This is a genomic window from Litoreibacter sp. (assembly GCF_058136045.1).
Map to the genome: position 1 here is coordinate 109,504 of NZ_JBYVDD010000004.1, position 57,250 is coordinate 166,753.

Below are 57,250 nucleotides of genomic sequence, written 5' to 3' on the forward strand. Positions count from 1 at the left end.
CAAAGGCAGGGCCAACTGCGAAAACAGCGGCAAATATGAAAGCGTGACAGCGCATGGCGACAAGGCAAAGCAGAGAAACCCTGCCCTGACAACAATTTATTTAAAAATGGCGCGGCATCGTTTCCAATTGAGCAACAAACTGACCGCACGCACCCCATTCCCACCTAAAACTAAATGAATTCGCCCAAATAACACCGTCAAAGCAGCGGGTGCGGTCGCATCTATTTTGCTTTCAAATCAGGGGTATGAGCCGCCCCCCAGTCATACAACGCATCCATCACCGGGGCCAGAGCCTGCCCTTTCGGGGTCAGCTTGTACTGCGCCCGCGGCGGGTGCTGGGTATAGATATGGCGATCAATGACGCCCGCCTGCTCCAGCCGTTTGAGCCTGTCGGACAGGGTGTTGGGCGACAATTTCAACTGCCCTTGCAAGTCCGAGAACCGGCGCGTTCCTTCCAAAAAGAACTCACGGATCAGTAACACGGACCACTGGTCCTTCAGCACATTTGTTGCCCGTTGGATCGGGCAATTATCACGGTCAATTTTCTTCATAGGCATCAGCGTACAGATTGGCGTTGCTTTTGTGAAGTAACTACTCTTTATATAGTGACTATGTAATTTGAATTAGGATTCTCCCCATGTCTGTGTTTGACCTCTTCCTCGAAGCTTACGTGCGCTTCTTCACCTCGTTCCTGCCTGCCATCGCCTTGGGCGCGGTCGGCTTTGCTGCCGCCACCGCGCGCCTGCCACTCCCCCAAACGATCAAAGCCGTTGGCGTCACCGCGGTGTTTATCGGGCTTTGGCAAACCCTTGCCACTTGGGCCACCATCGAGGGCTATGTCATGCCTCCGCCCACCATAGCCGAGCCGCCTTACGTGTTAGTCTTGATGCTTGGCGGCGCGCTTGGCCTATGGGCGTTGGCCCGCTTTACCAAAACCGGTCGCCAGCTCACCGACGACCTTGATCAACGCCTGCTGATGGCCTACCAAATCCCGCGCATCATGGGCGGGGTGTTTCTGGTCGGCTGGATCGCAGGCGCGATACCTTGGGAGTTCGCCCTGCCCGCGGGCCTGGGCGACATCTGGGCGGGCATCGCGGGTTGGCAAGCCTTGCGTGCGTTAGAGCGTGGCAGCCCCGACGCGCGGCGCTTGGTCATGCGCGCCAATGTGATCGGGCTTGTTGACTTCATTATCGCCGTGCTCACAGGCGTGATCACCTCTGCCGGGTTCATCCACATCTTGTCACTGGACGCGCCAAACATCATTAACGCTTGGCCCCTGGGTCTGTTCCCCAGCTTCTTTGTCGGCACCTTTATCACCGTACATCTGTTGTCACTGGGTGCATTGCGCCGCTCGGACCCCGCCACCGCGCGCCTCGCGTAAACAAAGCGGGCGGGCATCGGTTTTGCGACCTTGCCCGCCCGTCTAAATTTCACTAGAACGCGGACGACATATCTGGAGTTCTGCGCATGCTTGATTTGACCTACGAGACCCCGAAACCCAAAGTGATCGCCGGTGCCAAGCAAGATTGGGAACTGGTTATTGGCCTTGAGGTCCACGCGCAGGTCGCGACAAAGTCCAAGCTGTTTTCCGGGGCCTCGACCAAATTCGGCGCCGAGCCAAATTCCAACGTGGCCTTTGTGGACGCGGGCATGCCCGGCATGTTGCCCGTGATCAACGAGGCCTGCATCGCACAGGCCGTGCGCACGGGGCTGGGCTTGAAGGCCGAGATTAACTTGTATTCGGCCTTTGATCGCAAGAACTACTTCTACCCTGATTTGCCGCAGGGTTATCAAATTTCGCAGCTCTACCACCCGATTGTTGGGATCGGAGAAGTGCTGGTCGAGATGGGCAATGGCATCGCGCGCAATGTGCGTATCGAGCGCATTCACCTCGAGCAAGACGCAGGTAAATCCATCCACGATATGGACCCAACAATGTCATTTGTGGACCTGAACCGCACGGGTGTCGCCTTGATGGAGATCGTCTCCATGCCCGATATTCGTGGCCCCGAGGAGGCAGCCGCCTTTGTGTCCAAGCTGCGCCAAATCATGCGCTATTTGGGGACCTGCGATGGCAATATGCAAAACGGCAATATGCGTGCCGATGTGAATGTGTCGATTTGCACGCCGGGCCAATATGAGAAGTACCGCGAAAGTGGCGATTTCTCGCATTTGGGAACCCGTTGCGAGATCAAGAACATGAACTCGTTGCGCTTCATCCAGCAAGCCATTGAGGTCGAAGCGCGTCGCCAAATCGTAATTGTTGAAGGTGGTGGCAAGGTCGCCCAAGAGACCCGTCTATATGACCCTGACAAGGGCGAAACACGCTCCATGCGCTCCAAAGAAGAGGCGCATGACTACCGCTATTTCCCCGATCCTGACCTGTTGCCATTAGAGATTGAGCAGTCATGGGTCGATGATATCGCCGCCTCCCTGCCCGAGCTGCCCGACGCCAAACGCGCGCGGTTTATGGAAGAATTCAAGCTGTCGGAATATGATGCCTCGGTGCTGACTGCTGATACGGCGGATGCTGCCTATTTCGAGGAGGTCGCCAATGGGCGCGACGGCAAAATCGCCGCGAACTGGGTGATCAACGAGCTGTTTGGTCGTCTTAAGAAAGACGACGACAAAGCCATCGCGGACAGCCCCGTCTCGCCCGCGCAATTGGGTGGGATTATCGATTTGATCGCATCCGACGCCATCTCGGGAAAAATCGCCAAAGACCTGTTCGAGATCGTCTATAGCGAGGGCGGCGACCCCGCCAAGATCGTTGACGCACGCGGCATGAAGCAGGTCACAGACCTAGGCCCGATCGAGGCCGCACTGGACGAGATCATCGCCGCCAACCCCGCGCAGGTGGAGAAAGCCAAACAGAACCCCAAACTGGCAGGCTGGTTTGTGGGCCAAGTGATGAAGGCCACGGGCGGCAAGGCCAACCCCAAGGCGGTGAACCAATTGGTGGCGAAAAAACTGGCGGGCTAGTGGCTTTAGGGGGCTAAATTCACTGCTACCATTTCCTTTGCTTTGCCTGAAGCTGTCCTCAGCAGTAGGGGCTTCGCGCTCATCAAGCGGCGACATTTCCTGCTGGTGCTCGGGGTTCTGGAATTTCCGAAACCTAGTGACTTGAAGGCGGGGAAAAAGGGTAAGCCTGACTTTTTGTAGGCCCAATGCGCGCGCGATCTGAATGCAGAACACCAGGTTTGCAAGCCTCATCAGGCTCCATCCAATACTGCAACCCTCCGGCAAAACCGGGAGAGGTGAAGAATGTCACATTTCGGACTTTTCCCAAGCGGTCATAAAATACGAGCAGACGGTCGATGTCGAATTCATTTTGCGAAACAGACCAATACCCATTCGGCTGGCCAGTGTGTTTCCAGCCCAGCATCAAAAGCCCCTCACGCTGGACAATGGGCCGCAGTGACCCGCCATTTGCCAATATTTCCCGACACAGGCTGGTTGCTTTTGACAGCGTGATAGAAGAGGCCCCTTTGGTTCGGGAACGGCTGTTTTTTATAGAAATATAGCTTTCCCACGCAATCCCGTTTGATGATGCCCCAGACACCGAAGCCGGCTGTTTTTGATCAAGTGTTGGAGGGCCGGATGATGGCGCTTTACATGCTGAAATAGCAGTTACTACGACCAACATTAGCAATGGTGTACGAGGTCCCATAATACGGATTTCCCTAAGCGAGTTTCTAAAAGCTAAACCCAAAATGATGCGGTTGTTAATCGCATTAGTAGCGCAGCAAGAAGCCCTCTAACAAGGGGTTTGCCTATGTAGAGGGTCTTGAACACACCTGCGCCCGCCAGCGGCTTGGGGGCCGTGTCGGGGGAAGGTGTCTCGTTTCTAGGGATAGGGATGGTGGCGCCACCAAGGGTAGACGGCACGGGCTATGCGGATCCCCCAGCGGTTTTAACGCCAGCGGCTTGAGTTTCGCGAAACCGCAAGCAACCCTGCACGAGCTGCCGCATGTTCCATGTGTCTTGATCGTTGGTACCGGGGTCAGGGTTTAGCGGCGATGTATGAGCAAATGGCAAAGCCTGCGTACGCTACGTCTGGACAGCGGGACCATGGGCGCGGTAAACGGGGGCCTCGGGTGACAGGGGATGATTGCCATGACGACATTTGAATACAAAGTGGTGGCTTCGCCACGCAAGTCCAAGGCACCGCGCAAAGTCAAAGGGCCTGAGGCCAAGTTTGCCGCAACACTGGGCGATGTGATAAACGAGATGGCGGCGGAAGGCTGGGAATACCAGCGCGCCGAGACCCTGCCCAGCGACGAGCGCCAAGGGCTAACAGGCAAGACCGTGAAATACCATTCTGTATTGGTGTTTCGCCGCGCTGTTGAAGCTGCGGTTGAGGATCAGCCGGTGGCAGATATTGAACAGACCCCTGCCCCAGCCTACAGCGAGCCGCAGCGCGACGAGCCGGTTTTGACGCGCCCCGAGGTTGAGGCAGAGGCTGAAGGCCCCGCCTCCGAGGGGTTCATGGACGACAGTCCTATGGCGTCCTCTTCGCGTGAGACGACTGAGTAGATTTACGCGGAAATATCCAGAGCCAATGCATGGATTCGGCCAATCAGGTCGGGCCCGATTGCTGCATGGACCGCGCGGTGGCGTTGCAGACGCGACATATCGGCGAAAACTTGCGCACGGATCTCGACGTTGAAATGGCTCTCGCCACCCTCCTGAAAACCAGCGTGGCCTCGGTGGCTCTCGCTATCATCGACCACTTCCAGATGGCTTGGCGTAAAAGCTGCGCTCAAGTTTTCAACAATCTGCTGTTTTATACTCATATTTGTTCCTGACCCCCTTCACCTTACTGGCCAAAACTCTAAACTGACTATTCCGAGTCGAAAAGGTGTAGTTATGGCCCGTCCCCCGTTTGATCCATTTGAATTCAACATGTCAGCAAAGACCGACAAAGCACGCCGCGCCAAAGGGCGCCGTGGCATGTCGGGCGCAGTGGAGACATCGCAGCGCACCTGTGAGGCCCCAGAATGCCAAGAGCCGGGTCAGTACCGCGCGCCCAAATCACCCGATGTGCTGGATGATTTCTACTGGTTTTGCAAAGATCACGCGCGTGAGTACAACTTGAAGTGGAACTTCTTCGAGACCCACACGCAAGAGGAAATGGAGCGCCAACTGTCCGCGGACAAGGTTTGGGAACGCCCAACAAAGCCCCTGAAGAAGGGTGTGGAGCAAAAGGCGTGGTCCCGTTTGGGCGTGGATGACCCAATGGCTGTGCTGGGTGAAAACGCCACTCGCAACCCCGGACGCAACCCCAATGGCGCGGGGCGCAAGCTGCCTGCCTCCGAGCGCAAAGCTTTGGAAATTCTGGAAGGCACCGTGAACTTGAGCAAGAAAGACCTGCGCAAGAAATACAAAGGTCTAATCAAGGATTTGCACCCTGACATGAACGGAGGCAACCGCGCCGACGAGGACCAGTTGCAGCAGGTTGTTTGGGCTTGGGATCAAATCAAGGACAGTCGCAACTTCTCGGACTGACCTTGGCCAAGGAATGTGAGTGTGGGGCGGCCGCTTAGGGGGCTGCCCTACGCAAAACCGGTATCTCGAACTCAAAAACACATCCGTTTTCATCTGCGGTGTACTGGTGCAAGCGCCCTCCGAGCTTTTCCAAACAGATATCCAGAATAAAATCCGGTGTACGCGGTTTTGCCGAGCCTTCGGTGGTCCCCGCCCCATCACACCATTTCACAACGGCCCACCCATCGCGCAGCCCCTTCGCGGTAAGGTGAATTTTACCAGTAAGCCCTTCATTGGGAAGCCGCGTTGCCATTTGATGGGCAATCATCGACAGGGCCGCCGCATCACGACAATGGATCGCCATCACGTCGGGCACCTGCATCATCAGGTTTTCTTTCGGAACCTGTCGAAGGGCCCGCGCAAAGACCTGCTTCACCCCTAGAACCTGCATGTTCGTGGATTGGTGAAGCATATGGTCACTGGCCAGAATATGGGCGTCGGACAGAGCATGAATTTGGTTGCTCAGCGCCTGTGAAAAAGCATCACGCGTCTCGAACGCGTCCTGACCGAAGGCAATCAAAGCCTCCATCAAGGCAAAGCTGTTGTTTATCCGGTGGTTCATTTCCAACACCAAATTGCGCTGGTGTGTTTCGTTTTGCTTTACCTCAGACATATCCCAGTTAACGCCGAGCATCCGCAACGGCGCCCCCGTCGCGTCACGCTCTACAACCCGCCCGCGTCCGCCAACCCAAACCACCTGCCCCTCGCGCAGAATCCGGAAGGCTGTGTCGTAGGCTTTATCATAAATGGAGCTTCGCTCAATCGCCGCGCGCAGATCCCGCAGGTCGTTGGGGTGGACGGATTTAAGAATATCTTTTTCACATATTGGCCCCAAAGGCAGCCCGAAAAGGTGACTTAGGGTTGCATCTGGCATAACCATTCTAGCGACCACATCCCATTCGAATGTGCCCATTTTTCCCGCATCCAGCGCCAGCGCCGCGCGGTGAGAGAGGTCTTCCATTTGGCGCCGGCTTTGGCAATTGAGTGTTTCATTCATAAATGTTCACCCCTCCCTCGTCCGCACTTCAAGAGCCGTGCCTGAGCTTGCTGTGGCCTTCGATATCTGGGCCAAATCGGCGATTTGCTCTTGGATCGTTTGTACTATTTCTTGGGGACGCGCGGGTTTATCCAGCAATCGGGCGCGCAGGCCTTGCCGCATCCGTAGCGTGGGCTGGTCATGGCCTGAGTGAAAGACAATCGGCACGATATTTTTGGCCAAAACTTCGGCCCCCGGGAAGACATCCCCATCCTCCAAAGAAACATCCAGCAAGGCACAATCATAGCCAAGCCCGGCATGATCCAATACCTGCGAAACCCGCCGAACGACTGTGACCGTCGCCCCCGCTTGCTCTAAAATCCTTTGCAGGTAGCGCGCGATCAAGGTTTCATCTTCCGCCAAGAGAATCCTGCGGCCTGAAAGTATAGGTAGTTCACTCATTACAAAGTACGATGTTTTCCATTCAGAATTTAGGGTGACGTTCAGGTAAAGAATGTCGCCACTTAAGGTTAACAAAATCTTAACGCTCTGAAGCCCCCTCTCTCGGAGCCTCCTCAATTCACCGTATTTTTGCCGCCCATCAAGCCTTCCCCTTGCCCTTGCTTGAGAATTGAGGCATCCCGTTTAGGACACTCTGAGGGACTTGAGAAAATGGCTGACGGCACTATTGATTTGAACGCAAAACCCACTGAGGACATCTCGGTTCGGGAGGTTTTTGGTATCGACAGCGATATGAAGGTCAAGGGCTTTGCTGATCGCAGCGACCGCGTGCCCGATATCGACAGCACCTACAAGTTTGACCACGACACCACGTTGGCGATCCTTGCGGGCTTTACCCACAACCGTCGCGTGATGATCCAAGGCTATCACGGCACGGGTAAATCCACCCATATCGAGCAGGTCGCCGCCCGCCTGAACTGGCCCTGTGTGCGCGTTAACCTCGACAGCCATATTTCACGCATCGACCTGATCGGCAAAGATGCCATCAAGCTGAAAGACGGCGTGCAAGTTACTGAATTCCAAGAAGGTATCTTGCCTTGGGCGCTGCGCAATCCAACTGCGATTGTGTTTGACGAATATGATGCGGGCCGCGCCGATGTGATGTTTGTGATCCAGCGCGTGCTGGAAGTGGACGGCAAGTTGACGCTGCTGGACCAAAACAAAGTCATCAGCCCACACCCGTTTTTCCGCATTTTCGCCACCGCCAACACGGTGGGTCTTGGCGATACCACGGGCCTGTACCACGGCACGCAGCAGATCAACCAAGGCCAGATGGACCGCTGGTCGCTGGTCGCGACGCTGAACTACCTGTCCCACGATGCAGAGGCCGCCATCGTGCTGGCCAAAAACCCGTTCTACAACACAGAAGAACGCCGCAAGACCGTGGCGCAGATGGTCACCGTCGCAGACCTGACGCGGACCGCCTTCATGAACGGCGATTTATCCACGCTAATGTCACCAAGAACCGTCATCACTTGGGCGCAAAACGCGTTGATCTTCAACGATGTAGGCTATGCCTTCCGCCTGAGCTTCTTGAACAAATGCGACGAGCTGGAGCGCGAAATCGTAGCCGAGTTCTATCAGCGTTGCTTTGACGAGGAACTGCCTGAGAGCGCTGCGAGCGTGAGCTTGGGGTGATGCCTCGGGAGGGCTGCACATGCATATCGGATTGATCGGCGGGATCGGGCCAGCGGCGACTGTTGTGTATTACCAACGCCTGACGGACCTAGCCCGTAAAGCTGGTGTCCACATCGACATCACGATCACCCATGCCAATGTGCAAGACTTGATTGCAAACAACCTCACTGATGCGCGCGACGCCCAAGCGGCAATTTATGCGCGCCATATTGACCAGCTAAAAGCCGCTGGTGCCGACTGCGTGGCGATCACCTCTTTAGGCGGGCATTTTTGCTTTGACGAGACGGTGCCTTTGTCCTCGTTGCCACTGGTGAGCGCCATTACCCCATTGGATGCTTACTTCGCCGAACAGGGCCTGAAACGGGTCGGCTTACTGGGCACCGAAGTCGTCATGCGCACCAAATTATACGGCCAGTTAACCCAGACAGAAGCCGTCGCCCCCCGTGAGGATCTTGTCGACTTAGGGGCCAGCTACCGCGACGTCGCAGTGAGTGGTATTTGCTCTGACGCACAACGCCAACGGTTCTTTACTGCCGGGCGCAAAATGATTGAAAACCAAGGGGCCGATGCGGTTGTTTTGGCGGGGACAGATTTGAACCTTGCCTTTAACGACCAAGACCCCGGATACCGCGTGCTTGACGCATTGGATGTCCATGTCGACGTCCTTTTTGACATCGCAACGGGGCGCAGTAATTTGGGTGCACACGAACAGGGGACCGCCGCATGAGCAAGCCAAACGACAACCCCGCCGACCCGTTCAAAAAGGCCCTTGTAGAGGCCACGAAAACGCTGGCCAATGACCCGGAGCTGGGCGTCGCCTTTTCGGTTGACCCTCCGGGAATGACCGATGATCAAATGCGTCTGCCGCAGGTCACGCGCCGGATGACCCGCGCCGAGGTATTGCTGGCACGCGGCACGGCGGATGCCTTTGCCATGCGCCGACGCTTTCATAATGACACCACTGCCAACCGCTACCTGCCGCAGGGCAACATGGCGCGTGATCTGTATGACGCAATGGAAACCGCGCGCTGCGAGGCCATGGGCGCACGCGCCATGCCCGGCACTGCAAGCAATATCGACGCCAAAATTGGCGAAGAGGCCAGCCGCAAGGGCTATGGTCAGGTTACCGAGGCCGGTCAGGTGCCGCTCGCGGTCGCTGCGGGCTATTTGATTCGCCATTTGGCCACGGGCCGCGACCTGCCGCCAGAAGCCTCCAATGTGATGAACCTGTGGAAGGATTTCATCCAAGGGGCCGCAGGTGGCACGCTGGAAAACCTGCAAGAGGTGCTGGCCGATCAGACCAGTTTTGCCAAATTTGCACGCCAGATTATTGACGATTTGGGCTATGGTGATCAGTTGGGCGAAGACCCCGACGACATCAATGAAGACCAAGAGGACGAGGCGTCGCAAGACGACCAAGACACCGATCAAGACGACGACGCCAGCCCCGACAAAGAGGACAACGGCGAGGATGAAGACGCCTCTGCCGAGCAGTCGCAAGAGCAACAAGACGACGCCTCCTCTGCCACCGTGCAACTGGACGATATGGCCGACGCCGAGATGGGCGAAGAGGCCGAGATGCCCGAGGGCGAGGCCCCGATGGACCCGCCGCCCCCCGCGCCCCACTCCGATGCAGACCCGACATATCAGGTGTATTCAACTGAATATGACGAAGAAATTCGCGCCGAAGATTTGGCCGACCCGCAAGAGCTGGAACGCCTGCGCGCCTATCTAGATCAGCAGCTTGACCCGTTGAAAGGCGCCGTTTCGCGACTGGCCAACAAGCTGCAACGCCGCCTGCAAGCGCAACAAAACCGCTCGTGGGAATTTGATCTCGAAGAGGGGATTTTGGATGCTGGCCGCCTTGCGCGTGTGGTAGTCAGCCCGACGACGCCACTATCGTTCAAGATCGAAAAAGACACCGAATTTCGCGACACCTGCGTGACGTTGTTGATTGATAACTCCGGCTCAATGCGCGGTCGCCCGATTTCCATCGCCGCAATTTGTGCCGATGTTTTGGCGCGCACGCTGGAGCGCTGCCAAGTGAAAACCGAAATTCTCGGCTTCACCACCCGCGCATGGAAAGGTGGCATCAGCCGCGAAAACTGGCTGGCCGAGGGCCGCGCGCAGCAACCCGGCCGCCTCAATGATTTACGCCACATCATCTACAAATCCGCCGACGCCCCATGGCGCCGATCCCGCGACAACCTTGGCTTGATGATGAAAGAGGGCTTGTTAAAAGAGAACATCGACGGCGAAGCACTTGAATGGGCACACCGTCGCATGGCGGGCCGCCCGGAGGCCCGAAAAATCCTCATGGTGATCTCTGATGGTGCCCCGGTAGACGATTCAACTTTGTCCGTTAACCCCGCGAATTACCTAGAAAAACACCTAAGAAATGTGATCGCCATGGTGGAGAAACGCAAAATTGTGGAACTGATCGCAGTTGGCATCGGCCACGACGTAACGCGCTACTACGACCGCGCGGTTACAATTACAGATGTCGAACAATTGGCTGGCGCAATGACCGAACAACTCGCAGCCTTATTTGACAGCGACCCGCGTGCCCGTGCCCGCGTCATGGGGATGAAGCGCGCCAGCTAAATCAGCGCCTTTCCCTATCATTGTTCTATAAATATCCCGGGGTCTGGGGCAGCGCCCCAGCTGGTCGCAGTGCCGAAGGCGCTGCGAAACCACTCCTTTCCACTTGCAGCCACACTCAAATCCTCCCACCGTGACACCGACACCTCCGTGCAAGGCAAACCCATGTTCCAAACTTTCCAAGACGCCACCTCGCCTGACCAAGGGCCACCGCGCCTCACGGCCCTCCGAAAAGAATTAGAACGGCACGGATTTGACGGCTTCCTGATCCCCCGCGCCGACGCCCACCAAGGCGAATATGTGGCCCCCGCTGACGACCGTTTGGCATGGCTCACGGGCTTCACGGGCTCTGCCGGGTTTTGCGCAGCCCTCACCAATATCGCAGGGGTATTCATCGACGGGCGCTACCGGGTTCAGGTCAAAACCCAAATCGACACGGCCCATTTCACCCCCGTCGCATGGCCTGAAACCAAACCCGGACCTTGGTTAAAGGAGCATCTGCCAACCTCGCATAAAATGGCCTATGATCCGTGGCTGCACACCACCTCAGAGGTCGAGGCGATCCGTGATGCAGGCGTCACTTTGGTCGAGACCGATAACTTGGTGGACCGGATTTGGCCAGACCGCCCTGCCCCGCCAATGGGCACAATTATGGTGCACCCGCTTGAGTTGTCTGGCGAGGCACATGGCGACAAGCGCGCGCGGCTAGCGGCAACTCTAAGAGAGAGCAATCAGACCTCCGCCATCCTGACCCTGCCCGACAGCATTGCGTGGCTGCTCAACATTCGTGGCACAGATATTCAACGCAACCCTGTCCCACATTGCTTTGCCATCCTGCACGATGACGCCAGTGTCGATCTGTTTGTATCTGCGGAGAAACTCTCGGAAATCGGTGAGCATCTGGGACCCGATATTCGCATCCACCCCTCCACGCCCTTGCTGCAAAAAATTGCGGCACTAACCGGCTTGGTACGGGTCGATAAATCTTCAGCCCCGGCGATCATTGCCCAATCCCTCACCACCGATGTGGCCTTTGAAGATGACCCCTGCATCCTGCCCAAAGCCTGCAAGAACCCCACCGAAATTGAAGGCACCCGCACCGCTCATATCCGCGACGCTCACGCGATGGTCCACTTCCTTGCCTGGCTCGACGCACAAAACCCCGGCCTGACCGAGATCGAGGTTGTGACCAAACTGGAAGGGCTGCGCGCACAAACCAACGCCCTGCGAGACATCAGTTTTGACACCATTGCGGGCGCGGGTCCCAATGGCGCGATTGTGCATTATCGCTGCACCGAAACCACCAATCGCGCAGTCAAAGACGGGGAATTGTTACTGGTCGACAGCGGTGGGCAATATGTGGACGGCACCACTGACATCACCCGCACCATGGTCATGGGCACGCCCAGCCGCGAGCAACAGGAATGCTATACGCTGGTGTTGCAGGGGATGATTGCCATCTCATTGGCCCGCTTCCCGCGCGGTGCGGCGGGGCGTGATCTGGATGCGCTGGCGCGCGCACCATTGTGGCGCCATGGCTTGGATTATGACCACGGCACCGGCCACGGGGTTGGCGCCTATCTTTGCGTGCATGAAGGCCCGCAGCGCATCAGCCGCACCGCCGAAGTGCCCTTAAAACCCGGCATGATCTTGTCCAACGAGCCGGGCTATTACCGCGAAGGCGCATTCGGGATCCGCATTGAAAACCTGATTGTTGTGCAAAATGCCCCCCCGATGGGCGACAACCGCGACCAGCTCTCCTTTGAGACATTAACCTGGGTGCCATTTGAGCGCCGCCTGATTGCCGCGGATATGCTTGCCCCGTTTGAGCGGGATTGGATCAACGACTACCACGCTAAAATCTTTCAAATGATTGATGTGCAAGGGAAATCTAGGGAGTGGTTAACCCGCGCAACTCAAGCTTTGTGAGACAAGACTTTCCAAACTGTCACGAAGCTGTCATGTTGCGCGCTCAGCATACACCAACATCCGACATAGGGGCGCTATACCATGGCCAATCACATCGAACTGCGCGCAGCGCCCGGCAAATACTCGATCCGCGCGGCGGGTGCCGTCTTAGGCGAGAGCAGCAATGTGATCGAGCTGATTGAAGGCGACTACGCCCCCGTGATCTACATTCCACGCGCCGATCTGGCGATGGCATTTTTCGACAAATCCGAGAACAGCACGCATTGCCCCCATAAGGGCGACGCCAGCTACTATACATTGCAAGCCAAAAGCGGCCCGATCGTGGATGCGGCGTGGTCTTACGAGACCCCGATTGCAGGCATGGAGGCTATTGCAGGCCATTTGGCATTCTACGCTGATAAGGTCACCGTAGAGGCGGTTTAAACCGCAGTTTTCTCTAGCGTGTCGTCGCCATAAAGACGCTGCCGCCAATCAGAAAACTACCGCCCGCCACCCCCAAGCGCCGCCTCATTACGGGGCTTTGCAGCGATCTTCGCGCTTGCACTGCGAGCAAAGCATAGGCCCCCAGAACACCGCCAACTATGATGGTGGAGGTCGTTACGACAATGGCGAATTGCACCCCCAAGTGGCCCTCGGGGTCAAGAAACTGCGCCAGAAACGCCACGTAGAAAATGATTGCCTTGGGGTTCAAAATTGCCGTGAGGAACCCTGCTTTCGCGCTTGATAGCCCTACAGGTTTCGCCAGCTTTGCCTGAGCGGTTGGCCCCTCTCGGCGTGCCTCGATGATCTGGCAATAACCCAGATATGCCATGTAGAAAACACCGGCCCATTTGACCATTTGGAACAGTTGAGCCGACGCAGCCAAGATCGCCCCCACTCCGAATAAAGACATAGCAACCAGCACCACGCCGCCGGTTAACTCCCCTAGGATGCACAAGAAAGCGGCCCTGCCACCATGCGCCAAAGCCTGCCCTGTAACCATCAGCACACTGGGGCCGGGGATGATCGAGATCACCGTGTAAGTCGCCACGAATGCCAGCCAAAGTTCAAACTTCAAAACGCACACCTCATGAATGTTCTTCCGCCGCCGTCGCGGCCAAAGCGCGGTTATATTGCTTCAGCGCATCCACTTGGAACAACGCGCCCAGCAAGGTTGGCGGCGCGCCTTCCTCGCCCAGCGTGACCACGGGAATGAAGGGGCAATTGATGCGCTCGAATATCGGCATGGCATCCTCTAGCGTGGCGTTGGGGTCGATGAAAACCCCCGCCTCGATGGCGGCCCAGATGGCGTCATCCTCAGCCCCGTCGGGATGATCCCCGCCGCGCATCACATTGGCCACGCGAAACATCGACAAAAGATAGGCCTGCGGCCCTGCGGCCAGATGCACCCCTGCCCGCTCGATCAAGGTGAGGAAGAATGAGCGATCCACGAGGCTGCCCGCCAGTGCCGTGGACATCGACACCGCCACCATCACCACAATGCCAGTTTGCCAATCTCCCGTCAGCTCAAACACAATCAACGTGGTCGAGATTGGCGCGCCCAACACGGCAGCGGCGACAGCGCCCATGCCCGCCAGCGCATAAAGTGTCTCGGAACCGGAGACATTGGGGAAAATTCCAGTCGCGATGCCACCAAACGCCAGGCCGGTTAACGCGCCGAGCATCAAGGACGGCGAAAACACCCCACCACCCATGCGCCCCGCCATAGTGATGGCGACGGCAATCACCTTAAGGATCGCAAAAATCACCGCCTCATGCAGCACCAATTCACCGGTAAGCGCGGCCGAGGTCGTGCCGTAGCCGACCCCGATAATATGGGGAAACCAGATCGCCATGCCACCCAGCAACGCGCCTGCACAAGCCGGGCGCAGCCAGCGGGGCATTCCGGTGCGGTCTTGGATATAGGTGCCGATGTCATCCGCCCAAAATACCGCGCGCATAAAGGCCACAGCAATCAGGCCACACACAAGGCCCAGCAACAAGAAAGCAGGAAGTTCTACATAGAAATCAAGGCTGTTGGACATGGGCAGCACAAACTCGGTGACGTCGCCAAACGCCAGCCGATTGATCACCGTCCCTGCGACGCTGGCAATCACGATGGGCGCAAAAGCGTGCACTGCAAAGTGGCGCAGCACCACTTCTAGCGCGAATAATGCCCCGGCAATCGGCGCGTTAAACGAGGCGGAAACAGCCGCAGCCACGGCGCAGCCCAACAAGTCGCGCCCGGTGATGCCATCGGCTTTGATCACCCCGCAAACCCAACTGGAAATCACTGCCGCAAGGTGGACAACTGGCCCCTCGCGACCGGATGATCCGCCAGTGCCAAGCGTGATCATCGAGGCCACAGCGGAGGCCAGACCAGCGCGTTTTTCGACCCGCCCATCATTGAGAGCCGCGCCCTCAATCACATCCGCGACCGAGCGGACGCGCCCGTCATCGGTAAACAGGTGCAATATCCAGCCCGTCAAAAGCCCGCCGATAATGGGGATCAGGACGATCCAATACCACTCCAGATCGGTGACGAACTCTTGCAGGCCACGCACGTCCTTGGCGTCATAAACGATGCCTTGAATGACGCCGATGCCCTTACGAAACAACAGCGCGGCCAGACCTGCGGCGATGCCAATCAAAAGTGCGATAAACCAGAACTGAAGCTGCGAAGGGCCTTTGCGGCGCAGAATTTTCCAGCCATCACGACAAGCGCAAAGAGCATCATCCAATTGCTGGCGGGCAAAGCCGCGCGCGCTGTCTTGATGTGGTGGTTCTTCGGCCATCGTTGCGCGAACCTTCCCAGTGCTCAGCGTTTCTTCATCTTGTCTTAGGACAAAGGGCGCATAGGGTCTAGGAGCTAGAGTTTTAACAACGCGCGCGCGGCGTCTTTTGCGGCGTCAGTAATCTTATCGCCAGCCACCATGCGGGCGATTTCCTGAATGCGCGCTTCCGGACTTAGCGAGATCACGGTCGAGAATGTTTGCTCGTCGCGCACCTGTTTTTCAACACGCCAATGATGTCCACCAAGGGCTGCCACCTGCGGGGAATGGGTGACAACCAACACTTGCCCGCCGTCTGCCAACGCCTTGAGCCTGCGGCCAACCGCATCCGCGGTCGCCCCGCCGACCCCACGGTCAATTTCGTCAAAAATCATCGTCACGCCGTCAATTGATCCGGTCAGGCACACTTTCAAGGCCAGCAAAAACCGCGACAACTCGCCGCCGGACGCAATTTTATTGAGCGGGCCAGAGGGCGCGCCGGGGTTGGTGGCGACGGTGAAGGACACGTCATCCTGCCCCTCGGGGCCAGCGGACTCGGGCGTGACATCAGTGGTGAACACCGCGCGTTCCATCTTCAAAGGCGCGAGTTCCACGCCCATGGCTTTGTCGAGTTTTGTCGCCGCCGCACGGCGCACGTCGCTCACCCGGTCGGCCTCGATTTGGTAGGCTTTGGTGGCCATATCCAAACTCGCGCGCAGGTCTGCCAACTCGACCTCGCCGCCATCCAAGGCTGCAAGGCGAATACGTAGCCCATCGGCGAAACTGGCCAGATCATCGGCCTGAACATCATGCTTCCGGGCCAATCCACGCAGCGCAAACAACTGCTCCTCGACCTGCTCCAACTCTAGAGGGTCAAACTGCAACTGCTCGAAACAGGTTTCAACACCTTGATAAGCCTCACCTAATTCGACTACCGCGCGCTCTATTGCTGCGAGTGGCGCGTCAAGTTGGCCCTCGGCCTCTTCGCCAACCCCATCAAGCCAGCGGGTCGCATCATTGATCATCCCTTCGGCCCCGTTGAGGCCCAGAGATTGCAACGCTTTGGAGATATCATCACGGATGCGCTCGCCGGCTTGCATCCGGCGGCGTGTCACATCTAGCTCCGCCTCTTGGCCGGGTTGGGGGTCCAACGCGTCCAGTTCCGCGACCGCATGGCGCAGGAACTCTTCCTCGGCACGGATCGCATCCAGCGCCTTTTGGGCACGTTTCAACTCGCGCGTGGCCGCCGTCATAGCCTTCCAACGCACCCCAAGCTTGTCCAAGTCCAACCCGGCAAAACTGTCGAGCATTTCGCGGTGTGCTTTGGGGTTTAGAATGCCCCGATCATCATGTTGGCCATGCAGCTCTATCAGGGTCGCAGACAACAGGCGCAGCAACTCGCCCGAGGCGCGCCGATCGTTGATATAGGCCTGCTTGCGCCCGTCAGGATAGTTAACGCGGCGTAGAATCAACTCGCCGTCAGTCTCGAAGCCCGCCTCTTGCAGCACCGCCCAAGCGGCGTGATCGGCGGGCAAATCAAATTGCGCGCAAACCTCGCCCTTTTCAGCCCCTGCGCGCACCAGTTCTGCGCGGCCACGCCAGCCCAACACAAAACCAAGGCTATCGAGCAAGATCGACTTACCCGCACCGGTTTCACCGGTCAGGACATTAAGCCCCGGCTGGAATTCCAGTGCCAGCCGGTCAATGATGAGCATGTCGGAAATATCTAGCGCGCGCAGCATGTTAACAGCCCACGCTTACAGCCACCGGCCTCGAACCACTTGACGGTAGATGTCTTGCAGCCAGCCTTTGCCCGCGGCCTCAGGCTCCAGCCCGCGACCTTTCAGCAAGTTATAGCTGTCTTGATAAAACCCGGTCGACTGGTAATTGTGACCCAAAATCGCAGCCGCAGTTTGCGCCTCGTCGGTCAGGCCCAACGACAGATAGGATTCAACCAAACGGTGCAGCGCCTCAGCGGTGTGGGACGTGGTTTGGAACTCCTCGACCACAACACGGAACCGGTTAATGGCGGCGGAAAAGTTCTCGCGCTTGAGGTAGTAGCGGCCGATTTCCATTTCTTTGCCCGCCAGATGGTCAAAGGCGAGGTCAAATTTCAGGATCGAGGATTTAGCGTATTCGCTGTTTGGATAGCGTTCAATCACCGTGCGCAGAGCTTGCAACGCTTGGAATGTCAGGCCTTGGTCACGGCCAACCTGATCAATTTGATCATAATAGCTGATTGCCAGCAGGTATTGCGCGTAAGGTGCGTCCTCATCTGCCGGGTAGAAGTCGATAAAGCGTTGCGCGGTAGCGCGAGAGTTTTCGTAGTCGTGGTCAGCGTGATAGGAAAACGCCTGCATAATCAGCGCGCGTTTGGCCCATTCCGAATAGGGGTACAGGCGCTCAACCTCGCCAAACAGGCGAACGGCCTCGTCGATATTTTGGCTTTCCAGCTCAAATTCAGCGCGTTTGTAGATGACTTCCGGGCTGAATGATTCCAGCGGGGCTTCCTCTTTGGAACCCCAGAAGTTCGCAAGGAACCCGTCGCGTTTACCGCCACCACAGGCGGACAGTCCAACGACCAGCGCTAGCGCTGTAATTACTTTTAGAAGTGACCTGCTGCGCCCTGTCATTGTGACCGCGAACCTCATGTTTTGGCCGCCCCGGTATCCGGTTCACAGCCCCTTTTGTGTGGTCTAGCACATCTCTTTGCAGGGCAAAATGCCTTTATGTGGATTAGGCGACCAAAGCGAGGTCTGCTTTGCGTACGCCGACGCCTGGAAGGCGGGCCGCTTGCTCGGCGGAGCACGGGACAAACCGGAAAGACGACGGGTTAGCAAATAGTTTGCGAAGCAGCTTGTTGGTCATGGCATGTCCCGCTTTTACACCGGTATAGCGCCCCAAGATAGGTGCGCCTGCCAAGGCCAAATCGCCCAACGCGTCCAGCATTTTATGGCGAACGGCCTCATCCGCATGGCGCAAACCACCCGGGCTAAGGACATCATCGCCATCAACGACAACTGCGTTTTCATAGGTGCCGCCGAGGGCAAGGCCCTTGTCGTGCATCATGTCGATATCGGCCTTGCGGCAGAATGTCCGGCTGTCGGACAGCTCACGCACAAAAGTGCCGTTCCGCATATCAAGCGCCATGTGTTGGCGGCCAATTGCGGCATCGGGAAATTCAATATGGAAGTCGATCTCAAGGCCATCCGCAGGGGTCAGCATTGCCATGGCCCCGTTTTCCTCGACCATAATGGGAGAAAGAACCTCGATCGCATACAGGCGTGCAGCTTGTTTACGTGCACCCACTTTGACGATGGCCCGCACGAAATCGGCAGAGCAGCCGTCCATAATCGGAACTTCAGGACCGTCCAACTCAACCAGCGCATTATGAATGCCGCAACCCGCCAGAGCCGCCATGATATGTTCCACAGTGGAAACGCCCACGCCCGCGTCATTGGTCAACTCGCTGCACAGTGGTTTGGCCCCAACGGCGGAATAGATTGCGCGGATCAAGTTATCTACGCCCGTGACATCGGTCCGCTTGAACCAGATACCAAAACCAGCCGCTGCCGGATGCACATCCATACGGACCGGCTTGCCGGAGTGAAGGCCCACGCCCTCAAAGCTGATCGTCTGTGTCAAAGTGGCTTGCACGCAAGACCCCCATATCAAACCGAGCATTGGTTTGGTTGTTACTGTCTACCCCAGTGAGCCCCCTCAGGCCCTTGGTTTGGAACTAAAATATGCGGTGGAGGCCCATGTCACAACTCACTCTTTATGACCGTTTGCAACATTACTGTCACATTCCGTCAGCTTATCGGTAATACACTGAAAATTAGCACTAAAAATAGCAAAGGCCGGGACAAGCCCGGCCTTGCGACGTTGCGTTATAACGTGTTTCTAGTTTGCTTGTCGGCGCAAGAAAGCAGGGATTTCGATTTTATCCTGCTCAGAGTTGGCCTCTGGCTGAGGCGCCGGTGCAGTGACCTGTGGCTGATGCTGAGGTTGCGCATGGCCTTCTGTTGCCCCTGTCATACGCCCGATCAGGGAGTTGATGCCAAACCGAGGTTTTTCTGCAGGATGCGTTTCGACCACTTCTGGTTGATGCTGCAAAGGCTCTTGCGGCGCTGAACGACCGACCGCGGCGCGCAAACGCTGCATGGCTTCCGGTGTTGGAGTGCCTGCCGCGGCTTGTTGGCGTGATTGGAACATTGGCTGCGCTGGCTCTGCGGCGGCAACCGGCTGGAAGGCTGGCTGAGGTGCCGGGGAATAAACCGGAGCAGGCAGACCGTCCTCGGTGACAGCTTCAGAGTGATGCGTCTCGATGCCCTCAAAAAGCGATGGCTCAGGCGCGGCCGCAACGGGCTGCTCGAAAGTTGCCGTCGGTGCTTGCGCAACGGCAGGTTCAGGCACAGGCATCGGAGCCGGCTCGTTACGCTCTGGCGTTAATGGAGCGGCCAGCGAGCGACGCGCGACCGGATGCGCCAGAAGTTCTTCTGTTGCTTCGATCCCGGTTGCCACAACGGAGACGCGCATTTTGCCCTCCATGGAGGTGTCTAGCGTGGAACCAACGATGATGTTCGCCTCTGGATCCACTTCCTCGCGGATGCGGTTGGCGGCTTCGTCCAACTCGAACAAAGTCAGGTCGTGAGCGCCGGTGATGTTGATCAGAACGCCCTTGGCCCCGCGCAAGGAAATCTCGTCGAGAAGCGGGTTGGCGATGGCTTTTTCGGCGGCTTGAATGGCGCGATCTTCGCCCTCTGCCTCGCCTGTGCCCATCATGGCTTTGCCCATCTCGTCCATCACGGCGCGCACATCGGCGAAGTCGAGGTTGATCAGGCCGGGGCGCACCATCAGATCGGTGACGCCTTTAACACCTTGATACAACACGTCATCGGCCATGGAGAAGGCCTCGGTGAAGGTGGTTTTCTCGTTGGCCAGACGGAACAGGTTTTGGTTTGGAATGATGATCAGCGTATCGACGACCTTTTGCAGGGCTTCGACACCCTCCTCGGCCTGACGCATGCGCTTGCCGCCCTCAAACTGGAAGGGCTTGGTCACAACACCGACAGTCAGCACGCCCAATTCGCGTGCGGCCTGCGCGATAATTGGCGCGGCGCCGGTTCCTGTACCACCGCCCATACCGGCAGTGATGAAGCACATGTGAGCGCCCGCAAGTTGGTCCACGATCTCTTCGATCGTCTCCTCAGCGGCAGCGGCCCCAACGGATGGGCGCGCACCGGCACCCAGACCTTCGGTAACTTTGACACCCATTTGGATTTTAGCGGGGGCTTTGCCCTGCTGAAGCGCCTGCGCGTCAGTATTGGCAACCACAAAATCAACGCCATCGAGTTCTTTCTCGATCATGTTGTTCACGGCATTGCCACCTGCCCCGCCGACACCGAAAACAGTGATGCGTGGTTTGAGATCTGCCTGGTCTGGCATCCGAAGATTAAGTGTCATTTGCTGGTCCGCCCGCTTAGAAATAAGTGTCTAACATTTAACGATACAGGCCTTTGCGGCCCTTATGTTTTTGCCTCGTTTGACAAAATTCTATCTGGTGTCGAGGCTAAGGTCACGCAAAAAAGGTATTTTTGCCACAAAATATGGAATAATTTGGTCAATTTCAGGCAACATTTCGCCTAGCACCCGACATATCGTGGAAATGTTAGGAATGGACACAAGACAAAAGGAGAACGTCTGAAAGCGACGTTTCAAACGGAATCATTTCGACATTTACTGTGGGCCACTGCTCGGCCTGATTTGCCTCTTACGGGCACTATCTGCAATCTAGCGTATATTACGGCAAATGTCACGCATAGATGCACCTTAGCGCTTTTGCGCAATTAACCCTCAGGTCGGCATGGTGGACAGAATGGGCATGTGGTTTTTTTGATGTCGCCGAAGCAACTCCTTCACTTGCCGACCACTGTCAGGAACGAGGCGAACAAGGGACGGCTTGAAGTCCGAGTTTACAATCTCGGGAAACAACATCTCGATTTCTTCACGCGCGCCCTGTGGCAAACCACTTAACGCCTGCACGCCCACAAACAGGCTTTCCGTCGGAGCACCCTCGGCAAAAATAATCTGGTGTTGGTCGAACAGGACATGCCAGTAGATTACGCCTTGTTCGCCTTGGGTTTGCTCGACCCCCTGAACCCCTGTCAGTTTAATCGCCGGAACAAGAACTTCTGCCGTACCAAACAGTCTTTGTGCAATTTTGGAGCGAACCATGATGCGGTGCTGCGGGCTGACCAACAAATCCCGCTCTGGCAGGCCTTCCCCCAAAACCCCTGCCGAGATTTTAATCGGCCTGTACTTTGGCCTGATGCGAAGCTCACGAGCCTCTAAACTATGAGAGGCCAGCCACCTGACCTTTTGTGGCCCATGGTCCTGCGTCAGAACTAAATCGCCGACGCGCAGCTCCTCAACCCGGCGTTGCCCATCAGGCGTCGCCACCAATGTTCCACCCGCCAAGCAAAGTGGGGCGAGCGCCGACCATGGAACCCCCGCATTCTCGTCTATACCAACAACCCAATAGGTTACCCCATCCAAGAACGGTTCCGTTGCAAAGACGTAGGTCGTGGAGCCACCGCTCACATAGTCGGTATCACTCGTGTCGTCCCACAGTAAGAATGCGTCCAGTGTCTCGGTCAAACCGGTAGTCGGGTCCGTATACTGCAACTCGAACCACCGCCCTGACGTCACCATCTCGCCGGGGTTAAAGCCGGGAATGTCAGACGACACGACGACAGAGGTCGTGTCGCCGTCATATGCTGCGGCAGTGGCGGTCCCATTATACGAGCCTGACGTCCAATCATTAAGGATAGCATCATCATCACTGGCCACTACTGTGTGCGCGCTATTGGTTAACTGGCTGAAGGTAAAGCCGTCACCAATAAAAGTCCCATAGTCCAAGCCAGTATTGGCCCAAAGGCCCAATGTATAATTCGCCATTACAGCTTCACTCGTTCGCAGTTTGCACGGCGCTACTGCCGCCAACTACCCGAGAGATTTAAGACGTAAACGTGAATTTTAGATTATCGCCGCAAAATGTAGCAATAGCGAAGTAAAAACAGTTACTTAATGGCTTGAACGCTGGGTGCCCCTCACCAATTGTCTTTGAACCACTTTACGGCACGCTTCAAAGATCGTGCGGGGTAGCCCTCGACGGGAATGTCAAAGTCCCACCATTCGTCTTGCGGGTGTGCGGCAAACAGGCATGTGCCAACCGCCGCCGAGAAGCTTGGTCCGGTGACGGATTGCGGCAATCCTTGCACCCGAAGCGGGCGGCCAAGGCGGACTTGTTGTCCCAAGATACGTGTGGCCAGCCCGTCGAGGCCCGGCAATTGCGAGCCACCACCTGTCAGCACAATACGCTGGCTGGGCAAGTGTTCAAACCCGGCGGCATCAAGGCGGACACGGACCTCTTCGAGGATTTCCTCCATGCGCGGACGCATAACCCCGATGACCTCGGCACGCGAGACCGAACGGCGGTCATGTTCCCAGTCACCAGTGTCAGAGCTGAGGTCGATCATGTCGCGGTCGTCCATACCCGTGGCTTGCACCCCGCCATAGAAGGTTTTGATGCGCTCTGCCGTGGCCATGGGAACTTGCAAACCCTGAGAGATGTCAGAGGTCACATGATCCCCGCCCATCCGCACGGTGTCGGCATAGATCATGTGCTTTTTGATAAAGATAGAGATGCCGGTAGAACCGCCACCCAAATCAATACAGGCCGCGCCCAATTCCTGCTCGTCCTCAACCAGTGAGGATATGCCGGAGGCGTAGCTGGAAGAGGCGATCCCCGCCAGTTCCAGATCACAGCGCTTGATACAGTAAAGCAGGTTTTCGATCGGCGTACGGTCCACCGAAAGCATATGCATATCAACCGAGAGCGCGTTGCCCGCCTGCCCGCGCGGATCGCCAAGGCCAGAGCGGTGGTCCACGGCAAAGTTCACCGGCTGCGCATGCAGGATTTCGCGGTTCTCGCCATAGTCCGGCACGTCGCACGAGGACAAAACGCGGGCAATGCAATTATCAGTAACGGCGCCGTCATGCAGCTCGACACTTCCGGCAAGCCCGTAGGAGCGCGGACTTGCACCCGCGAAGCAAGCAATCACGTGGTCGACCCGAACGCCCGCCATTTTCTGCGCGGCTTGCACTGCGGTGCGGATGGCGCGCTCGGTCTCGTGCATGGCGTCGATTTCGCCAAAACGCACCCCGCGCGAGCGTGTGGTTGCCGCGCCGATGATCCGAAAGGAGGATTGCCCGGCCATAGAGCCAACCCCGTCGCTATCGCGAAAGCTGTCTGGCCCGTCAAAGCGCAAAACCAGACAGGCAATCTTGGAAGACCCCACATCCAGCACGGCGATGACGCCCCGCTGCATGGCTGTTTCGCGTTTGTTTCTCATGGCTCGTTGAGATTGATACAGATCGGTCATGGCGTTCGCGTCTTTCGTTTCTTAATTGTTTTTCACTTTGATGCCCTGCATTTCACGCATGGAGGCTAGCGCGTCAGAGGACATCCGCAGTGTCGGACGGTCGGGGTTACGAATATCAATATGGGTCACATCGCGGCTCAGCAGGTCTTGCGCCTCGTTCAAAGCCAGCACACGGTCCAGCGCTAGGTCGGGTTGCTGGGCAGGCAACATGATGCGTTGTTTGCGGGTTAGGATCAGGTCCCAGCGGCGCTCGGAAACGCGCACGATACCAATCACCCGGTCACGGATTGGCGCGGCGCGCTTCAACAGGGCCAATGCTTCACCGACGGTGGTGTCTGCCCCCTCGCCCGCAATCAACGGCAGATCAGGGCGCGCGGCGCGGCGCTCCAACGCCGACACGCGGTGCCCGCCATTGTCCAGCAATTCCAGCCCATCCGGCCCGCGCCAAATCACCGAAGGCACACGCTCGACCACGTTAATTTGCAACAACCCGCCAGAGCGCACACGCACATTGACGCGCTTGACCGCATCAAGGCTTTCAACTTGTTTGCGCATCGCCTCAAGATCCAGATCAAAGCTGGACAGCGGCAGATCGACAGGCATCACCTCGCGGATTGCGCTGTTCAGGCCGGGCGAGGCCCCGTCGATGGCCATCAGTTTGACCATGAATTCCGGGCGCTCTTCAATCGAGCGGCGAATTTCGGCAACCTTCTCGGAGATGGCAGTCTGGCGCTGCGCATCAGAGAAATACAGCCCTAGCAACGCGACCACCAAAGTACATGGCATACCCACGCGCACCAGCTTGCGGAAGACAGGCGTTAGCCACAGGCGCTCCATCCGGTAGGCCCAGCGGCTTGGAGATGGGTCATAATCAGGGTTGGATTTGGCGCGTAACTTTATCGGTCGCATGTCGCGTCCTCCACCATCCATTGGCACAGCTGCGCCATGCTCATGCCGGTCTTTTGGGCCTGTTCAGGCGTGAGCGAGGTGGGCGTCATACCGGGTTGGGTATTGGTCTCCAGCAAGATCAAACCGTCCGCGCCGCGCGCCTCGTCCCAGCGAAAATCAGTGCGCGTCACGCCGCGACACCCAAGCGCATCATGAGCACGCAATGCATAGTCAAGGCACAGCGCTTCTATCTCTTGGGGGATATCCGCGGGCACCACATGGCGCGAGCCGCCCTCTACATATTTGGCGTCATAATCATACCAGCCATCCGTTAGAATATCGGTCACCACCAAGGCGCGGTCGCCGATCACAGACGTAGTTAATTCACGGCCCGGCGCGAAGGCTTCGACCATCACGATATCAGGCATGTTATCGTCCAGTTTGGGCGGGCCATTGGCGGCCTCATCAACCAGATAGACGCCAACGGACGAGCCTTCATTGTTAGGTTTCACGACATAGGGCGTGGGCATCACATGACCTGCGATGACATCGGCCTTGGGGGCCAGAATGCTATCCACCACCGGCAATCCGGCCTCGCGGTAAATTTGCTTGGAGCGTTCTTTATCCATCGCCATAGCCGAGGCCAGCACGCCGGAATGTGTGTAGGGAATGCGCAGCCATTCAAGCAGGCCTTGCACGCAGCCGTCCTCGCCCCAGCGGCCATGCAGCGCGTTGAACACCACATCGGGCTTGGCCTCGCCAAGGCGCGCGGCAAGGTCTGGACCTGCGTCCAATTCCACAACTTCATAGCCCGTTTCACGCAATGCAGCGGCGCAATCACGCCCAGAGGACAGCGAAACATCCCTCTCTGCCGAGGGGCCGCCCATCAAAACCACCACTTTGCGAATTGTCCTGCTCGACATATCCGCCTCAAATGCCCCTTCTTGGGACTTGTTATTGTATGTGAGACTCTAACGACCCCTACATATAGTTATTTACGCCTCTGGTAGGTGTTTTCCCACCCGAAGCACTTCCCATTGTAACTCTATTCCACTGTGTTTGAGAACCTTTTTCCGTACCAAGTCGCCCAAATCTTCCAACTCGGCGGCTGTGGCGCCTCCGGTGTTGATTAGGAAATTGGGGTGTTTCTCGCTCATTTGGGCTGCGCCGTGTTGAAATCCGCGCAAACCTGCGTCTTCGATAACCTTCCATGCCTTGAGGTCATGCACGTCATCGGCGCGCCCGGTGGAGGAGTATCCGGCGGGGTTTCTAAACGTACTTCCGGCGGTGCGGTCTTTGGTGGGTTGGGTCGCGTCGCGCTTGGCGAGCTGGTCGGCCATGCGCTGGTGTAACGTGGCAGGATCGCCGGAGGGCGCTTGCAGCACCGCCTGCACGATCACCAAACCCTCGGGGAGCTGCGAGGAGCGGTAGGCAAATTGCAACTCATCCGCGCCTAATGTCACCACTTCACCGCTGCGCGTAATCGCGGTCAGTTCCACAAAAACATCGGCCATATAGCTGCCATAGCAGCCCGCATTCATACATATAGCGCCACCAATGGCACCGGGGATGGTGCGCAGGAAGGTCAGATCAAGACCTTGATCGGCGGCTTTGCGCGCCACATGGGCGTCCAACATGGCGGGGCCAACAGTGATGCGGTTGCCGTCAAATTCAATGCCATTAAAGCCACGCCCAAGGCGGATCACGACGGCATCAAGGCCGCCATCACGCACGATCAGGTTGGAGCCGACGCCGATGGGAAAGATGGCCACAGATGGGTCAAGATCGCGCAAAAACACGGCCAGATCATCGCGGTCAGCGGGCTGGAACAACGCCGTGGCAGGCCCGCCAACACGCAACCAAGTGAGGTCCGCAAGAGGGCGATCAAGGGTCAGGGTGCCACGGGGGGTCGGTAAATTGGTCATGCGAAGACTGCTAAATATGTGAGCGGAATTGGGCAAGGGGGAAAGTGGGCGTTTGCAGCGCGGTGGGGTGAACCCCACCCTACCGTTATGAAAAAAGCGCAACCGCAATTTTATAAGCGACAGCGACATAGGCAGAGTTTTTCACGATGGTTCCAACATTTTTGGATAGGCTCGCGACTTCAGATAGCGTTGTGTTTCCTGTTTTGTAACTTAGCCCGACAACACGAATGATGCGGCTGGAAATGCGGTAGATCGCCTGTCTGGTTTCTTGCGGGGTAGCCATAGGGTCGCGCAAAACATATGCATCTTCGCGCCATCCCTGCGCAAGCGCCCCCTCTGACACCGGGGAAAGCTCTTTGGCGGCCTCGGCCAATGCCTCTTTATCCTCGGGTTGCGCCTTGTCTGCCTTGTCGAGTTGTCGGATTTCTACAACATTGCGGACCTCTGGATCAAAGATGCGCAAGTCATCTGTGACGGACAGTAACTCGCTGCGCAACGCACCAATAAGGACGTCTTGTTCCGGCGTCGGGCAATCGCCAACCTGTATTCGGTGCTCAAGGCGTGCAGTCACGGCCATGACCACATCATAAAGACGTGCAGGCCTCCCGTGATATTTCTCGACCCCAGATTTCAGATATTCAATGTCCGGCCCTAAAGACGCGTATTGCGCGTTCGCGCTAGGGTCGTTGACGGGGATGATTTCAGCCGCATCGCGCAACCGATCCGCAATGTCGTGACCACGGTCGGCTGGCAACTGAGACAGCGGGACCGAGCGCAACTTATGTGTATCGGGGTTTTCCTCGATCCGTTCTGCATATGGGGTCGCGGCGGTGGCGTGCTTGCGCTCTATCGCGTGGATTTCGTCCATCAGGGCGTTGGCGTTGCCCTGCCAAATCTTATCGTCCAGCAGTGCCACCTCGGTGAGCATGTCCCAGCGGGTTTCGGTGCCAGCTAAGGCATGATCATACCAATTGATCCAGAAGGTGTAATCAAGCGCAGGCGCGCCGCGCGCTGTGGCCTTGGATCCGGTGGAGCGCGCTTGCAGGGTGGATTTTAGGTCCTGCCACATCTGATCAGCCTGCGGGTTTGATGTGGGCCAGAGGGATTGAGTGGTAAGGTCGACGCCTGCGATCAGGTTGGCGCAATCTGCGCGGATTGAGGGCCATATGTCGGCGGCGGAAAAGGCGGCAGACTGGGCGGAAGCGGCGGCGGAATCGGCGGCGGAAGCGGCGGCGGAATCGGCGGAAAAGACGGCGGAAAGGACGGCGGAACCGACGGCGGAATCGGAGGAAAGGACGGCGGAACGGGCGGCTGAATAGGCGGCGGCTCTGACCTCTGGGGTGCCTGCGGAGCAAACCACCCCAGAGGTCAAGGATACCCTTAAAACTGACAAGGGTGCCACATCAGCTTTGCGTGCGGGGCTGGCGAACCAGTTCCATGCAAGGGGCAGAACCCGCATAGCGGTGCGGTGCGCGATGATGTTCGATGCCGCGCGGATATCAGGTTGATCGTTCAGCCAAGCCTCTAGGCTGCCGCGGTCAATTATGTCAGCAATCTCCACCATGGGGCGAAGTATGGATGCAGGCGCGTGAGGGTACAAGGGAGGCGAGCTATTCGGCAGGCTCGCCCACGGCTTTGCGCTTCATCCAGCGGGCCAAATAACGCAGGGGCCAGCGCAGCATTGAGGCGCCTGCGGCCATGCATGCGAGGCCGATCCACGGGCCGTTCTCGTAGGTGACCCAGCCCAGCAGCGGCACGCCGATTGCGATGAGGATATAGGCGCGACGCCACAGGTTATCGCTGGAGGGCAGCATGGCCGCGAGGTTGGCTGCGATCAGCCAAATGAAGACTGCTATCAGTGAAATACTCATGCTAAATGTGCCAAATTCAATGTAAAATAGGTCTGCTTGAGGGGGAGCGTGACGTTAAGGAAGGAAGAATGAAAGTCAGTCATTTCTCACCTTTTGCGGCTAATTTAGTAGATTTTGAGGTTCCTGCTTTGGTTTTGGCCTCTATTCTAGCAGGCAACGCGTTTGCCCAAGCGCTGATGGAGCCTGCGCCAAGGCACACGACCATATCACCGGGTTTGGCTTGTTCGCGCACGAGGCGCACGAGGTCATCCTCGTCATGGACTGCGCGCGCGTGGCGGTGGCCGTGGCGCAGTAAGCCTGCGACCAGATCGTCACGGCCTGCGCCCTCGATTGGGTCCTCGCCTGCGGAAAAGATATCGGTGATGCCAACGACATCGGCGTCATTGAAGCACGAACAGAAGTCGTCGAAAAGCGAGTGTAGGCGCGAGAAGCGGTGCGGCTGGTGGATGGCGATGACGCGGCCCTCGGTGGCTTGGCGTGCGGCTTTGAGGACGGCGGCGATCTCGACCGGGTGGTGGCCGTAATCGTCGATGAAGATCACGCCATCGACTTCGCCCACTTTGGTAAAGCGACGGTTGACGCCGCCGAAGCTGGCGAGGGCTTGCTTGATTTGCTCGGCCTTCATGCCGAGGTGGCGCGCGACTGCGACGGCGGATAATGCGTTGGAGACGTTGTGATCGCCGGGCATGGGGAGCGAGCAGCCTTCGATGGTGATGTCGTCGTTTTGCAGCTCGATATCGAAATGCGCCACGCCTGCTTTGTAGGTTAGGTTAACGGCGCGCACATCGGCTTGGGCGTTAAAGCCGAAAGTGACGACGCGGCGATCGGTGATTTTGCCGACAAGTGCTTGGACTTCGGGGTGGTCGGTACAGCACACGGCGAGGCCGTAGAAAGGAATGTTGGAGACGAAATCAAGGAAGCCTTGGCGCAGGTTATCGAAGGTGCCCCAGTGCTCCATATGCTCGGGGTCGATATTGGTGACGATGCCGATGGTGGCGGGAAGACGATTGAAAGTCCCGTCGCTCTCGTCGGCCTCGACGACCATCCATTCGCCTTGGCCCACGCGCGCGTTCGAGCCATAGGCGTGGATGATGCCGCCATTGATCACGGTCGGGTCAATGCCGCCTGCATCGAGCAGGGCCGCAACCATCGTGGTGGTGGTGGTTTTACCATGGGTGCCTGCAACGGCGATGTTGGATTTGAGGCGCATCAGCTCGGCCAGCATTTCGGCGCGGCGCACAACGGGCAGACCTTTAAGGCGCGCTGCGTCCAGCTCGGCATTGCCGGGTTTGATGGCGGAGGAAATCACGACGACGTCGGCATTGTCGAGGTTATCAGCGTGCTGGCCTTCAAAGATCGTAGCGCCCAGACGTTCCAACCTATCGGTGATCTTGGAGGTTTTCATATCAGAGCCTTGGACTGTGTAGCCAAGGTTCAACAGGACTTCGGCGATGCCAGACATGCCAATGCCGCCAATGCCCACAAAGTGGATGGCGCCAAGTTCTAGCGGGAGTTTTGTGGCTGATGCGTTCATGGGTTCTTACTTGCGAGAGTTTCTACTATTTCGACAAGCCCTTGCGTGGCGTCAGGGCGTGACACGGACAGGGCGGCTTGGGTCATTTTCAAGGCGGCGCCGGGATCATTCAGCACCATTTCAATGCTGGCGGTTAGGGTCTGGGGGGTGAGCTGATCCTCGGGGATCATGATCGCAGCGCCTGCATCAACCAAGCCGCGCGCATTGGCGGTTTGGTGATCGCCAGTGGCGGCCGCAAACGGGATCAAAATTGACGGGCGACCAATGACGGAAATATCCGCCACTGACGATGCGCCAGAGCGCGAGATGACCAATTGCGCCTCGGCAAAGCGCGCGGGCACATCTTGGAAAAAGGGCGCGACCTCGGCGTTGAGACCTGCCTTGACGTAAGTGGCCGTGGCCATTTCCGCATCCTCGTCGCGGGCTTGGTGGGCAATACGTAGGTTGGATTTCAGGGCATCGGGCAGGGCTGCGATGGCGTCTGGTACAGTTTGCGACAAGATGCGCGCACCTTGGCTGCCACCAATAACAACGATGCTCATCGGGTAATCACCGGGGGAAATATAGCCGGCACCTGCGCGCTCTAGCACAGCGGAGCGCACGGGGTTTCCGGTGAATATGCCCTCGATATTTTCGGGCAAATCGGTGGGCCATGTGCCGCAAGCCACGCTATCAACACGGCTACAAAAGAGTTTATTCACGCGACCAAGCACGCCGTTTTGCTCGTGGATGGCACGGGGCAGTTTCATCAGATAGGCAGCGGAGATTGCGGGGAAACTTGGGTAGCCGCCAAAGCCAACGACCACAGCCGGGCGGTCACGGCGAAAGCCCAGCATGGCAGATGCAACGCCCGCAGCCAGCTTGAACGGCGCGCTGAGTTTGCCCGCGATGCCGCCCCGCGCGAAGGTGGCGGATTTGACTTGCTCAATTTGAACTGAATGGGGGAAGCCGCCGGTATAGCGCGCGCCGCGTGCGTCGGTGGACAGTTTCACACGCCAGCCCTTGGCCAGCATCGCCTCGGCCAGTGCTTGTGCGGGGAACATATGCCCGCCGGTGCCGCCTGCCGCGATAACCAATAGGGGTGCCTCTGACATGGGTTAGCGTCTCCGGCTGAGAAGGATATCGCGCATCTCGTCTTGTGGGCGCTCTCGGGTGAAGGCCAGCAGCATACCGAGCGCAATGCCGCCCGCGATGAGCGAGGAACCACCGTTGGAGACGAAGGGAAGCGTCATGCCTTTGGCGGGTAAAAGCCGCACGGCGACGCCCATATTAATGGTCGCCTGCATAGCGAACATGGCAACCAGCCCGGTGCCTGCAAGGCGGGTGAACGGGTCGCGTTCTTTCATCAAACGATACAGGCAGCGCAGGGTGAAGGTCGCGTAAAGCGCGATGATACAGAGCACCATAACCAGCCCGTATTCCTCGGCGGCGACGGCGATAATGAAGTCGGTATGCGCATCTGGCAGGGACCATTTGACCGAGCCTTCGCCGACGCCCACGCCGAAGTATCCACCCTCGCGGATGGCATTCGTGGCGTAGCCAAGTTGGGTGGTCGGGTCGACTTCGGTGCTGAGGAAGCCGTCGATGCGGCGGGCAAAATGCTCGGATAGCGAATAGGCGGTGACGCCCGCGAAGACCACGGCCCCGGCCATGCCCAGCAGCAAAATCATCGGTGCGCCAGCAACGAAATAAACCACGCCCCAGCCAAATAGAACCAAGCAGGCTTGGCCAAAATCAGGCTGCATCGCGAGAAATCCCACGACAACAAGGGTCAGGATCATGGAATAGGTTTTACCGGGCGGGCCGTTGATTTCCTGACTGGCTGCAATCAGCCATGCCGAGGTAACGATGAACACCGGTTTGAGAAACTCAGACGGTTGCAGCGAGGCAAACCCGAAGGAGTACCAGCGCGTGGCACCTTTGCCGAAGTCGGTGCCGAAGACGGGCAGCAGGGCCAGTGCGATCAGGGTGACGATGAAGAACATAATCGCGAGGCGGCGCACCAGCACGGTCGACATCATCGACACGATGAGCATGGTGCACAGGGCCACGCAGCCAAAGAACGCCTGCCGCGAGACATAGTGGAACGGGTCGAGGCCGTTTTTCTCGGCCAAGGGCGGCGACGCGGCCAAGCCCAGCAATAATCCAATGCCAAACAGCGCAAAGACGCAGATCATCGACCAACGATCCAACGTACGCCACCATTTGGGTAAAATAGGCTCGCCTGGGTGTACCAGAGCGGTGCCATACACCATCTCAGTCATGAGAAATACCGCCTTAACTGCCTCAACCGCCCGATTTTTCGGGTCTATGGGCGGCATCATAACGGTAAAAGCCTTTGCAATCCAGTCTCTAGTTTTGCAATTGCGCTGAGGAGGTTGGGCCGCGATGATAGAGTGAGCCGTTAGGAGCGACCAATGACCAACGATGTGACCCTTGCGTGCCAATGCGGCGCGTTCCATGCTGTTATTCACGATGCATCCCCGGCGACTGGGAACCACGCATTTTGCTACTGCACTGATTGCCAAGCCGCCGCCCGCCATTTGAATCCTGCGCGCTCAATCATGGATAATGCAGGCGGAACCGAGGTGTATCAGACCCAACCCTATCAGGTAGAAATCACCTCTGGCCTCGATAAATTGGCAGTGCTGCAACTGGCCAAGAAGGGCCTGTATCGGTGGCATACCACTTGTTGCAACACGCCGATCTGCAACACCATGGGCACGCCTAAGGTTTCATTCATGGGGTTCATGGTGGAAAATATGACCGCCGGGCAGGACGCACTCGGCCCGATTTTACTGAAATATAAAACCGAGCAAGCCACCGCCAGCGTGCCACTGCCACATGGCAGCGTCGCCAAGCTTGTCCTGCGCTCGGTCCGCAATATCTTGAGGTCACGGTTAAACGGGAGATGGAAACAAAACCCGCTGTTTGGCGAGGACGGGCGTCCGTTGGTGAAGCCCTACGTTTTGAGCGAGGCGGAGCGGGTCGCGGCTTACGGGCATTGAATTATTTTGAGTGAATGCAATGTGAGGCGCATCAGATGGAAAAGGATTTTCAATTTGGCCAATCAACCTGACATTTCCACCTTAGCAACGGAGCTAGGTGGACTTGAACCTGGACATCTTCCAAAAGTTCTATTTGAAGCTGTGGCTCGCCTTGTTGTCACACCAACCTTTGTCGTTATCCCATTATTCAGGCGCGACAACAGCACACGTGTACTTCTGACAAGACGTGACGACGACGACACTCATTATGCAGGTTTGCTGCACCCGCCCGGTAAGATCATGTTGGCTTCTGATAAAAGTTTGGAGGAGGTCTTCAAGAGGTTAGTTGCGTCGGAGCTAAGCAACCTTAAAGCGGTGTCATCGCCAACGCTCGTAGCCCCGTTTTTTGATCAAATCATGCGCGGCCGAGAACTTACTTTGGTGTATTATTCAACGATTGCAGACCCCGGCAACAGCGTAGCCACCTATGACTGCTCCGCCTTGCCTACCGATGTAATATCAACGGACGTGCCACGCATTATGCGCGCGGCTGAAGTTTTTGAAAGGTTCAGTGGGTTTTAAACAAACGGCCACTTCTAATCTTGGCTTTAACTCTCCACCGTCACTCAAACCTTCGCCACAGCCTGCACCTGCGCGATAAAATCCTCGCCGCGTTTCTCGAAGTTGTCGTATTGGTCGAAACTTGCGGCGGCGGGGGCCAGCAGGACTGTATCGCCGTCTTGCGCGTCAGAGGCGGCGCGCGCGACGGCGGTGGCCATGTCGGTGCAGACCTCGTGGGACAAGTCGCCGAGTTGCATGGCGAAACGCGCGGCTTCGCGCCCGATGACGTAGGCTTTGGTGACGGCTCCCAGATGCGGGAGCAAGCCGTCCAAGCCGCCTTCTTTCTCCAGCCCGCCGCAGATCCAGCGGATATTTTTGAACGCTTGCAGGGCCTTGGCGGCGCTGTCTACATTGGTGGCTTTGCTATCATTGACGAATTTCACACCACCCACTTCGCCGACCATTTGCGAGCGGTGCGGCAGGCCTGCAAAGCTATGGAACGCCGCCTCGATCACCCGCGGGGCAAGGCCCACAGAGCGACATGCGGCATAGGCGGCGCAGGCGTTTTGGTGGTTATGCGCGCCGGGCAGCCCGTCGATTTTGCGCAGGTCGATGGAGGCCATTTGTTTGCCCTTGCGCCACTCAGACAGGAAGCCCTTCTTGGCGTAGATGTTCCAACCCGGGCCGGTGAGTTTACGCGATGCGGAGACCTGAATAACCCGGTCATCGGCCGCATTTCCCGCCAGTTGATTGGCCAGATATTGCCCCTCGTCCTCATCCACACCGATGATGCAGCGATCCGGCCCGCCCTCGGCAAACAGACGCCGCTTGGCAGCGAAATACCCGCCCTGCCCGTGGTGGCGGCCAAGGTGGTCGGGGCTGAGGTTGGTAAAGACGGCCACGTCAGGCGTCAGCGCGCGTGCGAGGTCGGTTTGATAGCTCGACAGCTCCAGCACCACGACTTCACCGTCAATGGCGGGGTCAATATCAAGCACCCCGCGCCCGATGTTTCCCGCAAGTTGGGTCGGGCGTTTGGCGTGCTCTAGGATGTGGTGGATCAGGGCCGAAGTGGTGGATTTACCGTTCGATCCAGTCACGGCGATGATTTTCGGGATGCGCTCGAAATTGTCCCATTCGCCCGTGGCGAAAGACCTAAAGAACAGCGAGATATCATTGTCCACCGGCACGCCAGCGTCCCATGCGGCGCGGATGACTTTGTTGGGTGTGGGGTAGAGATGCGGGATACCGGGCGAGACGATCAAGGTTTCCACACCGTCGAATGCGCCTTGTTTAGAGAGGTCGCGCAGGGTGAAGCCCTCGGCTTTTGCCACATCGCGGGCCTTCTCGTTGTCGTCCCAAACGATCACCTGTGCGCCGCCCTCATGTAGCGCGCGCGCCGCAGAAAGACCGGAGCGACCAAGGCCGAGAACGGCAACAACCGTGCCAGAAAATCCTTGAACCGGGATCATGGCACTGCGCCTTGCAGGGTATCGGTCACGTAGTACGGCCCGTTAAAGCCAATCTCGAGCGAGAAGGCACAGGGTTGGTCCACGATTGCACGCAGCCCTGCGGACATATCGGCCAAGAGAGTATTCATGAATTCTGCGTCGCGGTGCGCCTTGGGCAGCATGGTGACGTTGATGATGACATGGGTATGTTTGTAGTCTTCGATGCGGCTTGCGCGGCCTTTGCAAATCCCTGCCCCGGCATCGTGATTGGCGATTGTGGTTTGGATCAGCTCCAGCATGGCGCTGGTATCTAGGGTCATGTCGGCGGTGTATTTGATCTGTGCGTGGGGCATATGGCTTACCGGATTTTCAGGGTTGCGAGGCCGATCATGGCGAGAATTAGCGAGATGATCCAGAAGCGGATCACGATTTGCGGCTCGGCCCAGCCCTTCTTCTCGAAGTGGTGGTGGATCGGGGCCATGAGGAAGACGCGTTTACCGGTTTTCTTGAAGTACAGAACTTGGATAATCACCGACAGGGTTTCGACCACAAACAGGCCCCCGATGATGCCCATAACCAGCTCGTGCTTGGTCAGCACCGCGATGGTGCCCAATGCGCCGCCCAAAGCCAGCGACCCCGTATCGCCCATAAACACCGCAGCGGGGGGCGCGTTATACCAAAGAAAACCAAGCCCGCCGCCGATCATGCCCGCCACAAAGATCAACAATTCACCTGTGCCGGGGACGTAGTGCAGACCCAAGTATTCGGTGAAATCGACCCGGCCCACGGCGTAGGCAATGACGCCCAACGCGGCAGCGGCGATCATCACCGGCATGATGGCCAAACCGTCTAAGCCATCGGTCAGGTTGACGGAATTGGCCGCGCCCACGATGACGAACATCACGAAGGGAATGAACATGAAGCTAAGGTTGACCAGCGTGTCTTTAAACACCGGCAGTGCCAGTTGGTTGACCAGTGCGTCCGGGTGCATCAGGGTCGTGGCATAGCCCGCGATGCCTGCGATTATGAAGCCGATGATCAGGCGAATACGCGCCGACAGGCCTGCGTGGCTGTTCGAGGTGACTTTGGCGTAATCATCGACGAAGCCGATAGCACCAAAGCCCAGCGTGACCAGTAAAACGATCCACACGAAGCCATTATCAAGCCGCGCCCAGAGCAGCGTCGAGAGGATCAGCGCGCCCAAGATCAGCACGCCGCCCATCGTGGGGGTGCCTTGCTTGGTCAGGATATGGCTCTCGGGGCCGTCATCACGAATGGGCTGGCCATTGCGTTGCTTACGCTTGAGCAGATTGATCAGTGGTTGGCCGAAAACAAAGCCAAATATCAGGGCTGTGAAGAAGGCCCCGCCAGCGCGAAACGTGATATAGCGAAATAAGTTAAAGAAATCGCCGCCATCCGTGAACGCCGTGAGCCAATACAACATCTAGTGGTACCCCTGTTAGTTATCCCCGAGGGATTGACCCAAATTTGCGATGGCGTCAACGATTTGAGCCATTTTCATTGATAAAGAACCTTTCACCATGACCACATCGCCGCTGCGGACCAGCCCCAGAGGACTTGCGGCCAACTCGGCACTGGTGGCAGCCCACAGGCCTTGCTTGGCTTGTGGCAGGGCCTCGTAGAGGTGTTTCATCAACGGGCCTATGCAGTGGATTTGGTCGATCTCAATCATAGCGGGGTGGGTAGAGAAATCTGCGTGCAGGGCCAAGTCGGTCGGGCCTAGCTCTTTCATGTCGCCAAGGATGGCCACGCGGCGGCCCGCAGGCAGCGGCGGCGTGGCAGCGGCGAGCACATCCAACGCGGCCCCGAGAGAGGCCGGGTTGGCGTTATAGGCATCGTCGAACAGATCAATCCCCTGCTCGGGCATTTGGCTGTCGAGGTGGATAAAGCGCCGTTGCCCGCGCCCAGAGGGCGGTGCCCAAGCGCTGAGTGCCACGGTGGCCAGCCCCAGATCAGCGCCAACGGCCTGCACTGCGGCGAGGCACGCCAGCCCGTTCATTGCAAAATGGCGCCCCGGCGCGCCGATTTTATAGACCAGTGCCGCGCCGTTATGTTCCGCGCGACACACGGTAGCGGCTTGTGCGGGGGTGGCCTCGGACAGGTGCCAGTCTGCGCCTTGTGTCTCGCCAAAGGTTTGGCAATCCTTGGGCGCGTGGTGGCGCAAGATGTCGGTTGTGAACAGGTCGGCGTTGATGATGGCTTTGCCGTCTGGCTCTAGCCCTTTGAAAATCGCGGCCTTCTCATGGGCGATTTGCGCGACGTCTTTGAAGGCCTCCAAATGGGCGGGGGCGACAATGGTGATCACCGCCACATGGGGGCGCGCCAGCTTGGCGAGGGGGGCAATTTCGCCGGGGTGGTTCATGCCGATCTCGATGATGGCAAAATCAGCGGATGCGGGCATTCGCGCCAAGGTCAGCGGCACGCCCCAGTGGTTGTTATAGCTTTTCTCGGCGGCATGAATAGCGCCTTGGCCCGCCAGCGCGCTGCGCAGCATTTCCTTGGTGGAGGTCTTACCAACCGAACCAGTGACGCCGATCACGCGGGCATTTGTGCGCGCGCGCGCGGCCCGGCCCAAGTCTTCCAGGCCAGCCAATACATCATCCACGACCAGCAAAGGTGCGTCGGCTGGCACGCCATCCGGAATACGCGAGACCAACGCGCAGGCAGCCCCGTTTTCCAAGGCTTGCGCCACGAAATCATGGCCGTCACGGATATCCTTGAGGGCGACGAACATGTCGCCCGGCTCTAGCGTGCGGGTGTCGATGGAGACGCCGCTGACCTGCCACGAAACCGCAGATGTGCCGCCGGTGGCTTTGATTGCCTCGTCCGAGGTCCAAAGTGTCATAGCCGTCCCTCCAGCGCGGCGACGGCCACGCTTGCTTGTTCCACGTCATCAAAGGGCAGCACGTCGTCGCCGACGACCTGCCCCGTCTCGTGGCCTTTGCCTGCAATCAGCAATGCGTCGCCCGCGCCAAGTGCATCAATGCCGCGCAGGATTGCCTCGGCGCGATCACCGACCTCGGTGGCGTTTGGCACGGCCTCCATGATGGCAGCGCGGATAGACGCCGGGTCTTCGGAGCGCGGGTTATCATCGGTCACAAACACCACATCGGCATGGTCGCGCGCGGCGGCCCCCATCAGTGGGCGCTTAGTCGTGTCGCGGTCACCGCCAGCGCCAAACACCACAACCAAGCGACCCATAACATGCGGGCGCATGGCGGAAAGTGCGGTTTTCAGTGCATCGGGGGTATGGGCGTAATCGACAAACACCGCCGCGCCGTTTTCGCGAGTCGCGGCCTTTTGCATCCGGCCGCGCACGGTGGTCAGCATCGGTAGGGTTTGGAACACATCGGCAGGTTTGGCCCCTGCCCCGATGGCAAGCCCCGCTGCGATCATCACGTTGGAGGCCTGAAAGCCGCCGATCAGATCAAGACGGGCTTGGTGGGTCTCGCCGCCGAAGGAAAACCGCAGGTCTTGCCCCGTGGCGTCAAAGCGCTGGCCAAGAAGTTGCAGGTCGCATTTATCCGACGCGCCAACGCGCAGCAGGCGGTGGCCCCGCTCGTTGGCAATCGCCGCCATATCCGCACCGCGCGGATCATCCATGTTGATCACCGCCACGCCGTCTTGCACTAAGATACGGCGAAACAAGCCTGCCTTGGCGTTGAAATATTCAGTGAAAGTTTTGTGGTAATCAAGGTGATCTTGGGTGAAATTTGTAAACCCCGCCGCCATCAGATGCACCCCATCGAGGCGGCGTTGCTCTAGCCCGTGAGACGAGGCCTCCATCGCGGCGTGGGTCACGCCTTCGCGCGCCATATCGGCCAAAAGCGCGTGCAGGGTGATCGGTTCCGGCGTGGTGTGCGACATGGGGGCAGTGTAGACCCCCTCGACCCCGGCGGTGCCGAAATTGACGGCTTCCAGCCCCAGCTCCAGCCAAATCTGGCGGGTAAAAGCGGCCACAGAGGTTTTGCCATTGGTGCCAGTGACCGCGACCATGGTGCCCGGCTGCGCGCCAAACCACAGGGCGGAGGCATAAGCCAAAGCTTGGCGCGGGTCTTCGGTAATAATGAGCGCAGCGTTGGAGGCGGCGAGTTCGTCTTGGGCAATCGACGCGCCTTCCGGATCGGTCAGGATCGCGCCCGCATCCATGCGCAGGGCGTATTGGATAAACTCCGCGCCATGCACGTTGGAGCCGGGCAGAGCGGCGAACAAATGCCCCGGCTTTACCAGACGGCTATCGACGGAAAGGCCGGTAACTTCGGCCTCGCCCCCGTTTTGGGCCGTAAGCCCCAAATCATTCAGGCTCGCGCTTGTCCGTGCCATATTGCCCCTCGGAGGTTACTCGCCCCGATATACACCTATTTGGTCTATCGGGACGCCGTGTTCACGACTTTGCTTAATTCACCCCGATCCAGCACAGGCCGCAAGCCCAAAAGCGGTGCGGTGCGTCGGATCATCTCGGCGGCCACCGGCACGGCGGTCCAACCAGCGGTGCGGCGCGGTTTTTTGCCGGAGGTCTCGGACGGCTCGTCCAGCGTGACGATGAGAACATATTTCGGGTCACTCATCGGGAAGGCAGAGGCAAAGGTCGCGATGACCTTATCTTTGTGATAGCCGCCACGCCGCTTGGGCTTGTCGGCGGTGCCGGTCTTGCCGCCAACCTCATAGCCGGGAACGCGGGCAAACGATGCAGTGCCGCGCTGCACCACTTGGCGCAACATAGAGCGCGCCTGCGCAGAGGTCCGCGTGGAAATAACGCGTGGGCCGAGTTGCGGTTCGTCTTGCTTTAGCAAGGTCGGCTTGATCAGCGTGCCACCATTCACAATCGTCGCATATGCAGCGGCCAGATGCAGCGGGCTAACAGCCATGCCGTGGCCATAAGATACCGTCATCGTATGAATATCGGCCCATTTCTTGGGCAGCAACGGCTTGGCACCGGGGGCCTCGACCAGCTCCACCGGTGTGGCGTCAAAGAAGCCCAGTGATTTCAGAAACGCCTTCTGGCGCTTGGAGCCAATGTTGAGCGCCATGCGCGCGGTGCCGATATTGGAGGATTTCACGATCACATCGGTCACACTCAGCGCCGGTCCGTAGTTGTGGAAGTCACGAATTTTGTGACGCCCTTTTCGCAAGGGACCTTTGGTGTTGATCATGGTGGAGGGGTTTACCAGCTTCAAATCCAAGGCCTGAGACGCGGCGAAAATCTTGAAGGTCGAGCCTAGCTCATAGACGCCCTGTACCGCGCGGTTGAACAACGGGCTGTCGGAAGGGTCGCCCTTGATCAGCCCATTGGGGCGGGTATTGGGATCAAAATCCGGCAATGAGATCATCGAGATGATCTCGCCGGTTTTCACATCCATCAGCACCGAGGTCGCGCCTTTGGCGTTCATCATTTTCATACCGCCTGCGAGCACTTGTTTGGCGGCGGCCTGGATTGTCATATCAATCGACAAGCGCAGCGGAGCGCCTTCCATGGCTGGGTCTCGCAGGTAGGTGTCGAAGGTTTTTTCAACGCCAGCGGTGCCGATCACTTCAGCAGAATGCACGCCTTCTCGGCCAAAACTTGCACCGCCCAGAATATGCGCGGCCAGTTTACCATTTGGATAGAGGCGCATCTCGCGTGGGCCAAACATGAGCCCCGGATCGCCAATTTCATGCACGGCTTGTAATTGCTCAGGGCTAATTTTCTTCTTGATCCACAAGAACTTACGTTTTCCGGTGAAGTCTTTCAGCAAACGCTCCAACTTCAAATCTGGAAATATAGCCACCAGTTCTTTTGCCGCGCGTTCCGGCTCGATCATCATGCGTGGCTGGGCATAAAGTGAGTTGGTAATCAGGTTGGTCGCCAGCACGCGACCGTTGCGATCCACGATGTCGGCGCGCTGCGCCACGATGGAGGCACCCGATGTAGAGGCGCGCGGCTCGACCGCCTCTGACGAGGCCAGAACGGTCATGCGCGTGCCGATCAGCAAGAAGCCGATAACGAACAAAACGCCCACAAACAGCAGGCGACTTTCGGCGCGTAGCCGGGCTTTGTCGCGCATTTCCTCGTGGCGGGCGCGAATGTTATCGCGCTCGATCCGGTCTGGGTTTTCGCCCTTCTGTCTTGCTTGCAGAATTCGCGCCAAAGGGCGCAGCGGGGTGCGGATCATGGGTATTGCTCTCCATCCTGCGCCAAATAGTTACCGCGCACATCGACAGCACCGTTGATGTCGTTCAGGTCCAACTCAACCTCGGGGGCGGGGTATGTCACCTGCGCCACATCGCCAAATTGTTCGGGCGAGATCGGCTGCAATTCCAGATCGGGGAAGTTCAAATCAGCCAAATCACGCAGGCGCTCGGGGCGGTTCAGATAGGCCCATTCCGCCGCCAAAACTGACAAAGTTTCACGAGACGAGCCAATTTCGCGCTGCAAACTGGTTGCCGTGCGCAAAGATTCTTGGGTCTCGTAATTCTCGTAATAGGCCCAGTATCCAAGCCCCATAACCGCCAAAGCCGATACCGTATAAAGTAGTCCACGCATTACAAAAGCTCCTGTGTTGTGAGTTTTGGCAGACCCAAACCGGCCCTGCCTTTATCTGCGGCGGGCGCGTCAGTGCGCCGCCCGATCCGCAATTTGGCTGAGCGAGCACGCGGGTTGCGTGCCAGCTCTTCCGTGTCTGCGATCACTGCCTTGCGGGTGATCAAGTCAAATGTTGCCGCCTCGACCTGCTGCTCTGGCGCGTGGCGCGAGCCGCCGCCAGTGCGCCCTGCGCGAGCTTGCAGGTATTTTTTCACGATGCGATCTTCCAGCGAGTGGAACGTGACCACAGCCAATTCACCGCCGGGTTTCAGCGCCCGCTCGGCAGCTTCTAACCCACTGATAAGTTGTCCAAATTCATCATTTACCGCGATACGAAGTGCCTGAAAACTGCGGGTCGCGCGGTGGCTTTGGCCGGGCTTGCCCTTGGGCAAAACACCCTCAATCACCTCGACCAGCTTGGCCGTTGTGGTGATCGGGCGCGCCGCGATCATCGCCTTAGCAAGACGTCGCGAGGCGCGCTCTTCACCGTATTGAAACAAGATATCGGCCAGCAAAGCCTCGGAGCCGTTATTGACCAGATCGGCGGCGCTGACGCCATCTTGGCCCATGCGCATATCAAGCGGGCCGTCGCGCAGGAATGAAAACCCCCGCTCGGCACGGTCCAACTGCATGGAGGAGACGCCGAGATCTAGCACCACACCATCGACCAATTCACCAGCCAATATGTCCAGGTCCGAAAAAGTACCGCGCTTTTGAATTAATCTGTCGCCATATGCACCAGCCCATGGCGCGGCCATCTCGAAGGCCAGCGGATCACGGTCGATCGCAATCACCCGCGCGCCTTTATCTAGGAATTCGCGGGTATATCCGCCCGCGCCAAATGTGCCGTCAACCCACAGACCATCGGGATTTACGCGCTCAAGAATAGCGTCAATAAGAACCGGCAGGTGCGGCGCATCGGGGTTGGTCTCACGCGGCACTTTTGCAGACACCGGACTACTCCGCAGTGGATGGCGCGGGCGTTGGCTCTGCCGCCATTTCCAACAATTCAAGCGGGTCGAAATCTTCGCCCTGTGCGTCCAGCCAATCCTCGATGTCCGCATTGCGCGCATCAAAGGCATCGGGCGCCCAAATCTGGAATGTGTCGCCCATGGCAACGAACTTGGCCTCGCCCTTGAGGCCGATTTTTTCGCGCAACTTGGCGGGCAGCACAAGGCGCCCGGTATCGTCGGTTTGCGTGGGAAGAGATTGCGCGTTGAACAGATGTTCCAGCGCGCGCCGCGGCTTGGAGCCACGCGGCAGGCGCGCGATCTTCTCGTCCACTTCTTTGATGGCCTCTTGCGTGTAGGCCTCAAGGTAATTTTGGGAATTGCCACCATAGACGATGACAACATTGGGGCTTAGACCGTCGGTCCATTCAGGATCAGAGGCTTCCAGCACACGGCGAAACAGAGCGGGGATAGACACCCTGCCCTTGCTGTCCACTTTGTGGACGCTTTCGCCTCTGAACCTCTGTGCCACTGTATGCGTCACCCTTTTCCAACTTTGACCCTAAAACGAGAAAACGGCGGATTGATCGGCTGCCACTGATCAATCCGCCGTCCTCAATCCCGTTTAGGGAGGTGTTTGACCCGCGCCACCTGGGGGGATGTCTGCTCGCGCAGGGTCAAACGTCTTTCGATAAAGTCGGTGCCTGTATGAAACCTTATGGTCGCCTTGGGGTTCTTAATCGCCCCTTGTTTTTTAGTTGCCGTCTTTATCGTAGGGACTTTGTGCCATGGGCGATCATGGTAATCAATGGGTATTTATGGGTAGACATGGGAAACCAACCTTACACCTCCCCCGCACCTTTCAGATAATCGCCAAAAATTAGCTCACCTAGCGGAAGGGGTGTTTTTGAGCACTAAATATAGTGGCTCGATATTTTATAAAATTTTCCCATATTTTCCCATAAACTTGGAGTTCCCGGAGGTTTTTCCAGTCCCGACCCATGTTTTCCCATCCGAATCACCCCGCTTTGACCCCAAATCGAGTCGCAACGCAAGTTATCCACAGGCCAAACCCATGCGGGCCGCACGAAGTTACCCCTCGCGGCCCGCAACCCGGCAATCAATGTAGCTTAGGCCTCAAGCACCAAATGCGGCATCCCGTCCGAGCGCCGCCCGACACTGCGCCCGTTTGATCCGACAGTGGCATTGATCCTTTGGCGCCAGGACGAGAAACTGTCGAAGGTCACCACATCAACGGCCTCGTCCAATTGCAGCGTCATTCGGTATCGACCACCCGCCACCGCCGACAAAGACAGAATGCGGCCAGCACAAGGCTGGTCCAGGTAGCGTCCACGAACGAAATCCCCAACCGCCCACGGAGGCCGATGGTTCGATATCGCCGAAGCGCGCGCTTGCAACGTGTTCCAGTCATGCAGGCCCATTTGCTGCGCCAGAAGCTCCAGCGATTGGGAGTGCGAAACGGGCGTGTTGAGAATGGCCAGTTGCGATCTGAGGCGCTTGGCTTGGGCCTTCAGGTCATCAACTGATGGCATAGGGTCAGGAAGTGTCATTTGATCATCCAATATAAGATGACGCGAGATCGGTTTGATGGTGCCCGTATTGCCATCACCCTGCGCGTCATTTCATGCAGATGTGATCTAGTCGTCCATCAGAACTTCACCATGGCCTAAGACCTACGAGCGGCGGGCGTTCTGCTGCCCTGCCCGCTGTCTAGGCCTAACACTGTGCGGGCGTCAAGCCATGCCACCTTCAACCAAACCCGCCGCCAGCTTGGCATAGGCCTGCGCCACTGGCCCGTCGCCCAAGGCAATCGGCGTGCCACTATCGCCCGACAGGCGCACATCTATATCCAGCGGAATTTCACCAAGGAAGGGCAGCCCCATCTTCTTGGCCTCGGCCTGCACACCACCATGGCCGAAAATATGCGCCTCGTGGCCACACTTCGGGCAGACATACATCGACATATTTTCCACCAACCCCAGCACCGGAGTTTTGAGCGTGTTGAACATATCAATCGCCTTGCGCGCATCCAGCAGCGCCACATCTTGCGGGGTGGAAACCACGATGGCGCCTGTTAGCTCGGACTTGGTGCAGAGCGTCAACTGCACGTCGCCGGTGCCGGGCGGCAGGTCAACGATGAGCACGTCCAACGCGCCCCACTCGACCTGACCCAACATTTGCTGCAACGCGCCCATAAGCATTGGGCCGCGCCAAATGACGGCTTTGTCGGGGTCCATCATCAGCCCGATCGACATCATAGTGACGCCATGCGCCTTGAGCGGAACGATCGTTTTGCCGTCTGGCGAGGCGGGGCGCTTGCTGACCCCCATCATACGCGGCTGGCTGGGACCATATATATCGGCGTCAAGCAGCCCGACTTTGCGCCCCTGCTTGGCCAAGGCCACGGCCAGATTGGCCGAGAGGGTGGATTTACCCACGCCGCCCTTACCAGAGGCCACAGCCAGAATGCGCGCCACGCCTGATGGCTTGGTCGGCCCGGCTTGTGGCGTAGGGTGCTTGCCGACTTTTAAAGAGGGTGGTTTTTTGTCGGAATGCGCGGTCAACAGCACCGAAGCCTTGTCGATACCGTCCATTTTTTCGACGATTTGCTGGGCAGCGGCGCGCAATGGCTCAAGATGCTTGGCCACTTCGGGGGCTGCTTCGATCACAAAGCGCACGGTTGAGCCGTCAACCACCAAGGCGCGGATCATATCCTTGCTCACGATATCGCCACCATCGGGCAGCGTCAAAACACGCAGAGCGTCTAGAATAGTGTCGCGGGTTGCCGTCATGGTAGGGTCCTGCCTTCGTTTGCATTGCGCTGTTACATAAGTGAGGCCACGCGCATCCAAGAGCAACCCCACCACCGCGCAACGGCGCAAGTTTTCCAACACCCACCCGGGGCATGAAGCCGGGCACGGGTCATGTTAGCGCAAGCAAACATCACAGGCTTGTGACCGTTAACTTTACGTAAGGTAACAAAAACAACAGTTTAAGCCATGCGCTCGCTGCATAGCAGCATTGTATTTGTATCTCTTGTTGCGGCGCAGCAATTCCCTAAATTGAGATCAACAGAGACGAGGTTGTCAGCCCGCTGGCACCGCAAACCCTCTTTGAGCAAGGAACGAGTAACATGGCTTATACAACAAGCGCCCGCATCGCCCCGACCCTTCTGGACCGTCTGGTGGCATTCAAGCACGACCTGAGCGAACGTCGCGCAAAGAACCGCGTTTTCCGCGAAACACTGCACGAGCTGCAAGCTTTGTCGAACCGTGAGTTGGCTGATCTGGGCCTGTCCCCGGCCAATTTGAAATCTGTCGCTTACGAGGCTGCGTACAAGAAATAAGTTTGCGCCCCGGCTCTCCTCCTCCCTTGAGCCGGACGCGCTTGGTGGCGGCACTTTCCTCCTCCCTTAAGTGCCGCCACTGACCAAATCGGGCCAGCTTCACCTCCTCCCGAGGCTGCCCCGTGATACGGCGACGACCTACCTCCTCCCGGGTCCGAGCCGCACATAGAGACGGTGATGCATCCTCCCGCATCACCGTTTTTTTGTGTCTGGAGATCGGACGTTTTGACGCGTCAGGCGCGCTCGTCTTTGGGGGACCCCATCACCACATATGAGGTGATCGCGCTAACCTGTGGCAAGGTGCCCAAGACATCTGTGTGGAACACTTTATAGGCCGCCAGATCCGCACATTCGATGCGGAGCAGATATTCTATCGTGCCTGTAATGTTGTGGCATTCGCGCACCTCTGGGCTGCGCGAGATAGAGCGCTCGAACGCCTCTTGGGCCACCTTGGAATGATCTGACAGACCCACGCCGATATAGGCCGAAAAGCCGGACCCAAGCTGCGTACGATCCAGAACCGCGCGATACCCTTTGATCACGCCGCGCCTTTCTAGTTCCTGCACGCGCCTGAGACACGCAGAGGGCGACAGGCCAACGCGGCCCGCCAACTCAAGGTTGCTGATCCGTCCATCGCGGCTCAGTTCTTGCAATATATGTTCGCCTATTGCGTCAATTCCGCTCATAAGTTGCAAAGTAACTTACTTTTCCGCCAAATACGCAAGTTAAATTCGTCTTACCCTGCATAAACTGACCAAATGACTTATAATCTGCTTTCCGCCCTCGCCCTATTCGCCTTTGTCTCGTCCATAACTCCGGGGCCGAACAACTTAATGCTCATGGCATCAGGGGCCAATTTCGGCTTTCGCCGGACGGTCCCGCATATGTTGGGAATCTGCCTTGGTTTTGTGCTAATGGTGTTTCTTGTTGGCATCGGATTGGTGCAGGTTTTCGACCTCTATCCCGTGAGCCATACGATTCTGAAAGTCGCATCAGCGGCCTATATGTCGTGGTTGGCATGGAAAATCGCCAACGCGGCCCCGCCCAAACGCGGCGAGGCTAGTGGCTCGCCGATGACATTCCTGCAAGCGGCGGCTTTTCAGTGGGTGAACCCCAAGGCTTGGGCCATGGCCCTGACCGCCGTGACGATTTACGCGCCGTCTCAAACAATCGCATCTGTCGCCTTGGTGGCCGTGATCTTTGGCGCAATCAACAGCCCATCCGTATCCGTCTGGACCGTTTTAGGCCAACAAATGCGGCGCATATTAACCAATCCCGCGCGATTACGCCTGTTCAATTGGGTAATGGCCGCACTGTTGATCGCGTCACTTTACCCCCTATTAAGCAACAGCATCTAGAACGGGACGTCGCCCGCCTTATCCGCAGCAACCAAGAACCGGCCAATCACTTTCTTAGACCCAGCCTTGTCAAAAATCACCTCTAGCTTGTCGCCGTCCAAGGTCTCGATCGTGCCATAGCCAAATTTTTGGTGAAACACCCGGTCACGGACGCTAAAAGACGACACCACTTGCGCGTCAATGGTAACGCTGGCGCCTTCGCGCGGCTTAGACATGCCACGGCTGGCTTGGCGGTCTTGTAGACGGCGCCATCCCGGTGAGTTGTAGACGTTGGCGTTCGCCGCTGCCTCGTGCAAATCGCTGGTGCCTAGATTATCCATCATATGCCCTGCTGATCCGGCTTGATGGCCGTAAATTCCGGGTGGTGTTAAGATTTCAACATGGTCTTCCGGCAACTCGTCGATGAAGCACGACGGCAGCGCGTTTTGCCACTGCCCGTAGATGCGGCGATTGCCTGCAAAAGAGATTGTGCATAGTTTTTCTGCGCGGGTAATGCCGACATAGGCAAGGCGGCGTTCTTCCTCGAGGCCTTTCACGCCGCTCTCGTCCATGGTGCGTTGCGAGGGGAACAGTCCTTCTTCCCAACCGGGCAGGAAGACTGCGGGAAATTCCAAACCTTTGGAGCCGTGCAGCGTCATAATAGACACCTTCTCGGTGGCCTCTTCGCTGTCGTTTTCCATAACCAAAGAGATATGCTCGAGGAAGCCTTGCAGGTTCTCAAATTGCTCCAGCGCCTTGACCAATTCCTTGAGGTTATCAAGCCTTCCGGGCGCTTCCGGCGTCTTGTCGTTTTGCCACATCTGGGTGTAGCCAGATTCTTCCAGCGCCATTTCTGCAACCTCGATATGGGTCATATTGCCGTCCAGAGCACCCGCACGCCAACGATCCAAGCCGTCGATTAGTTTGCGCAATTCAGTGGCGCCTTTGCCGCCTAAACCTTTGGCATCTAGGAGTAATCGCGCGCCATCCAGCAGGGACACACCGTTGCTGCGCGCCATCATTTGGATTTTCTGGACCGCCTTGTCGCCAAGGCCGCGTTTGGGAGTATTGACGATCCGCTCGAACGCAAGATCATCGGCGGGGCTGGTGATGAGGCGGAAATAGGCCATGGCATCGCGGATTTCCAAACGCTCGTAGAAGCGCGGGCCACCGATGACGCGGTAGGGCAAACCGATGGTCAGGAAGCGATCCTCAAAGCTGCGCATCTGGTGCGACGCACGCACAAGGATGGCCATGTGATCAAGGCTCATCGGGTCAATATTGCGGGTGCCGCGTTGCAGGGATTCGATCTCGTCGCCGATCCAGCGCGCCTCTTCCTCGCCATCCCAGTGACCAATTAAGCGGACTTTTTCGCCGCCCTTGGCCTCGGTAAATAGCGTTTTACCTAAGCGGTTTTTATTGCCTGCTATGATGCTGGAGGCGGCGCCAAGGATGTGTTCCGTTGAGCGATAATTTTGCTCGAGACGGATGATTTTCGCACCCGAAAAATCCTTCTCGAATCGCAAAATATTGCCGACTTCCGCACCCCGCCAGCCATAGATGGACTGATCATCGTCGCCCACACAACAGATGTTTTTATGCGAGGCCGCAAGCAAGCGCAGCCACATATATTGGGCCACATTGGTATCTTGGTATTCGTCGACAAGGATGTATTTGAACCAGCGCTGATATTGCTGCAAAATATCGGGATGCGCTTGAAAAATCGTCACCATATGCAGCAGTAAGTCACCAAAATCACAGGCATTAAGCGTGCGCAGGCGCTCTTGGTATTGCGCGTAAAGTTTGGGGCCTTTGTTATCATACGCACCAGCCTCGGAGGCGGGTAGCGCAGAGGGCGTCCACGCGCGGTTTTTCCAGCTATCAATCAGGCCCGCGAGCATACGCGCAGGCCAGCGCTTATCATCGATGTTTTCGGCCGCAATCAATTGTTTAAGCAGGCGAATTTGATCATCGGTATCAAGGATGGTGAAGTTGGATTTCAAGCCTGCAAGCTCGGGGTTGCGGCGCAGTTGCTTGACGCAGATGGAGTGAAAGGTGCCGAGCCACGGCACGCCCTCGACGGCCTCGCCCAGCAATGATCCGACACGGTTTTTCATCTCGCGTGCGGCCTTATTGGTGAAGGTCACCGCCAGAATTTCATTGGGTCGTGCGCGCCCCGTGGTGAGCAAATGCGCGATGCGTGCGGTCAGGGCTTTGGTCTTGCCAGTGCCCGCCCCCGCCAGCATCAAAACGGGACCATCCAAGGTTTCCACTGCCTCGCGTTGTGCGGGGTTCAAGCCGTCCAGATATGGCGCCGCGCGTGCCCCCATTGCCGCGCCCATGGCACGTTGAGACAGGGGAAGGACTGCGGCCTCGAAGGCGTCTTCGTCGTTGAAATCACTCATGGGCGGCACGATAGCGTGATGTGGCGTCTAGGGAAAGCTTGTTCTTCTTATGTTCCCAGCCTTGTTCGGCGTGCTTATTTGGGTAAAGCCATGGACCTAAGTGCCTCCCTTAAAACCCGCTTGCAAAGGCTATAAATGCTGAGCACCGTGGCTTAGTCCATTCGGCGGCTGGGATAAGGATGACGACAAGAAGGCGAATACGTCTCGGTTCTGGACCGCTAGATTTTGTTTTGAAAATGGCGGGTATTTATTTCCCACTTTGCGAACACTTTTCCCCCGCTACAATGCTCGCGGGTCGGGATTGAGCCTCCCTCAGCGCGCCATCCTCCAGCCGCGCCCCCTTGGAAGTCCGATATCCACCTACTGCTAGCCGCCCCCAAGTGGCGCGAATTCAATGCGGCGGTTTTTCTGTCGGCCCTCAGCCGTATTATTTGGCGCAACGGGCTGGGCTTCGCCCAGGCCAATCGGTGTTATACGTGTTGAGCCAATGCCCTGCGCAGTCAGGAAGTTAACCACTGATGTGGCGCGGCGCTCGGACAGGCCTTGGTTCGCATGCTCACTTCCCTTGCTGTCCGTGTGCCCAATCACCTGAACACGCAACTCAGGACAACGCCCCACGATATCTACCACATTGTTAAGCAACGGAATGCTGGAATCGCGCAGGCGTGCAGACCCCGGCGCGAAGTAAATGTTTCCCGTGCGAGACAAAATTTCGAACCGCCCGACACAGGCCTCTTTGCTGAAATCCCCCGTTTGCTCCAACGCGACAGACTCAGACACCCCCGCTAGAGGTGTTGGCGCAACCGGCGGCTTGGTCCCCGCGTTGAATACAAAATCAAAGTTCACCGAGGATGACGGCACGATCGTAACCCCCGCAGCTTCCTCGAGTTTTTTCAACCCACCCAGCAGGTTGAACCCCGCAAGGTCAATGCTGATCGGCTCAAACGTTGCGACTGAAACCCGTGTGTCATCCAAAAGAGTGACAACCAGTTTAGCTTCCGAAGACTGGATCACACCGTGCAAATCCAGCGTATAGGGCAAAGTCATGATCTTGCGACGCTTCGTGCGCAACTCCTCAACCAAATCGGGTGACAGTTGGGTTTTGATCACCGCATGAGGGAACTTAAACGATTCAAAGAACAAAAACCGCATCCGCACATTGCGTAAATCCACCTTCGTGTCCACGCTCTCTAGCGCAATCTTGATCTGCGCCGCCCCGTCACCATCAATGCTGCCTGACATGGTCGCAAAGCTGGATTGTTCAACTTTGCTTTGCTTCTTGATCGACTGAAACGCAAGGCGCGAGGCCTCAATATCTAACTGCCACCCCTCCCCGAACGGCCCCGTCGATTGCGCCTGAGCTGGCGCGCACATCAAACATAAAAGAGCCATAAAAAGGCGGGCAGCACGTAAGCATGAAGTCGTCATAGCGCATTCCAATCACGTTAAAATTATAGACATCCGCCTTCTGCCCAAGCAAGCAAAGCGGTTTTAAACGGGCGCCCAAGGGGGTGCTCAATATTCAGCCGATGGGCATTCTCGGGCTTGGTGTAATGCGTGGCCTGTGTGCACAGCGTGGCCTGTGTCCAATCATGACACGTCGCACATTGCTTATCTTTCCAATACGCGTCAGGCAGCCCCTCTACGGGTGGCACAATCGGCGTGGATTTTAGCAACTCCGCAAGGCTGTGACTGTCCAGCGCACCCCCAAACCCGATCAGCGGCGTATCAAATGTCACAACGCCAATCAGCGGGGCATCAGCTGTATCCGTCTGAGCAATCAGCCCCGCAAGAATTACCAAAGCATCGAGGTCATAAGGGCTGCCCGGAAATTCCGACCGGAACGCAGTAATCAGCGCAGCGTCACCAGACCCTTTGATGGCATTCCAACGGTCCGTGACAACATCAGCCGAAGCCAACGTGCCAAACACCGCACCAAAACTGGCAGCCATACACCACAGAAAAAATAAGCGCGGTAATGCATACATAATAAAACAGGTCTCCTACTTGGTCTTCGGCACCTTCAAATATAATTCGAGCCTAGCGGAAGGCATCCAAAAAGGCTCGAATTTTTGACACTATGAGCAGAACTCCACCTAGCGCCAAATAAAATTAACTATTTTAAATCGTTACGACCCGCGGCTTGGGTGGGCTAAGCCACCCATTCCCATGGCCGCGTGAAGCTTCCTAGAACATGCGTTACCGCATCATCTGTGACATCGCCGCGTTTGGCGACTTGTGCCACTAATCCGCGCTTTTTGTCCTCTGAAACCGAGACCACAACCGCCGCAACATCGGCCTTTTTCAGCGCTTTGTTATAGATACGCGTGATCGCCATTTTGCGCAGCTCTGGCTTGAAAATCTTGCCCACTGCTGTTTTCGGCAACTCATCCATCACCTCAATATACTTTGGATGCGCCGCGCGCTCATGGACCTTTTCTTTGGCAAAGGCTTTCAACTCATCCGCACTCACCGAACCTCCGGCGACCAGTTCCACATAGACGCATGGCAACTCTCCGGCATGGGCATCAGGCTGCCCGATGGCGCCGGCAAAGGCCACGTCGGGGTGGCCGGCCAAGGCTTCCTCGATCTCTTCGGGGTCAATATTATGCCCGCCGCGGATGATCAGGTCTTTGGCCCGTCCGGTGATCCAAAGATAGCCGTCTTCATCAAGGCGACCCAGATCACCCGTGCGCAGGTACTTGCCGTCATAGTAGAGGTCTTGGTTTTTCTCGACCTCGGTATAGGTATGCCCGGCGTAGACACCGGGGTTATTCAGACAAATCTCGCCAATGACATCAGGCGCGCAAACGGCCCCGTCGGCGACGCTGCGAATGGTCACATCCGTATAGGGGAACGGGATGCCAATCGAGCCGACTTTCTTCTCGCCAGCAGGTGGGTTGATTGACACCAGACATGTGGCCTCAGTCAGCCCATAGCCTTCAACGATGGTCACACCGCAGGCTTTCTCAAACCGGTTGTACAGCTCAACCGGCAATGGCGAGGAGCCGGAGAAGGCAATATTCAACGTCGAGATATCAGCATCCACTGGCCGCTGCATCAGCGCAGAAATAGCCGTCGGCACGGTAATCATGAAAGTCACCTTATAGCGCTCGATCAACTTCCAGAAGTTATCAAAAACGCCGTCGCCACGATAGCCTTGCGGCGTCGGGAACACCACATGGGCACCAGAGGCAATGACGCTCATCAATACAACATGCGAGGCAAAAACGTGGAACAGAGGCAAGGGGCATATCAGCACATCTTCTTCTGTAAACAACAGCTTACGCCCTAGCCACCCGTTATAAACCACACCTGAGTATTTGTGCTGCGCCACCTTTGGCATACCGGTGGTCCCGCCGGTGTGGAAGTAGAACGCCACGCGGTCCTCACCACTGTCTTCAAAGGCCAGCGCCGTGGGCTGCTTGTTCATCTCGACCGCGAAATCAAGCACCTTCGCATGATGCGTTGCGTGCACTTTGGGACGAATGAACGGCACAATATATTTCTTTAAACCCGTCAGGTAACGCAGCAAATCCACCTCGAGGACATGCTTCACATTCGGGGCATAGGACACGGCCTCGGCCACCTTTTGGGCAAGGTCGGTCTTCGGGAAAGCCTTCAGCGTCACCACCACTTTCGCGTTGGTTTCGCGCAGGATCGCGCTAATTTGCTCCGGCTCCAGCAATGGGTTGACCGGGTTTACGATGCCCGCAATGGAGCCGCCAAGCAGGGTAAACGCTGTCTCGGATGCATTCGGCAAAATATAGGCCACAACATCCTTTTCCCCGACCCCGAGCGAGCGGAACAGGTTGGCGGCTTGCATACATTTGCCGTGCAACTCATTCCAGGAAAGGGTCTCGTTTTTGTCAGTCGCACCAGAGGTCAACTGGTAGGAAAATGCGTTGCGCTCCCCAAACTTTTCCGTCGTGTTGGACAAAAACTCATACATCGTTCGTGGTAAGTTGCGATCTTCCCAAGCGCTCTCGGCTTCAATCGCGTCCCGGTCCGCCTTGTTGACGTAATTTCCCATGATCTTCTCCCTTAGCGGCCCGTTAACCGGCCCTTCTTTTGCTAAATATGAGGGTGGGAGTAAATGTCGCGGCACGCAAGCCTGACGCCGCGCAAAAATGCAAAAAGGGGCCAAACAGGCCTCTTTTTACTTCATATGATGCCAAGCTTAGCCCTGCGGGATGCGCAGAACTTGTCCTGGGTAGATTTTATCAGGGTGTGTCAGCATCGGCTTGTTTGCTTCGAAGATTTCTTCATAGCGCGCACCGTTGCCCAGCGTTTTGGCGGAAATGCCCCAAAGGGTGTCGCCTTTTTTGACCGTGTGGAACACAGGATCGCCACCGGAAACCTCGTCTTCCACTTCGGCCACGCCTTCGATGTTACCGACTGCGAGAATGATTTTCTCTTTCGCTTCTTGGCTGACGGCGTTGCCAGTCACTTTAACTTTGTCGCCTTCAACCGTGATCTCAAGACCAGAGGCATCAAGGCCCAGTTCCGCGATTTCTTTTTGCAAAGTTTCCGCATCCGGCTCTGCCGCATCAGCAGCCCCGAACAGCGATTTACCCGCGCCTTTTACAAAATTCCACAAGCCCATGTCCAAACTCCCTTTGGTGACAAATTAGGTTGGGCGTAAAGATGAAGGCCCGCGCGAGGATTTGCAACCCAGAGTTGCGGGGAATTACCCCTCGTCTGCTCCAGACGTGAACTGCAACTTGGCCAAGCGCGCGTATAATCCGCCCTCAGCCACTAAGGCGTCATGGGTGCCGATGGCCGCGATGCGCCCCTCGTCGAAGACAACAATCCGGTCGGCTTTCTTCACGGTTGCAAGGCGGTGGGCGACAACCAAAGTCGTGCGGTCCGCACTCAGCCTGTCCACGGCTTGCTGCACCAAGGCTTCGCTTTCCGCGTCCAGCGCCGAGGTGGCCTCGTCCAACAGCAAAATCGGAGCATCCCGTAGAATTGCGCGGGCAATGGCGATGCGTTGCTTTTGTCCACCGGACAGCATCACACCGCGCTCACCCACATAGCTGTCATAGCCATCAGGCAGCTTGGTCAGAAAGTCATGTGCCGCCGCGGCTTTTGCCGCCTCTTCAACCTCGGCATCCGTGGCCTCGGGGCGACCAAAACGTATATTCTCACGGGCAGAGTCCGCAAAAATAACCGGGTCTTGCGGCACCAAGGCAATCGAGCCGCGAAAACTCTCGCGGGTCATGTCGCGCAGGTCATGACCATCAAGGCGAATGGCCCCGTTGGTCGGATCATAAAAGCGCAAAAGGAGTTGAATAATAGTCGTCTTACCCGCCCCAGACGGGCCAACAAGCGCCACCGTTTCACCGGGTGCTACATCCAATGACACACCGTCCAACGCCGCGATCTCAGGACGGGCAGGATAGCGGAATGTGACGTCCTCGAACGTGACCGCACCCGTCAGGTTTTCCACTTCAATTGGGGCATCGGGATCATTCACCGTATCCTCGACCGTCAGCAATTCAACCAAGCGCTCCGTCGCGCCGGCGGCCCGTTGCAACTCGCCCCAGATCTCGGACAAGGCGGCAACACCGCCCGCAACCAAAATGGCATAAATCAGGAATTGAACCAGCTCACCTGCGCTCATATCCCCCGCACGCACATCGCGCGCGCCAATCCAAAGGACGCCAACGACGCCCGCAAACACCAAGAAAATGACGATCACAGTCATCACCGCGCGGGTGCCGATCCGTTTGCGCGCTGCGTCATATGCCGCCTCAGTATAGCCCGCAAAGGTTGCGCGCGATGGCCCCTCATGGGTGAAAGCCTGCACCGTTTGCACCGACAAAAGCGTCTCGGAGGCATTGCCCGACGAGGCCGCAATTTGGTCTTGGTTTTCGCGCGACAACACCCGCAGGCGACGCCCCAAAACGATGATAGGTATGATGATTGCAGGCACAATAAGCAGCACCAGCAAGGTCAACTTGGCCGAGGTCAGCAGCATCAGCACCAAACCACCAAGAAAAATCAGCAAGTTACGCAGTGCAATCGAGACCGAGGAGCCGATAACCGACAAAATCAACGTGGTGTCCGTGGTGATCCGCGACAACACCTCGCCAGTCATGATCCGCTCAAAGAATGCGGGGCTCATGCCGATGGTTTTATCAAACACTGCGCGTCGGATATCCGCGACAACGCGCTCCCCCAATCGGGTCACAAGGTAATAGCGTAAGCCTGTGCCAACCGCCAAAAGCGCCGCCACAGCCAATGCCGCGCCGAAATACTTATCCAGCAAGGCCGCCTCATTGGTGCCAAACCCGTCCACCACGCGGCGGACGGCCAACGGCAGCACCAGCGACACACATGCGGTTAGGCTCAAAGCCAGAAGGGCTGCTATCATCAACGAGGTATAGGGTCGCACAAATGGCCAAAGCGCCCGAAGAGCGCTGATCTGCTTGGATTTCTCGCGCTCGGCTTCGTTGCCCAATGCCTTTGCCATGATGCCTCCGATAATGGTCGGCATGGCTTAGCCGAGAGGCGCGCGCGCCGCAAGCGCTCAGAGGACGCAGGCCGCTTTAGCGACCCTTGAAACCTTGCTGATTTTCTGGGCCTATGCGTTTCAAACCCCTTGTGACAAGTTAGCTAAACCCATGCGCCCCAACCACGCCCCTCTCCGATGAGCGCCCTAGGTCTAGGTCTTGTTGCCGCGCTATGTTGGGGGCTGCACGATATTTTTGTGCGCCAAATCAGCCAACGCACGCCGCTTATGGCGTCGCTTCTAACCGTGCTCATTTCTGGCTCTGTCTTGCAGGCGGGCTTAATGGTTTTCACCACAGGGCTGGAGCCAATATCGCTGTTTTCTGCCGCCTATGCCGCAGCCGCAGGCGTCGCCTTCCTGGTGGCAAGCCTTGGGCTTTATGGCGCGTTTCAACGCGGTCCAGTGCGCCTTGTTGCGCCGATTATTGCCAGCTACCCGATCCTGTCCGTCGCATGGGCCGCCCTGTCCGGCACGCCCATATCCTTGCTGCAATGGCTGGCTATTTTGGCGATTGTTGCAGGGGTGTCCTTGGTCGCTATCCTCTCGAATGACGACGACGCAACGGCCCACCCGCGCGGGCGCACCATCGCCTATGCGTTGATCGCGGCAGTAGGATTTGCCGCAACATTTGCGATTGGGCAGGTTGCCACCGGGATGGGGCCAGACTTGTCGGTCATTTTGATCACCCGGTTGACCGCTGTCATCTTACTGGCAGGCGTCATGCGTATAAAAGGCTTGGCGCTCGGCCCCGGTCGCGCGGCGATGCCCACGTTGATTGCCATGGGGTGCCTTGATGGGGTCGCCCTGATCGCCGTGCTCTCGGCCGGAGGGCTGCCAGACGCGCAATATGCCGCTGTTGCGGCCTCAATTTTTGGCCTGCTCACGATCGTTTTGGCATGGGCCTTTTTGAAAGAACGCATGAGTGCCGCACAATGGCTCGGTTGCCTCGTAGCGTTTTGCGGCATTGG

At 57.5% G+C, this 57,250-nt stretch carries 53 protein-coding genes (1 of these 53 cut by a window edge); 14 read left to right on the top strand and 39 right to left on the bottom strand.

Features of this window, described 5'->3' with window-relative positions; genetic code table 11:
* Positions 1–221: 221 nt before the first annotated feature.
* Entirely contained in the window at positions 222–551 is a 330-nt protein-coding gene (locus AC3Y7R_RS05960; RefSeq protein WP_490041107.1) for a winged helix-turn-helix transcriptional regulator, read from the bottom strand.
* An 86-nt stretch (positions 552–637) separates the two neighbouring features.
* On the opposite strand from AC3Y7R_RS05960, the gene AC3Y7R_RS05965 reads away from it, so the two are divergent.
* Positions 638–1,381, top strand: coding sequence for a DUF8737 domain-containing protein (locus AC3Y7R_RS05965; protein ID WP_490041108.1), 744 nt, complete (start codon positions 638–640; stop codon positions 1,379–1,381).
* Positions 1,382–1,467: 86 nt separating this feature from the next.
* Positions 1,468–2,982: an Asp-tRNA(Asn)/Glu-tRNA(Gln) amidotransferase subunit GatB gene (gene gatB, locus AC3Y7R_RS05970; RefSeq protein ID WP_490041109.1), complete on the top strand. Its 1,515-nt coding sequence runs from the start codon at positions 1,468–1,470 to the stop codon at positions 2,980–2,982.
* 133 nt (positions 2,983–3,115) lie between these two features.
* Here the strand turns inward: gatB and AC3Y7R_RS05975 are convergent, their stop codons facing one another.
* On the bottom strand, positions 3,116–3,712 hold the full coding sequence (locus tag AC3Y7R_RS05975; protein WP_490041110.1) for a hypothetical protein: 597 nt from the start codon (positions 3,710–3,712) through the stop codon (positions 3,116–3,118).
* 404 nt (positions 3,713–4,116) lie between these two features.
* Here AC3Y7R_RS05975 and AC3Y7R_RS05980 point away from each other — a divergent pair, with 404 nt between their 5' ends.
* Complete coding sequence (locus AC3Y7R_RS05980) at positions 4,117–4,536, top strand: DUF4177 domain-containing protein (RefSeq protein WP_490041111.1); 420 nt, start codon at positions 4,117–4,119, stop codon at positions 4,534–4,536.
* Positions 4,537–4,538: 2 nt separating this feature from the next.
* On the opposite strand, the gene AC3Y7R_RS05985 is transcribed toward AC3Y7R_RS05980, so the two are convergent.
* A complete protein-coding gene (locus AC3Y7R_RS05985) occupies positions 4,539–4,796 on the bottom strand; it encodes a BolA family protein (RefSeq protein WP_490041112.1) in 258 nt (85 codons plus the stop codon).
* Positions 4,797–4,869: 73 nt separating this feature from the next.
* Between AC3Y7R_RS05985 and AC3Y7R_RS05990 the strand changes: the two genes are divergently transcribed.
* Positions 4,870–5,508 carry a J domain-containing protein gene (locus tag AC3Y7R_RS05990; RefSeq protein ID WP_490041113.1) on the top strand — a complete coding sequence of 213 codons (639 nt, stop codon included), beginning with the start codon at positions 4,870–4,872 and terminating at the stop codon, positions 5,506–5,508.
* 34 nt (positions 5,509–5,542) lie between these two features.
* Here AC3Y7R_RS05990 and AC3Y7R_RS05995 read toward each other — a convergent pair whose 3' ends face one another.
* Positions 5,543–6,544, bottom strand: coding sequence for a PAS domain-containing protein (locus tag AC3Y7R_RS05995; protein WP_490041114.1), 1,002 nt, complete (start codon positions 6,542–6,544; stop codon positions 5,543–5,545).
* Positions 6,545–6,550: 6 nt separating this feature from the next.
* Complete coding sequence (locus AC3Y7R_RS06000) at positions 6,551–6,946, bottom strand: response regulator (RefSeq protein WP_490041115.1); 396 nt, start codon at positions 6,944–6,946, stop codon at positions 6,551–6,553.
* A 249-nt stretch (positions 6,947–7,195) separates the two neighbouring features.
* On the opposite strand from AC3Y7R_RS06000, the gene cobS reads away from it, so the two are divergent.
* The 5 genes from cobS to AC3Y7R_RS06025 all read left to right on the top strand — a co-directional run bounded on the left by cobS (position 7,196) and on the right by AC3Y7R_RS06025 (position 13,135).
* Positions 7,196–8,182 (top strand): cobaltochelatase subunit CobS, encoded by a 987-nt coding sequence (gene cobS, locus AC3Y7R_RS06005; protein ID WP_490041116.1) that lies wholly within the window; start codon positions 7,196–7,198, stop codon positions 8,180–8,182.
* A gap of 19 nt (positions 8,183–8,201) precedes the next feature.
* On the top strand, positions 8,202–8,909 hold the full coding sequence (locus AC3Y7R_RS06010; RefSeq protein WP_490041117.1) for an aspartate/glutamate racemase family protein: 708 nt from the start codon (positions 8,202–8,204) through the stop codon (positions 8,907–8,909).
* Positions 8,906–10,786 carry a cobaltochelatase subunit CobT gene (gene cobT, locus AC3Y7R_RS06015; RefSeq protein WP_490041118.1) on the top strand — a complete coding sequence of 627 codons (1,881 nt, stop codon included), beginning with the start codon at positions 8,906–8,908 and terminating at the stop codon, positions 10,784–10,786. The genes AC3Y7R_RS06010 and cobT overlap by 4 nt, the downstream gene beginning before the upstream one ends.
* Before the next feature lie 162 nt (positions 10,787–10,948).
* On the top strand, positions 10,949–12,712 hold the full coding sequence (locus tag AC3Y7R_RS06020) for an aminopeptidase P family protein (protein ID WP_490041119.1): 1,764 nt from the start codon (positions 10,949–10,951) through the stop codon (positions 12,710–12,712).
* 81 nt (positions 12,713–12,793) lie between these two features.
* A complete protein-coding gene (locus AC3Y7R_RS06025) occupies positions 12,794–13,135 on the top strand; it encodes a DUF427 domain-containing protein (protein WP_490041120.1) in 342 nt (113 codons plus the stop codon).
* Between the two features lie 13 nt (positions 13,136–13,148).
* On the opposite strand, the gene AC3Y7R_RS06030 is transcribed toward AC3Y7R_RS06025, so the two are convergent.
* The 16 genes from AC3Y7R_RS06030 to ftsW form a co-directional block, all read right to left on the bottom strand.
* The gene (locus AC3Y7R_RS06030) at positions 13,149–13,769 is read right to left on the bottom strand and encodes a LysE family translocator (RefSeq protein WP_490041121.1); all 621 of its coding nucleotides are present in this window, start codon (positions 13,767–13,769) and stop codon (positions 13,149–13,151) included.
* A 10-nt stretch (positions 13,770–13,779) separates the two neighbouring features.
* Complete coding sequence (locus AC3Y7R_RS06035) at positions 13,780–15,486, bottom strand: chloride channel protein (protein ID WP_490041122.1); 1,707 nt, start codon at positions 15,484–15,486, stop codon at positions 13,780–13,782.
* Positions 15,487–15,560: 74 nt separating this feature from the next.
* Positions 15,561–17,204, bottom strand: coding sequence for a DNA repair protein RecN (gene recN, locus AC3Y7R_RS06040; RefSeq protein WP_490041123.1), 1,644 nt, complete (start codon positions 17,202–17,204; stop codon positions 15,561–15,563).
* 15 nt (positions 17,205–17,219) lie between these two features.
* A complete protein-coding gene (locus tag AC3Y7R_RS06045; RefSeq protein WP_490041411.1) occupies positions 17,220–18,095 on the bottom strand; it encodes an outer membrane protein assembly factor BamD in 876 nt (291 codons plus the stop codon).
* 103 nt (positions 18,096–18,198) lie between these two features.
* Positions 18,199–19,119, bottom strand: a complete 921-nt coding sequence (gene lpxC, locus AC3Y7R_RS06050; RefSeq protein WP_490041124.1) for a UDP-3-O-acyl-N-acetylglucosamine deacetylase — start codon at positions 19,117–19,119, stop codon at positions 18,199–18,201.
* A gap of 246 nt (positions 19,120–19,365) precedes the next feature.
* Positions 19,366–20,928, bottom strand: coding sequence for a cell division protein FtsZ (gene ftsZ, locus AC3Y7R_RS06055; RefSeq protein ID WP_490041125.1), 1,563 nt, complete (start codon positions 20,926–20,928; stop codon positions 19,366–19,368).
* 390 nt (positions 20,929–21,318) lie between these two features.
* Positions 21,319–22,422 (bottom strand): Hint domain-containing protein, encoded by a 1,104-nt coding sequence (locus AC3Y7R_RS06060; RefSeq protein WP_490041126.1) that lies wholly within the window; start codon positions 22,420–22,422, stop codon positions 21,319–21,321.
* A gap of 152 nt (positions 22,423–22,574) precedes the next feature.
* On the bottom strand, positions 22,575–23,909 hold the full coding sequence (gene ftsA / locus AC3Y7R_RS06065; protein ID WP_490041127.1) for a cell division protein FtsA: 1,335 nt from the start codon (positions 23,907–23,909) through the stop codon (positions 22,575–22,577).
* Between the two features lie 21 nt (positions 23,910–23,930).
* A complete protein-coding gene (locus AC3Y7R_RS06070; RefSeq protein ID WP_490041128.1) occupies positions 23,931–24,818 on the bottom strand; it encodes a cell division protein FtsQ/DivIB in 888 nt (295 codons plus the stop codon).
* The gene (locus AC3Y7R_RS06075; RefSeq protein ID WP_490041129.1) at positions 24,806–25,720 is read right to left on the bottom strand and encodes a D-alanine--D-alanine ligase; all 915 of its coding nucleotides are present in this window, start codon (positions 25,718–25,720) and stop codon (positions 24,806–24,808) included. Before AC3Y7R_RS06075 ends, AC3Y7R_RS06070 begins: the two co-directional genes overlap by 13 nt.
* 72 nt (positions 25,721–25,792) lie before the next feature.
* A complete protein-coding gene (murB, locus tag AC3Y7R_RS06080; protein ID WP_490041130.1) occupies positions 25,793–26,722 on the bottom strand; it encodes a UDP-N-acetylmuramate dehydrogenase in 930 nt (309 codons plus the stop codon).
* 85 nt (positions 26,723–26,807) lie between these two features.
* Positions 26,808–28,286: a hypothetical protein gene (locus tag AC3Y7R_RS06085; RefSeq protein WP_490041131.1), complete on the bottom strand. Its 1,479-nt coding sequence runs from the start codon at positions 28,284–28,286 to the stop codon at positions 26,808–26,810.
* A 46-nt stretch (positions 28,287–28,332) separates the two neighbouring features.
* Positions 28,333–28,593, bottom strand: coding sequence for a DUF2484 family protein (locus tag AC3Y7R_RS06090; protein WP_490041132.1), 261 nt, complete (start codon positions 28,591–28,593; stop codon positions 28,333–28,335).
* Positions 28,594–28,672: 79 nt separating this feature from the next.
* Complete coding sequence (gene murC, locus AC3Y7R_RS06095; protein ID WP_490041133.1) at positions 28,673–30,127, bottom strand: UDP-N-acetylmuramate--L-alanine ligase; 1,455 nt, start codon at positions 30,125–30,127, stop codon at positions 28,673–28,675.
* Positions 30,124–31,221, bottom strand: a complete 1,098-nt coding sequence (locus AC3Y7R_RS06100) for a UDP-N-acetylglucosamine--N-acetylmuramyl-(pentapeptide) pyrophosphoryl-undecaprenol N-acetylglucosamine transferase (RefSeq protein ID WP_490041134.1) — start codon at positions 31,219–31,221, stop codon at positions 30,124–30,126. Before AC3Y7R_RS06100 ends, murC begins: the two co-directional genes overlap by 4 nt.
* A 3-nt stretch (positions 31,222–31,224) precedes the next feature.
* A complete protein-coding gene (gene ftsW, locus AC3Y7R_RS06105) occupies positions 31,225–32,391 on the bottom strand; it encodes a putative lipid II flippase FtsW (RefSeq protein WP_490041135.1) in 1,167 nt (388 codons plus the stop codon).
* Between the two features lie 153 nt (positions 32,392–32,544).
* Here ftsW and AC3Y7R_RS06110 point away from each other — a divergent pair, with 153 nt between their 5' ends.
* Entirely contained in the window at positions 32,545–33,135 is a 591-nt protein-coding gene (locus AC3Y7R_RS06110; RefSeq protein WP_490041136.1) for a DUF6151 family protein, read from the top strand.
* Between the two features lie 54 nt (positions 33,136–33,189).
* Positions 33,190–33,696: a hypothetical protein gene (locus tag AC3Y7R_RS06115; protein ID WP_490041137.1), complete on the top strand. Its 507-nt coding sequence runs from the start codon at positions 33,190–33,192 to the stop codon at positions 33,694–33,696.
* A 44-nt stretch (positions 33,697–33,740) separates the two neighbouring features.
* On the opposite strand, the gene murD is transcribed toward AC3Y7R_RS06115, so the two are convergent.
* The 11 genes from murD to AC3Y7R_RS06170 all read right to left on the bottom strand — a co-directional run bounded on the left by murD (position 33,741) and on the right by AC3Y7R_RS06170 (position 45,469).
* Positions 33,741–35,144, bottom strand: coding sequence for a UDP-N-acetylmuramoyl-L-alanine--D-glutamate ligase (murD, locus tag AC3Y7R_RS06120; protein ID WP_490041138.1), 1,404 nt, complete (start codon positions 35,142–35,144; stop codon positions 33,741–33,743).
* Complete coding sequence (locus AC3Y7R_RS06125; RefSeq protein ID WP_490041139.1) at positions 35,141–35,476, bottom strand: hypothetical protein; 336 nt, start codon at positions 35,474–35,476, stop codon at positions 35,141–35,143. Before AC3Y7R_RS06125 ends, murD begins: the two co-directional genes overlap by 4 nt.
* 5 nt (positions 35,477–35,481) lie before the next feature.
* Entirely contained in the window at positions 35,482–36,567 is a 1,086-nt protein-coding gene (mraY, locus tag AC3Y7R_RS06130; protein ID WP_490041140.1) for a phospho-N-acetylmuramoyl-pentapeptide-transferase, read from the bottom strand.
* A 15-nt stretch (positions 36,568–36,582) separates the two neighbouring features.
* A complete protein-coding gene (locus AC3Y7R_RS06135; RefSeq protein WP_490041141.1) occupies positions 36,583–37,989 on the bottom strand; it encodes a UDP-N-acetylmuramoyl-tripeptide--D-alanyl-D-alanine ligase in 1,407 nt (468 codons plus the stop codon).
* Complete coding sequence (locus AC3Y7R_RS06140; RefSeq protein ID WP_490041142.1) at positions 37,986–39,467, bottom strand: UDP-N-acetylmuramoyl-L-alanyl-D-glutamate--2,6-diaminopimelate ligase; 1,482 nt, start codon at positions 39,465–39,467, stop codon at positions 37,986–37,988. Before AC3Y7R_RS06140 ends, AC3Y7R_RS06135 begins: the two co-directional genes overlap by 4 nt.
* 44 nt (positions 39,468–39,511) lie before the next feature.
* Positions 39,512–41,296, bottom strand: a complete 1,785-nt coding sequence (locus AC3Y7R_RS06145) for a peptidoglycan D,D-transpeptidase FtsI family protein (protein WP_490041143.1) — start codon at positions 41,294–41,296, stop codon at positions 39,512–39,514.
* Positions 41,293–41,667, bottom strand: a complete 375-nt coding sequence (ftsL, locus tag AC3Y7R_RS06150) for a cell division protein FtsL (protein ID WP_490041144.1) — start codon at positions 41,665–41,667, stop codon at positions 41,293–41,295. The genes AC3Y7R_RS06145 and ftsL overlap by 4 nt, the downstream gene beginning before the upstream one ends.
* Complete coding sequence (gene rsmH / locus AC3Y7R_RS06155; RefSeq protein WP_490041145.1) at positions 41,667–42,659, bottom strand: 16S rRNA (cytosine(1402)-N(4))-methyltransferase RsmH; 993 nt, start codon at positions 42,657–42,659, stop codon at positions 41,667–41,669. The genes ftsL and rsmH overlap by 1 nt, the downstream gene beginning before the upstream one ends.
* 4 nt (positions 42,660–42,663) lie before the next feature.
* On the bottom strand, positions 42,664–43,188 hold the full coding sequence (gene mraZ, locus AC3Y7R_RS06160; RefSeq protein ID WP_490041146.1) for a division/cell wall cluster transcriptional repressor MraZ: 525 nt from the start codon (positions 43,186–43,188) through the stop codon (positions 42,664–42,666).
* 598 nt (positions 43,189–43,786) lie between these two features.
* Positions 43,787–44,227, bottom strand: coding sequence for a glyoxalase superfamily protein (locus tag AC3Y7R_RS06165; RefSeq protein ID WP_490041147.1), 441 nt, complete (start codon positions 44,225–44,227; stop codon positions 43,787–43,789).
* A 183-nt stretch (positions 44,228–44,410) separates the two neighbouring features.
* Positions 44,411–45,469, bottom strand: a complete 1,059-nt coding sequence (locus AC3Y7R_RS06170) for an Mrp/NBP35 family ATP-binding protein (protein WP_490041148.1) — start codon at positions 45,467–45,469, stop codon at positions 44,411–44,413.
* Between the two features lie 341 nt (positions 45,470–45,810).
* Here AC3Y7R_RS06170 and AC3Y7R_RS06175 point away from each other — a divergent pair, with 341 nt between their 5' ends.
* Positions 45,811–46,023: a DUF1127 domain-containing protein gene (locus tag AC3Y7R_RS06175; protein WP_490041149.1), complete on the top strand. Its 213-nt coding sequence runs from the start codon at positions 45,811–45,813 to the stop codon at positions 46,021–46,023.
* Between the two features lie 233 nt (positions 46,024–46,256).
* Here the strand turns inward: AC3Y7R_RS06175 and AC3Y7R_RS06180 are convergent, their stop codons facing one another.
* Complete coding sequence (locus AC3Y7R_RS06180; protein WP_490041150.1) at positions 46,257–46,709, bottom strand: Lrp/AsnC family transcriptional regulator; 453 nt, start codon at positions 46,707–46,709, stop codon at positions 46,257–46,259.
* A 72-nt stretch (positions 46,710–46,781) separates the two neighbouring features.
* On the opposite strand from AC3Y7R_RS06180, the gene AC3Y7R_RS06185 reads away from it, so the two are divergent.
* Positions 46,782–47,381, top strand: coding sequence for a LysE family translocator (locus AC3Y7R_RS06185; RefSeq protein WP_490041151.1), 600 nt, complete (start codon positions 46,782–46,784; stop codon positions 47,379–47,381).
* Here AC3Y7R_RS06185 and AC3Y7R_RS06190 read toward each other — a convergent pair.
* From AC3Y7R_RS06190 to AC3Y7R_RS06215, 6 genes are all read right to left on the bottom strand, one after another.
* A complete protein-coding gene (locus AC3Y7R_RS06190) occupies positions 47,378–49,765 on the bottom strand; it encodes an ATP-dependent helicase (protein WP_490041152.1) in 2,388 nt (795 codons plus the stop codon). The two genes, AC3Y7R_RS06185 and AC3Y7R_RS06190, sit on opposite strands and share 4 nt — an antisense overlap.
* Positions 49,766–50,131: 366 nt before the next feature.
* Positions 50,132–51,193, bottom strand: a complete 1,062-nt coding sequence (locus AC3Y7R_RS06195) for an OmpA family protein (protein WP_490041153.1) — start codon at positions 51,191–51,193, stop codon at positions 50,132–50,134.
* 23 nt (positions 51,194–51,216) lie between these two features.
* Positions 51,217–51,717 (bottom strand): hypothetical protein, encoded by a 501-nt coding sequence (locus AC3Y7R_RS06200; RefSeq protein ID WP_490041154.1) that lies wholly within the window; start codon positions 51,715–51,717, stop codon positions 51,217–51,219.
* A 200-nt stretch (positions 51,718–51,917) separates the two neighbouring features.
* Positions 51,918–53,798, bottom strand: a complete 1,881-nt coding sequence (locus tag AC3Y7R_RS06205) for an acyl-CoA synthetase (protein ID WP_490041155.1) — start codon at positions 53,796–53,798, stop codon at positions 51,918–51,920.
* 147 nt (positions 53,799–53,945) lie between these two features.
* Positions 53,946–54,371, bottom strand: coding sequence for a peptidoglycan-binding protein LysM (gene lysM / locus AC3Y7R_RS06210; protein ID WP_490041156.1), 426 nt, complete (start codon positions 54,369–54,371; stop codon positions 53,946–53,948).
* An 84-nt stretch (positions 54,372–54,455) separates the two neighbouring features.
* Positions 54,456–56,267 carry an ABC transporter transmembrane domain-containing protein gene (locus tag AC3Y7R_RS06215; RefSeq protein WP_490041157.1) on the bottom strand — a complete coding sequence of 604 codons (1,812 nt, stop codon included), beginning with the start codon at positions 56,265–56,267 and terminating at the stop codon, positions 54,456–54,458.
* A 153-nt stretch (positions 56,268–56,420) separates the two neighbouring features.
* On the opposite strand from AC3Y7R_RS06215, the gene AC3Y7R_RS06220 reads away from it, so the two are divergent.
* Positions 56,421–57,250: the 5' portion of an EamA family transporter gene (locus tag AC3Y7R_RS06220; RefSeq protein ID WP_490041158.1), read on the top strand. The gene runs 16 nt beyond the window's last position; the window shows 830 of its 846 coding nt (coding positions 1–830); its start codon is at positions 56,421–56,423; its stop codon lies beyond the right edge, outside the window.

Excerpts from the sequence above, each read along its gene's own strand:
- AC3Y7R_RS06035 (WP_490041122.1), bottom strand. The coding sequence starts at position 15,486 with ATGGCCGAAGAACCACCACATCAAGACAGCGCGCGCGGCTTTGCCCGC.
- AC3Y7R_RS06075 (WP_490041129.1), bottom strand. The coding sequence starts at position 25,720 with ATGTCGAGCAGGACAATTCGCAAAGTGGTGGTTTTGATGGGCGGCCCC.
- AC3Y7R_RS06085 (WP_490041131.1), bottom strand. The coding sequence starts at position 28,286 with ATGGTGGAGATTGCTGACATAATTGACCGCGGCAGCCTAGAGGCTTGG.
- AC3Y7R_RS06060 (WP_490041126.1), bottom strand. The coding sequence starts at position 22,422 with ATGGCGAATTATACATTGGGCCTTTGGGCCAATACTGGCTTGGACTAT.
- AC3Y7R_RS06100 (WP_490041134.1), bottom strand. The coding sequence starts at position 31,221 with ATGTCAGAGGCACCCCTATTGGTTATCGCGGCAGGCGGCACCGGCGGG.
- mraY (WP_490041140.1), bottom strand. The coding sequence starts at position 36,567 with ATGTTGTATTGGCTCACGGCGTTCACGGATGGCGGCGATTTCTTTAAC.
- AC3Y7R_RS06025 (WP_490041120.1), top strand. The coding sequence starts at position 12,794 with ATGGCCAATCACATCGAACTGCGCGCAGCGCCCGGCAAATACTCGATC.
- ftsL (WP_490041144.1), bottom strand. The coding sequence starts at position 41,667 with ATGCGTGGACTACTTTATACGGTATCGGCTTTGGCGGTTATGGGGCTT.
- AC3Y7R_RS06215 (WP_490041157.1), bottom strand. The coding sequence starts at position 56,267 with ATGCCGACCATTATCGGAGGCATCATGGCAAAGGCATTGGGCAACGAA.
- AC3Y7R_RS06175 (WP_490041149.1), top strand. The coding sequence starts at position 45,811 with ATGGCTTATACAACAAGCGCCCGCATCGCCCCGACCCTTCTGGACCGT.
- AC3Y7R_RS06140 (WP_490041142.1), bottom strand. The coding sequence starts at position 39,467 with ATGGCACGGACAAGCGCGAGCCTGAATGATTTGGGGCTTACGGCCCAA.
- cobS (WP_490041116.1), top strand. The coding sequence starts at position 7,196 with ATGGCTGACGGCACTATTGATTTGAACGCAAAACCCACTGAGGACATC.
- cobT (WP_490041118.1), top strand. The coding sequence starts at position 8,906 with ATGAGCAAGCCAAACGACAACCCCGCCGACCCGTTCAAAAAGGCCCTT.
- ftsW (WP_490041135.1), bottom strand. The coding sequence starts at position 32,391 with ATGACTGAGATGGTGTATGGCACCGCTCTGGTACACCCAGGCGAGCCT.
- AC3Y7R_RS05995 (WP_490041114.1), bottom strand. The coding sequence starts at position 6,544 with ATGAATGAAACACTCAATTGCCAAAGCCGGCGCCAAATGGAAGACCTC.
- AC3Y7R_RS06045 (WP_490041411.1), bottom strand. The coding sequence starts at position 18,095 with ATGACAGGGCGCAGCAGGTCACTTCTAAAAGTAATTACAGCGCTAGCG.
- AC3Y7R_RS05965 (WP_490041108.1), top strand. The coding sequence starts at position 638 with ATGTCTGTGTTTGACCTCTTCCTCGAAGCTTACGTGCGCTTCTTCACC.
- AC3Y7R_RS06180 (WP_490041150.1), bottom strand. The coding sequence starts at position 46,709 with ATGAGCGGAATTGACGCAATAGGCGAACATATATTGCAAGAACTGAGC.
- AC3Y7R_RS06185 (WP_490041151.1), top strand. The coding sequence starts at position 46,782 with ATGACTTATAATCTGCTTTCCGCCCTCGCCCTATTCGCCTTTGTCTCG.
- AC3Y7R_RS06200 (WP_490041154.1), bottom strand. The coding sequence starts at position 51,717 with ATGGCTGCCAGTTTTGGTGCGGTGTTTGGCACGTTGGCTTCGGCTGAT.
- ftsA (WP_490041127.1), bottom strand. The coding sequence starts at position 23,909 with ATGACCGATCTGTATCAATCTCAACGAGCCATGAGAAACAAACGCGAA.
- AC3Y7R_RS05960 (WP_490041107.1), bottom strand. The coding sequence starts at position 551 with ATGAAGAAAATTGACCGTGATAATTGCCCGATCCAACGGGCAACAAAT.
- AC3Y7R_RS06020 (WP_490041119.1), top strand. The coding sequence starts at position 10,949 with ATGTTCCAAACTTTCCAAGACGCCACCTCGCCTGACCAAGGGCCACCG.
- AC3Y7R_RS05990 (WP_490041113.1), top strand. The coding sequence starts at position 4,870 with ATGGCCCGTCCCCCGTTTGATCCATTTGAATTCAACATGTCAGCAAAG.
- AC3Y7R_RS06090 (WP_490041132.1), bottom strand. The coding sequence starts at position 28,593 with ATGAGTATTTCACTGATAGCAGTCTTCATTTGGCTGATCGCAGCCAAC.
- murD (WP_490041138.1), bottom strand. The coding sequence starts at position 35,144 with ATGATCCCGGTTCAAGGATTTTCTGGCACGGTTGTTGCCGTTCTCGGC.
- AC3Y7R_RS06070 (WP_490041128.1), bottom strand. The coding sequence starts at position 24,818 with ATGCGACCGATAAAGTTACGCGCCAAATCCAACCCTGATTATGACCCA.
- AC3Y7R_RS06010 (WP_490041117.1), top strand. The coding sequence starts at position 8,202 with ATGCATATCGGATTGATCGGCGGGATCGGGCCAGCGGCGACTGTTGTG.
- AC3Y7R_RS06195 (WP_490041153.1), bottom strand. The coding sequence starts at position 51,193 with ATGACGACTTCATGCTTACGTGCTGCCCGCCTTTTTATGGCTCTTTTA.
- lysM (WP_490041156.1), bottom strand. The coding sequence starts at position 54,371 with ATGGGCTTGTGGAATTTTGTAAAAGGCGCGGGTAAATCGCTGTTCGGG.
- AC3Y7R_RS06190 (WP_490041152.1), bottom strand. The coding sequence starts at position 49,765 with ATGAGTGATTTCAACGACGAAGACGCCTTCGAGGCCGCAGTCCTTCCC.
- murC (WP_490041133.1), bottom strand. The coding sequence starts at position 30,127 with ATGAACGCATCAGCCACAAAACTCCCGCTAGAACTTGGCGCCATCCAC.
- AC3Y7R_RS06170 (WP_490041148.1), bottom strand. The coding sequence starts at position 45,469 with ATGACGGCAACCCGCGACACTATTCTAGACGCTCTGCGTGTTTTGACG.
- AC3Y7R_RS06145 (WP_490041143.1), bottom strand. The coding sequence starts at position 41,296 with ATGATCCGCACCCCGCTGCGCCCTTTGGCGCGAATTCTGCAAGCAAGA.
- AC3Y7R_RS06125 (WP_490041139.1), bottom strand. The coding sequence starts at position 35,476 with ATGCCCCACGCACAGATCAAATACACCGCCGACATGACCCTAGATACC.
- AC3Y7R_RS06205 (WP_490041155.1), bottom strand. The coding sequence starts at position 53,798 with ATGGGAAATTACGTCAACAAGGCGGACCGGGACGCGATTGAAGCCGAG.
- AC3Y7R_RS06135 (WP_490041141.1), bottom strand. The coding sequence starts at position 37,989 with ATGACACTTTGGACCTCGGACGAGGCAATCAAAGCCACCGGCGGCACA.
- AC3Y7R_RS05985 (WP_490041112.1), bottom strand. The coding sequence starts at position 4,796 with ATGAGTATAAAACAGCAGATTGTTGAAAACTTGAGCGCAGCTTTTACG.
- murB (WP_490041130.1), bottom strand. The coding sequence starts at position 26,722 with ATGACCAATTTACCGACCCCCCGTGGCACCCTGACCCTTGATCGCCCT.
- AC3Y7R_RS05980 (WP_490041111.1), top strand. The coding sequence starts at position 4,117 with ATGACGACATTTGAATACAAAGTGGTGGCTTCGCCACGCAAGTCCAAG.
- gatB (WP_490041109.1), top strand. The coding sequence starts at position 1,468 with ATGCTTGATTTGACCTACGAGACCCCGAAACCCAAAGTGATCGCCGGT.
- AC3Y7R_RS06110 (WP_490041136.1), top strand. The coding sequence starts at position 32,545 with ATGACCAACGATGTGACCCTTGCGTGCCAATGCGGCGCGTTCCATGCT.
- ftsZ (WP_490041125.1), bottom strand. The coding sequence starts at position 20,928 with ATGACACTTAATCTTCGGATGCCAGACCAGGCAGATCTCAAACCACGC.
- recN (WP_490041123.1), bottom strand. The coding sequence starts at position 17,204 with ATGCTGCGCGCGCTAGATATTTCCGACATGCTCATCATTGACCGGCTG.
- AC3Y7R_RS06165 (WP_490041147.1), bottom strand. The coding sequence starts at position 44,227 with ATGACACTTCCTGACCCTATGCCATCAGTTGATGACCTGAAGGCCCAA.